The sequence below is a fragment of the Lentzea californiensis genome (assembly GCF_024648825.1).
Lineage (GTDB): Bacteria > Actinomycetota > Actinomycetes > Mycobacteriales > Pseudonocardiaceae > Lentzea > Lentzea californiensis.
In genome coordinates this window covers 1-57671 of record NZ_JANBBE010000022.1, presented here as the reverse complement: position 1 = coordinate 57671, position 57671 = coordinate 1, and the positions used below count along the sequence as shown (strand labels likewise).

Here is a 57671-nt window from a genome sequence, read left to right as displayed (position 1 = left end):
TCGCCGAACTGGACGAGGAGATCGAGGGGCTGGAGCGGTCGATCGCGGAGCTGGCGCCGGACGTCACCGAGTACGCGCGCACCCGCGACAGCGACTACCAGCAGCACCTCGGAGTCGTTTCGCTGGTGCGCAAGGACTTGGAGATGTTCGCGGCGATTCTCGCCTCCAGCACCGCCGGGCCCGAGCGGATCGTGCTCTACATCGACGACCTCGACCGGTGCCCTCCGCCCATCGTGATCAAGGTGCTGGAGGCGGTGCACCTGCTGCTCGCGCAGCCCGTGTTCGTGGTGGTGGTCGGTGTGGACGCGCGGTGGCTGCTCCGGGCCTTGAAACAGCACTACACCGAGATGCTGGACGATCCGGTCGACTACCTGGAGAAGATCTTCCAGGTGTCCTTCGCACTCCGGCCGATGGAGGACCTGGGATTCCGGCGGCTGGTGTCGGACCTGGCGGGGGAGGAGTTCGGCGAGGCGAGTTATCTCACGCCGCTCAACGACGACCCCCAGGACCTGCCGTGGGTGGCGAACCCGGAGCCCGTCGAGGAGCCGGGTGACTCGCCCGGCCAGGCGCCACGTGGCATGCGCATCACCGGGCCGGAACTGCTGTACCTGGAGAGCCTCGCGCCGCTGGTGCGCACACCGCGTGCCGCCAAGCGGTTGGTGAACCTGTATCGGCTGGTCAGGGCCCGCACGGCCGTGCTGGAGTCCGACGGGTTCCTGAGCACTGACTACCGGGTCGTGCTGGTGTTGCTGGCGGCGCTGGTCGGCAGGTCGGGGCAGTGCGACGCTCTGTTCGACGCCATTGAATCGGGCGTGGACTGGCGGCAGGAGATGGACCGGGTGGTCGGTGATCTCGCGGTGCCGGACGACCTTTCCGCCTATCGGAAGTGGCTTCCGCTGGTGCGGCGATTTTCGTTCACGACCGCCGCGTGTGCATGATTTGGGGCATGTCGATCGACCGGGGTGCCGAGTTCGCCGAGTTCTGGGCTGAACGGCACTTGTGCACGTTGTCCACCGTCCGTCCCGGCGGGACTCCGCACGTGGTGCCGGTCGGCGTCACGCTGGACGCCGAGACCGGCATCGCGCGGATCATCACGCACGGCGCGTCGTGGAAGGTCAAGCACGTGCGCGCCGCCGGGTATGCCGCCGTGTGCCAGGTGGACGGTCGGCGTTGGTCCACGTTGGAGGGACCGGCCGTCGTGCGCGACGACGTGGAATCCGTCGACGAGGCCGTGCGGCGGTATGCGTTGCGCTACAAGCAGCCGCGGGTCAACCCGGAGCGCGTCGTGATCGAGATTCAGGTGCAGCGTGTCACCGGCACCGTCTGACGTCGTGGTCGTCGGCATCGGGGCCGACGGGTGGGACGGGCTCTCTCCTGCTGCTCAGCAGGCGGTTTCCCGGTCGCGTGTGCTGATGGGCTCGCGCCGGCAGCTCGACCTGGTGCCGGGGGAGTTCGAACGGGTCGCGTGGCCGTCGCCGCTGGTGCCGGCGTTGCCCGCGCTGTTCGAGGAGTACCGCGACGTGTGCGTGCTGGCGTCCGGTGACCCCATGTTCCACGGCATCGGCACGACCCTGGTGCGGCTGCTGGGCGAGAGGGTGACGGTGATCCCGCACCCGTCCTCCGTGTCGCTCGCCTGCGCCCGGCTCGGCTGGGCGTTGAACGAGGTCGAGGTCGTGTCGCTGGTGGCCCGATCCGCCGACCTGCTACGCCCCGTGTTGACGCCGGGACAGCGCGTGCTCGTGCTCGGTGGGGACCCGGCAACCGTTGCGGCACTGGCCGGACACATCACTGTGCTCGAACAGCTAGGTGGTCCCGCCGAGCGGGTTTACCCTTGGTCCGGGCAGGACTCGGACCCGCTGTGCGTGATCGCGATCGAGTACCGCGGGAGCGCTCTCTCACGGGTCCCCGGACTGCCTGATGACGCTTATGAATCCGATGGCCAGCTGACGAAGCGAGAGGTGCGGGCTATTTCGCTGTCGAGATTGGCGCCGCTGCCCGGGCAGCTGCTGTGGGACGTCGGGGCGGGGTCGGGTTCGATCGCGATCGAGTGGGCGCGAACGCATCCGACGTGCCGGGCGATCGCCGTCGAGCAGTCGGTCGAACGCGCAGAGCGAATCGCCGGTAACGCTGCGTCTCTGGGCGTGCCCGGCGTGGAGGTCCACATCGGACGGGCGCCGGACGCGTTGGAGGGGCTGGAGAAGCCCGACGCGATCTTCATCGGCGGCGGCGTGACGGTGCCCGGCGTGCTGCAGGCCTGCTGGGACGCTTTGGCCGCAGGCGGTCGTTTGGTCGTCAACGCGGTGACGCTGGAGTCCGAGGCCGTGGTCGCGCAGTGGTACGCGCGGCTCGGCGGTGACCTGGTGCGGATCTCGGTGAACCGCGGCTCCGCGGTCGGCAAGTTCACCGGCTGGCGGCCGCACATGCCCGTGACGACGTGGAGCGTGACGAAGTGACCGTGCACTTCATCGGGGCCGGGCCCGGAGCGGCCGACCTGATCACGGTGCGGGGGCGGTCGCTGATCGAGTCGTCGCCGGTGTGCCTGTACGCGGGCGCGCTGGTGCCGGTCGAGCTGCTGGACTTCTGCCCCGCGGACGCGCGCAAGGTCGACACTGCGTCGCTGACGCTGGACGAGATCGTCGCCGAGCTGGTCGCCGCCTCGGAACAGGGACTGGACGTGGCGCGGCTGCACTCCGGAGACCCTTCGGTGTTCAGTGCGATGGCCGAGCAGATGCGCCGGTTGGACGCGCTGGAGATCGCCTACGACGTGACTCCCGGCGTGCCGGCCTTCGCGGCCGCCGCGGCGTCGCTGCAGCGCGAGCTGACCGTGCCGGGCGTCGGGCAGACGGTCATCCTGACGCGGACCTCGCAGCGCGCGACGCCGATGCCCGAGGGTGAGGACCTGGACACGCTGGGTCGCAGCCACGCGACCCTCGTGCTGCACCTCGCCGTGCAGCGGATCTCGGACGTGGTCGCGGAGCTGGTGCCGAACTACGGGCTGGACTGCCCGGTCGCGGTCGTCGCCTACGCCTCGCGCGAGGACGAGGTCGTGTTGCGGGGGACGCTGGACGACATCGCCGCGCAGGTCGAGGCCGCCGGGATCAAGCGGACCGCGGTGATCATCATCGGGCAGGTGCTCGGGGCCACGCAGTTCCCGGACAGCCACCTGTACTCGGCCACCCGGGTTCGATGATCCTGATCCTCGGCGGCACGGGGGAAGCGCGAGCGCTGGCCTCCCGCGTGCCCGCCGTGTCCTCACTCGCGGGCCGGGTGAGCAACCCCGCCCTTCCCGCCGGAGAGGTCCGGATCGGCGGCTTCGGCGGGGTCGACGGTCTCGCGCAGTGGTTGCGGGACAACGACGTCCACGCCGTGGTCGACGCGACCCACCCCTTCGCGCGGCAGATCACCTCGAACGCCTTCGAGGCCTGTTCACGGGTCGGCGTGCCGTTGCTGATCCTGCGACGGCCCGGGTTCACGCCGCAGCCCGGATGGCGGTGGGTGGACAGCGTCGCCGATGCCGCGCGCGACCTGCCGGGGGAGCGGGTCTTCCTCACGACCGGGCGGCAGGACCTCGCGGAGTTCGCCGAGTGCCCGCAGTGGTTCCTGGCGCGGATGGTCGAACCTCCGGAACCGCCGATGCCGCACCGCGTCGAGGTGCTGCTGTCGCGCGGTCCGTTCACTGTGGACGGTGAGCTGGAGCTGATGCGGTCACACGAGATCGACGTGCTCGTCACCAAGGACAGCGGCGGCTCGATGACGTCGGCCAAGCTCGAAGCCGCGCGTCAGCTCGGTGTGCCTGTCGTGATCGTGCGCCGGCCGCCGCTCCCGCCGGCGGAAACGGTGGCCGACGTCGATGCCGCCGTCAGCTGGTTGGATACCGCCGGGGCGTGAAGACGACGCCCTGGGGCGTCACGATCGTCTGCGACGAGCCGATGATCAGCAGGCAGCGCATGTCGATCGTCTCCGGGTCGAGGGCGCCGAGCGTGAGGACGCGGATCTCCTCCTCCGGACCGCCGACGTCGCGTCCCACGACGATCGGCGTGTCCTGGCCGCGGTGCTTCAGCAGCAGGTCGCGCATGTCCGCCACCTGGTGCGTGCGGGCCTTGGACGCCGGGTTGTAGATCGCGATGACCAGGTCCGCCTTGGCGGTGGCTTCGAGGCGTTCGGCGATGACGTCCCACGGCTTGAGCCTGTCGCTCAGGGAGATCACCGCGTAGTCGTGGCCGAGCGGCGCGCCCGCCTTGGCCGCCACGGCGTTCGCCGCCGTGACGCCGGGGATGACGCGGACCGGCACGTCCGGGGTCTCCGCGGCGACCTCCAGCACGGCGGTGGCCATCGCGAACACGCCCGGATCGCCCGACGACACGACGGCGACCCGCGCGCCCTTGCGAGCGAGGTCCAGGGCGAAGGCGGCACGTTCGGACTCGACCTGGTTGTGCGAGGAGTGCCGCTTCTGGCCAGGCCGTTCGGGCACCCGGTTGAGGTAGGTGCTGTAACCGACCAGCTCGTCGGCGGCCTCGAGCTCCTGACGGGCCTCCGGCGTCAGCCACGCGCGGTCCCCGGGACCGAGGCCGACGACGACGACCTCGCCCTTCGGCTTGGCGGGCCGGGACTGGCTGGGGAGCACGGCGATGGAGAAGTACGGGACGGTCGAGGGGTCGACGTCGGCCAGCGGCGACATCTTCTGCCGGCCGGTCGTGGCGCGCTCGACGTACCAGGCGCCGTCGAGCCGCCCGGCCGTCTTCAGCGCCTCGCGGACGTTGCCGAAAGTGCGGCCCAGCTTGAGGATCGCGGCGCAGTCGGTGTCGGCGAGGCGGGCCGCGAGCTCGGCGGGCGGCAGCGTGCCGGGCAGGATCGTGAGCACCTCGTCGCGTTCCACCAGCGGAGTGCCGAGGACGGCCGACGCGCCGCTCACCGACGTCACGCCTGGCACGACCTCCCACTCGTAGCGGTCGGCGAGACGTTTGTGCATGTGCATGTAGGAGCCGTAGAAGAACGGGTCTCCCGCCGCCAGCACGACGACGTCGCGTCCGGCGTCGAGGTGCGCGGCCAGCTTGCCGGCGGCCTCCTCGTAGAACGCGTCGATCTCGCCCTGGTAGTCGTCCGTGTCCTCGGTCGTGACCGGGTAGACGAGCTGTTCCATGATTTGACCGTCACGGAAGTACGGCGCCGCAATGGTTTTAGCGACCGACTTGCCGTGCCGGGCGCTGTGGAACGCCACCACGTCGGCTTCGCTGATGAGTCGTGCGGCCTTGACCGTCACGAGTTCCGGGTCGCCTGGACCCAGGCCGACGCCGTAGAGCTTGCCCGTCATTCTTCCTCGCTCGCGATCGCGTTGATGGCAGCCGCCGTCATGGCACTGCCGCCGCGCCGGCCGCGCACCACGAGGTGCTCCAGATCCGTTGCGGCCAAAGCTTCCTTGGACTCCGCCGCCCCGATGAACCCGACCGGGATGCCGAGAACGGCGGCGGGCCGCGGTGCTCCGGCGGCGATCAGGTCGAGGAGGTGGAACAACGCCGTGGGAGCGTTGCCGATCGCGATCACCGCACCGTCGAACCGGTCGGCGAGCAGTTCGAGCGCGGCGGCGCTGCGGGTGTTGCCGATCTCCTGCGCCCGCGTGGGTGTGCGCGGATCCTGGAGGTAGCAAAGGACTTCGTTGTCCTCCGGCAACCGGCGGCGGGTCACGCCGGACGCGACCATGTTGGCGTCGCACAGGATCGGTGCGCCCGCCCGCAACGCCGCGCGGGCGTCCCGCACGACGTTCGGCGAGAACGCGACGTCGTCCGGCAGGTCGGTCATGCCGCACGCGTGGATCATGCGGACGACGACTTTCGCGACGTCGCCGGGGAACCTGGTGAGGTCCGACTCCGCGCGGATGGTGGCGAAGGACTGGCGGTAGATCTCCGCCCCGTCCCGGATGTACTGCGTCAACGGATCTCCTCGTAGCCGTCGCCGGTCGCGACGAACTCGATCACATCGCCGGCGGGACGACCGCACCGGCGGGCACAGCCCGACCAGTGCACCGCGCCGGGCCTGTCGGACCTGCTCCCTAGAATTGAAATTGGGGGTACCCGGCCTGGCGCGTGTGTGTGGTGCGACGCATCGGCCTGTGCGGGCGCTTCGGTCCGCGCGGGTGCATCGGCCTGTGCGGGCGCATCGACCCGAGCGTGCCCATCGATCCAGGCGCGCACATCGGCCCGCACGTCGGAGAGCGACTTCGCGCAGCCGGGGCGGCCGGTGCAGGCGCTGACGCCGTGCCAGGGGGAGGCGGGGTCGGTGATCAGGCCGGTGACGTCGGTGCCGGCGGGCACGACCAGGCCGCGCCACGGGGTCAGGCGCAGCGCGACACCGGGGAGCTGCGAGGCGTCCAACCGGCCCAGCGGAACACCTGGCGTCAAAGGTGAAGGTGCGACAGGCGTCACAACCGGGGTGAACGTGGCACCGGACGAGACGCCGAAGTGCGCGGTGATCTTTCGCACACCGCCGTCCACTTCGGACAGGCGCCAGGCGGGTCCGCGCATCGACCCGAACAGGCGGGCGGCGGTCACCACGGCGTCGACCGGATCGGAGACGCGGACACCTGTATCGGTACCGGAGAGCAGGAGCACATCGCCGACGAGACCGAGGTCGCCGCCCAGCCCGCTCACCGAAGCGCCGACCGTGACCAGGAAACGCCCTGGTAGCGAGGCCAGCCCGGGGTCCGCGCACAGGGCCGCGTCCAGCGCGTCGACCAGGTCCTGGTTGTCGTCCAGGGGCGCCGCGACGATGTTGCGGATGCGCTCGTGCGACCAGGAGGGCAGCAGGCCCGCCGCACGCAACCGCTCACCCAGCTCCACGCCGTCCGCGAGCCCTCTGATCTGGAGGTTCGCGCGCGAGGTCATCTCGATCGAGCCGTTGCCCAGTTCGGCGGCGGCGAGCCGGACGACGTCCCACTGAGCAGCGGAAAGAGTGCCGCCGGGCACCCGGATGCGCGCCAGCCCGCCGTCGGCCGCGGCGTGCAGCTCGACGGCGCCGGGGCAGGCGTCCGGGTGACTACGCATAGGTCGGACTGTAACCCGCCGGTTAGGGTGAGCCCGAACGACGAAGCGCAGGAGGAAGCCGGTGCGAATCCGGCGCGGTCCCGCCACTGTGACCAGCGAACACCGCTGGGAGTCAGGAACTCCGCTTCGCCAGTCACCCGCACTTTGGGGCGAGGACCCCACGAGGGATGGAGCCTGCGTGATCCTGCTGCTGTCGACTTCCGACACCGACCTGCTGTCGGCGCGTGCGAGCGGTGCCGACTACCGGCTCGGCAACCCCGCCCGGCTCACCGTCGACGACCTGCCCGCGCTGGTGGACGGCGCCGACCTCGTCCTCGTGCGCATCCTCGGCGGCCGCCGGATGTGGGAGGAGGGCCTCGACTGGCTGCTGGCCGGCGGCCTGCCCGTGGTCGTGCTCGGTGGTGAACAGCAGCCCGACGCGGCGCTGATGGAGCTGTCCACGGTGCCCGGTGGTGTCTGCGCGGAGGCGCACCTCTACCTCGCGCACGGCGGCCCGGCGAACCTCACCGAGCTGCACAAGTTCCTGTCCGACACCGTGCTGCTGACCGGCCACGGCTTCGAGGCCCCCGCCGCCACCCCCTCGTGGGGTGTGCTGGAACGGGAGACCCGGCCGGAAGAGGGCCCGACGGTCGCGGTGCTCTACTACCGCGCGCACCACGTCGCCGGGAACACGGCCTTCGTGCACGCCCTGTGCGACGCGATCGAGGCCAAGGGCGGCAGGCCGCTGCCGGTCTACTGCTCCTCGCTGCGCACCGCCGAGCCCGAGCTGCTCGACACGCTGCGCGAGGCAGACGCCCTGGTCGTGACGGTGCTCGCGGCCGGTGGCACGAACCCCGCCAAGGCGTCCGCCGGTGGCGACGACGAAGCGTGGGACGTCGGTGCGCTGGCCGCTCTCGACGTGCCGATCCTGCAGGGTCTGTGCCTCACGTCGAGCCGCGAGTCGTGGGACTCCAACGACGACGGACTGTCTCCTTTGGACACCGCGACCCAGGTCGCGATCCCCGAGTTCGACGGCCGGATCATCACGGTTCCGTTCTCCTTCAAGGAGATCGACTCCGACGGCCTCACGGTCTACGTCGCCGACCCGGAACGGGCGCTGCGCGTCGCGGGCATCGCGGTCCGGCACGGCCGTCTGCGCCACATCCCGGTCGCGGACCGCAAGGTCGTCGTGATGCTGTCGGCGTACCCGACGAAGCACTCCCGCATCGGCAACGCGGTCGGGCTCGACACGCCCGCGTCGACCGTCCGGCTGCTGAAGGCCATGCAGGAGCACGGTTACGACATCGGCGACGAGCTGCCGGGTGTGCAGGAGCTCGACGGCGACAAGCTGATCCACGCGCTGATCGCCGCCGGTGGCCAGGACGCCGACTGGCTGACGCAGGAACAGTTCGAGAGCAACCCGATCCGCATCGCCGCGGCCGACTACCGCGAGTTCCACGAGACGCTGCCCGACGAGTTCCGCGAGTCGATGCGCGAGCACTGGGGCGAGGCGCCGGGCTCGTTGTTCGTCGACTTCTCGAAGTCGAAGGACGGCGAGATCGTGCTGGCTGCGCTGCGGTCCGGCAACGTCGCGGTGATCGTCCAGCCGCCGCGCGGGTTCGGCGAGAACCCGATCGCGATCTACCACGACCCCGACCTGCCGCCGTCGCACCACTACCTCGCGGCGTACCGGTGGATCGAGTCGAACTTCGGCGCGGACGCCGTGGTGCACGTCGGCAAGCACGGCAACCTGGAGTGGTTGCCGGGCAAGACGGTCGGCATGTCGGCGTCCTGCGGCACGGACGCGGCGCTCGGCGACCTGCCGCTGATCTACCCGTTCCTCGTCAACGACCCCGGCGAGGGCACGCAGGCCAAGCGGCGTGCGCACGCCACGCTGGTCGACCACCTCGTGCCGCCGATGGCCCGCGCCGACAGCTACGGCGACATCGCGCGCCTGGAGCAGTTGCTCGACGAGTACGGGAACATCTCCGCGATGGACCCGGCCAAGGTACCGGCGATCCGCGCGCAGATCTGGACGCTGATCAAGGCCGCGAAGCTCGACCACGACCTGGGGCTCGACGACCGGCCCCACGACGCGGAGTTCGACGAGTTCATCCTGCACGTCGACGGCTGGCTGTGCGAGGTCAAGGATGTCCAGATCCGCGACGGCCTGCACATCCTGGGTGAGGCTCCCACGGGCTCCGTCCGCGTCAACCTCGTGCTCGCGATGTTGCAGGCACGGCAGATGTGGGGCGGTCAGGTCGCCGCGCTGCCCGGCCTGCGCGAGGCCCTCGGGCTCACGACCACGGGCCGTGAAGACGTCGACGCCGTGGAGGAACAGGCTCGCGTGCTCGTCCAGGCGATGGAGGACGCGGGCTGGGACCGTTCCGCCGCGGCGGGTCTGCACGAGTCCGAGGACGTGCGGAAGATCCTGGAGTTCGCTGCGGACGAGGTCGTGCCCCGGCTCGCGCGCACCACGGACGAGATGACGAACGTCCTGCACGCGCTGGACGGCGGCTACATCCCGGCCGGCCCGTCCGGTTCTCCGTTGCGCGGCCTGGTGAACGTGCTGCCGACCGGCCGCAACTTCTACTCGGTCGACCCGAAGGCCATCCCGTCGCGCCTGGCGTGGGAGACCGGCCAGGCGATGGCCGACTCGCTGCTGGAGCGCTACCGCACCGAGAACGACGGTGAGTGGCCGCCGTCGGTGGGCCTGTCGGTCTGGGGCACGTCCGCGATGCGCACCGCCGGCGACGACATCGCCGAGGTGTTCTCGCTGCTCGGCGTCCGGCCGGTGTGGGACGACCAGTCGCGCCGCGTCACCGGTCTGGAGGTGATCCCGCTGCAGGAACTGGACCGGCCGCGCATCGACGTCACGGTCCGGATCTCCGGCTTCTTCCGCGACGCCTTCCCGCACGTCGTGTCCATGTTGGACGACGCCGTGCAGCTGGTGGCCGCGCTGGACGAGCCCGCGGAGCACAACTTCGTGCGGGCGCACATGCTCAAGGACCTGGAAGAGCACGGCGACCAGCGCCGGGCCACGTTGCGCGTCTTCGGTTCCAAGCCGGGCGCGTACGGCGCGGGCGTGCTGCCGTTGATCGACAGCCGCAACTGGCGCGACTCGTCCGACATCGCCGAGGTCTACGCGGTGTGGGGTGGCTACGCCTACGGCCGTGGTGTCGACGGTGTGGCGGCGCGCGCGGACATGGAGTCGGCGTACCGGCGGATCGCGGTGGCGGCCAAGAACATCGACACCCGTGAGCACGACATCGCCGACTCGGACGACTACTTCCAGTACCACGGCGGCATGGTCACGATGGTGAAGGCGTTGACGGGCAAGGCACCCGCCGCGTACGTCGGTGACAGCACGCGCCCCGAGGCCGTCCGCACGCGCACGCTGACCGAGGAGACCTCGCGGATCTTCCGGGCCCGCGTGGTGAACCCGCGCTGGATCGGCGCGATGCGCAACCACGGGTACAAGGGCGCGTTCGAGCTGCAGGCGACGGTCGAGTACCTGTTCGGCTACGACGCCACGACCGGCGTCGTCGCGGACTGGATGTACGAGAAGCTGACCGAGAGCTACGTGCTCGACCCGGAGACCCGGAAGTTCCTGCAGACGTCGAACCCGTGGGCGTTGCACGGCATCGCCGAGCGCCTGCTGGAGGCGGCCGAGCGCAAGATGTGGGAGCACCCGGAGGAGTCCACTTTGGACGCGCTGCGGGCGGCCTACCTGGAGACCGAGGGCGACCTGGAGGACGGCGTCTAACCGATCTTCACCCGCCCGGCCCAATCGTTTCAACACGCGGGGTCCCCGCGTGCGGGTTGACCGCACGCGGGGACCCCGCGTGCGGGCCGGGAACACGATCGAGGCGGACGCAGCAGTGGGATGGTGACGGAGCGAGACGGGGGGTGTGGGTTGTCGGGGCGATGCCGTCGAGCAGGCCGCTGACCAGGCACAGGTTCATCCCGCACACCAGCTGCGTGTGCCGGTGCGCCAGGCTGTGGAACGGGCAGTTGCCCAGCAGGATCGAGCCGCCGTCCTCCCGCGGTTCGAAACCGAAGTCCGCCAACGCTTCCGCCACGCCGCCCGATGCCTGCGCCGCGAGATCCGCGCCCCACTTGTAGGCGCGCCGGTGGAGGATCTCGCGTGCCGGTTCGCCCGTGCTCTCGGCTTCCACCAAGGCGTCCGTGAGCAGATGGCTCGCGGCCTCGTACCGCCGGTCGGGCAGCGACACCTCGATCTGCTCCTCCGATCGCCGGTAGAGCTTCGCCGGCCGACCGGCTCCAGGCCCGCTGCGCCCGGTCCGCCGCTGGTGCACCACTGTGAGAAGGCCCATCTCGACCAGCTTGTCGAGGTGGAACGCGGCCGTCGTGCGGGCCAGTTCGACGGCCTGTGCAGCCTCGTCCTTGCTGATAGGAGACGTCTGGCGCACCACGAAGTCGTAGAGCCTGCGGCGGGTCGGTTCGTCGAGGGCCGCTACGGCGGCGACGGGGTCGGCCATCTCTAAAACCTACTCTTGTTGACTAAATTCGGCCACCGGTCCTACCGTGACGGCATGGACGTCGAAGCGGCGCAGCAGGCGGTCACGGACCTGCTCAAGGCGCTGGGCAAGGACCCGTACTCGGTGCATCTCGCCGACACCCCGCGCCGCGTCGCCGAGGCGTACGCGGAGATGCTGACCCCGCGCGCCTTCACCATGACGACGTTCCCCAACGACGAGGGCTACGACGAGCTCGTGCTCGCGCGCAGCATTCCCGTGCAGTCGTTGTGCGAGCACCACATGCTGCCGTTCCACGGTGTCGCGCACGTCGGATACCTGCCGGGCGAACGGATCCTGGGCCTGTCGAAGCTCGCGCGCGTCGTGGAGATGTTCGCGCGCGACCTCCAGGTGCAGGAACGGCTCACCCAGCAGGTCGCCGACTGCTTGCAGGACCGGTTGCGCCCCTTGGGGGTCGGCGTCGTGATCGAGGCCGAGCACATGTGCATGGCGCACAGGGGCGTGCGGGTCAGCGGCTCCCGCGCCGTCACGTCGGCGTTGAAGGGCGTGCTGCGGACGAACCCCGCGTCACGTCAGGAGTTCTTCACCCTCGTTCACGCGGCCTGAACTGGCCCGAACACGTAGGAGCCGGCGGCGTCGGGGTTGTCGCCCGCCCAGAACTCGGCCCACAGCGTCGTGAACTCGTTGCGCGACAACCTGCCGTCGCCGTCGAGGTCCAGCCTGGCGAAGTCGGTCGCCTCCGCGTGGCCGAGCCAGGCCTCGATCATCATCCGGTACTCCGACTCGGAGACGTAGTCATCGCTGTCCGAGTCCACGGCGCCGAACATCGCGTCCGCCGTCCCGAGGACCGGCTCGATGTTGTCCGGCAGCACGTCGACGACGTTCAGCACGTCGTCCAGGGTCACCTGGTCAGCGCCTCCCGCAGCCGACTGGAGAGTGGTCCACCAGCCCAGCATCACCTGCGTCAGCAGTTTCTCGTCGCTGCCGCGCAACGCCGCCCAGCGCTGGGCGAGCAGCTCGAAGTCCTCCTTGTTCAGGCAGCCGTTGCCGTCGGAGTCCATCGCGTCGAAGACCAGATCCACCTTGCTGCGCTGAAAGTCGCTCGCCATGCGCAGGACGATAGGCCGAATGCCGCAACGCGGGCCATCGGCTGAACGGGTCCGAACTAGTCCACGAACAGAGCATCGGCCAGGTGCAAACGGCCGGACACCCCCAGCTTCCGGTAAATGCCGGACAGCACGCCTTCTACCGCCGTCGGGGCCATGAGCAGCGTCGATGCGATCTCGTCGTCCGAACGGCCGCGCGCCGCCAGTTCCGCCACCTGGTGCTCTGTCGGGGTGAGCGCGGTCGGCCCGGTCTGCCGCATCCGCCGAGGTCCGGCGCTCGTCGCCACCAGTTCGGAGTAGGCGCGGGCGGCCATCGCGGCCGATCCGCACTTCTGCGCCAGGTCGACGGCGTCACGCAGGCACGTCCGCGCGAACGCCGTGTCGCCCTGGCGCCGCGCCACGACGCCGAGGTCCACCAACGCGCGCGCCAGTTCCAGACGGGCGGGGGAGGCGCGCAGCACCCGTACGGCCTCTTCCAGCAACGTCCGCCCGGCTGTTCCCGCGGTCACCCTGCCCTCCGCGCGCAACGCCATGCCCAACGCCCTCGGCGCGCCCCAGACGCGGGCGAGCGCCACCTCCTCCTGGGCGAGGTCGCGCGCCCGTTCGCCGTCGCCCATCGCCGCGCAGGCCAGTGCCGCTCCGGAACGCCACGACAGCGCCGCCGGGTTGCGGTACGGCCAGGCGGCGCAGTGCCGTCCGGCGGCCAGGAACGCTTCCAGGGCGTCGTGGTCGTCGCCTCGCGCGGTCAGCACGCGGCCGCGCACGGTCAGCACACCGCCGAACGACCACGTGCGCCGCGCCTCGTCCGTCGAGGCCTTGGCGATCACTGCGGCGGCCTCGTCCAGACGGCCCTCCTCGAGCAGGATGTCGGCGAGCAGCGCGGCGTGCCAGGTGGAGACGGCGTGCCAGCGCCGGTCCTGCCGCAGGTGGCCGGCCGCCACCTCCAGGTCGGCGCGGGCGGAGGTGAGATCTCCCTTGCGACGCTGGACGTTCGCGCGCATCACGTTCGTCAGTGCGCGCAACGCCGGTGCCTGCGCCCGGTCGACCTCGTCCAGCACGGCCAGCGCCTCGTCCAGCGAGTCGGCCAGGTTCAGGGTCATCGCGGACGTCAGCGCGGCGAGAACGCCGTCGGGGGAGACGAGCCGGACCGCCTCGGTGGCGCTGATGTCCCCGACCATCACGTGGTGCAGCACCCCGGCGGGGGTGTCGAGCGTGACGACCGATGGCACGGCTTCCTGCCACACCAGCCCATGCACCGCCAGATGTGCTCGTGCGGAAGCGGGTCCACGAGACAGGACCGCCGGGATCTCGGCGGGACTGCCTTCGGCGTGCAGGGCGTAGGACAACGCGACTGCGGAGTCTGCGTCGTTCACATCGGACTGGAACGCCTCGCGCAACCGCGCCGTCGCGCCGGGCAGGTCGCCGACCAGCTCGGCGATTCCCAGCAGCCGCAACGCCCGGGACGGGTTCGCCACCGGTTCGCGCAACGCCCGCCACAGCAACCGCGCGGCACCGGCCGTGTCGCCGTGGTTGACCGCCTCCTGCGCGGCCCGGTCGAGCACCTCGCCCGCCCACGGTTCCAGGCCCGGCGAGGTCTCCAGCAGGTGGTCGGCCACCGCCCGGTCCGAGGCGCCGTGCGTCCGCAACGAGCGTGCGGCCCGCAGGTGCAGCTCGGCCCGTGCCGCAGCGGGCATGTCGCCGAGCACCGCGGGCCCGGCCACGCCGAGCAGTTCGACTGTGTGGACGGCCTCGGCGAGCTCCACCGGGCTCAGCCGCGTCAGCTCGGCCAGCACGCCGGGGTGCGGGGACGGCCCGAGCGCGGCCAGGCAGTGCGCCGCGGTCACGACGGAGGCGGAGCGGCGGCGCAGCCTGGCCGCCATGATCTCGCCGGACACCTCCGCGCCGTGCCGGGCCACCCGCCAGGCGGCCTCCGCGGTCGGCGGGACCTCGTCCTCCACCAGGGCCCTGACGAGCCGGGTCACCGCCAGCGGGTTGCCGCCGGTCGCGTCGAAGCAGGCGGCCGTGAACTCGGGCGCGGCCTCGCCCAGTGCCGCCGAGACGAGACGGTCCGTCTCGGCGGAGGTGAGGTTGTCCAGCGTCACCCGCTGGCACGAAGCCATGATCTCGTTGAACGAGGGGTCGTCACATCGCTCGCCCAGGCCCACGGCCAGCACCACGGCGATGCGCAGCCGCTGCACCCTCAACGCCAGGTAGGCGAGCCAGCGCAGGGACGCGGCATCGGCCCAGTGCGCGTCGTCCACGACGACGAGCAGATCGCCCCGTGCGGACAGCGCCGCGGCGAGCCGGTAAACGCCGTGCAGCACGGGGAAATCGGCCGTCATCGCGGTGAGCCGCAAAGCGCCCGCCGCCTCCGCGGGCACGAGATCGGAATCGACCAGATCGAACAGCTGGGCCACGATCCCGAACGGAAGATCGCTTTCCAATGCACTTCCGCGCGCTCGCACGACCTGCCTGCCGGACGTTTCCCAGCGCGCGGCCAGCTCGTCCAGGGCCGCCGTCTTCCCCGTGCCGGGTGCGCCTTCCACCACCGTGGTCGTGCCCGGCACCGCCTGATCACCGATTCCGGCGCACCACACTTTCAGCCGGTTTTCCAAGATCTCTCCACAATCCGCCGCTGAAAGCTCAGCGGAATTGATGCTATGAGAAAGCGCTCCACTTGCCCAGGTAAAGCTTCCTGAGCTGTGGCCGTCTCAACAGGATGAAGGCCCGTATGATCCCGCGGGCTACTACTCGAATGGGTAGCGTCAAGTCCGGCGACTGCGCTTCGGGGTCGTCCCAACGGCGTAGGGGGGCCGCTCGGGGCTGGTCGCGATGCTGGTCGTTGTGGTAATGCACCGCTTGTTCTCCGCCGCCGCGGAGCGAAAGGAAGAATGGGTGTCGGGGAATCGGGACGGGATGTTCCGCGGCCGTGAGGGAGAACGGGAGCTCCTGAACGGCGTGCTGGACACGGGCACCGGTGTGGTGCTGATCGATGGCGAAGCGGGCACCGGCAAGACGCGGTTGCTGGCCGAGATCGCCGCCGTCGCCGCCGGCCGCGGCTTCGAGGTCGCGACCGCGCAGGACGAGCTCGACCAGCCGTTCCTGTTGGCCCGCCTGGCAGAACGCCGGCCCGGCGGTCCCGCGCTCGTCGTGCTGGACGATCTCCACCTGGCCGAGCCTGGCACCCTGGCCGCGCTGCGCGCTCTGTTACCCGCCTCCACCCACGAGAAGGTGGTGTGGCTGCTCGCTCGCCGCCGCGGCGAGGGCACGGACCGCCTGTTCGGCGCCGCGGCCCAGCGCGGTGCCACCAGGATCGAGCTGCGGCCGCTGGCGGACGACGTGGTGGAGGACCTCGTCACCGACCTCGCGGACGGCGTTCCCGACCACGACCTGAAAGCGCTTGCTTCCACCGCCCAGGGCAATCCGGCCGCGTTGATCGCGCTCTTCCGGGCCCTGCACGAGGACGGCCTGGTGCTGGCCGGCGCCGGGCAGGCGTCGATCAGGGCCGACCGGCCACCGCACCGCACCGAGGCGTTGCTGCGCGAGGGCGTCGGCGCGTTGAGCGGCGGGGCGAGGCACCTGCTGCAGGTCGCCGCCGTGCTCGGCCCGCGCTTCGAACCCGGTGACGTCGCGGAGATGCTGGCGTCGAGCACCGCGATCCTGCTGCCCGCCCTGGACGAGGTCATCCGCGCGGGTGTCGTGACGACTCTGGAAGACAGGCTGGCGTTCCGGCACGAACTGCTCTGGCGCCTGGTCTCCGACTCCGTGCCCCCGCCCGTGCGGCGCGCGTTGCACCGCGAGGCCGGCGAGATGCTGCTGGGGCGCGGCGACTCCGCCGTCCTCGCCGCGAAGCACCTGCTGCACGGTGCCCAGCGCGGCGACGCCCGGTCGATCGACGGGCTGGTCGCGGCCGCGAAAGCCGTGCTGTGGAACGCTCCCGAGGCCGCCGCCGAACTCGCTGTGCGCGCGCTCGAACTGACCGACCAAGCGTCTGCTTCGCTGGTGCACCGCACGGTCATGGCGGTGCGAGCGCTCACCGCGGCAGGCCGGCTCACCGCCGCGCAGGCGCTGGCGCAGGAGGCCCTGTCCGGTCAGGTCGCCCCGGAGCCCGCGGCCAAACTCCGGCACTGCGTGGCCACGACGACGTTGCTGGGAGCCAGGTACGCGGAGTCGCTGGAGATCTCCGAGGCGTTGCTGCGCGAACCCGACTTGGCGCCGGAACTCGCGCCCTGGGTGGAGATCACCCGGCTGATGGCGTTGCTCGGCCACGACCGGCGCCGCGCGGAGGAGCTGGCCGAGGCCGTCGTGCGCACTCGCCAGAGCGCGCCGGACGACGTGCTGGCAACGGCTTTGGCCGTGCTGGCGGCGATCGCGCGCGACACCGGCCGGCCCGGCACCGCGCTGGAACTGGCCAGGGAGGCCGCGCGGTCGAGCACCTCGCACGACCTCGGCGCGTACCCGCAGCTGCTGCTCGCGACCCTGCTCGCGGGGCTGCGGGAGTTCGCCGACGCCGGCAACGTGGTGCGGCGGGTCCGCGGCGGCCCGTCCGCGGTGGTGACCAGGGGGGTCATGACCGCGGTCGTGCAGGCCCGGATCCTGTTGCAGGCGGGGCGGATCGAGGAGGCCGCGGCCGAGGCCCGCGCCGCGCTGGCCGTGGCGGAGGAGACCGGGCACGAGGCGGTGGTCGCGCCGGCGCTGGCGGTGCTGGCGATGGTCGCGATCCACACCGGCGACCTGCCCGCGGCGCTCGAGCACGTCGAGCGCTGTCGAGGCCGGGTCCCAGCCGACGGCGTCCTCTTCTCGCGCGCCTACTACCAGTGGACCGATGTGCTCGTCACCTACGTCGGTTCCGGGCTCGACCAGGCGCTGGCGCTGCTCGGCGCCGAGTACCTAGGCCTGGTGTCGTCGGGACTGTTCGCTGAGGAACCCCGCGCCGCCGGCTGGTTCCTGCGCCGTGCGCTGGAGGCGGGGGACGAGCGGCTGGCGAACGCCGTCGTGGACCACGCGGAAAGGCTGGCGCACGACCATCCGGGGTTCCCGGCGATCGGCGCGGCCGCGGTCCACGCGCGCGGCCTGCTCGACGGTGACGCGAAGTCGCTGGAACTGGCCGCGCGGGAACACCGGGACCTGTGGGCGCGCGCGAACGCGTCCGAGGACCTCGGTGTGCTGCTCACGGCCTCGCCGGACCGGTCGGAGTCGGTGAAGGCGCTGGAGGCCGCGCTCGGGCTCTACCGGGAGATCGGCGCGTCACGGGACAGCGCGCGCGTCCTCGGCCGGTTGCGCAAGCTCGGCCGGCGCCGCAGGACCGCTCCGGCGCGGCCCGAGTCCGGGTGGCCCAGCCTGGACGACACGGAACGGGCCATCGCCAACCTGGTGGCCAAGGGTCAGACGAACCGGCAGATCTCCACGCAGCTGTTCATGTCGCCGCACACGGTGAACTTCCACCTGCGCAAGATCTTCCGCAAGCTCGGGATCAGCTCTCGCGTCGAGCTGGTGCTGAGGTCGAGGGACGACCGGTGACCGGCACGGGCCGCTTGGCCTGACGCCGCAGCTGCAGGATCCGGGCGGCGCCGACGACGGCGACCAGCAGCGCGCCGCCGATCGCGCCGAACAGCAGCGCCACGCCCAGGGGCAGGCTGAACTGACCCCACAGGAAGTGGATCGTGGCGTTGCCGCCGTTCTGCAGGATGAAGACCAGCAGGAAGATCAGCACGACGATCGCCACGAGCACGGCGATCCAGGTGCCGCTGATCCGGGTGGGCCGCAGCTTCTTCGGTGCGGCCACCGGCGCGGGCGGTGCGGCGGTCGGCGGAGCGGCCGGGATGGGTTCGGTGACCGGTGTCTTCGGGGTCTCGTCGCTGAAGGTCGCCACAGTCAGAATTATCGGCGACCAGGGGTGATCCCGCGCGCTGGCGAACGGTTACAACTTGCGCAGCCCGGACAGCACGCGTTCGAGCAGCGCGACGTTCGGCTGGGCGCTCGGCTCGTGCACGGCGACCAGGTTCAGCGTGATCAGGTCGCTCAGCAGCACCCGCGTGACGCCGAGCGGGATCTTCATGAGCGCCGAGATCTCCGCGACCGACCGCGGCTGCAGGCACAGCCGCATCATCGCGGCCTGGTCGTTGGTCGCGCGGTGGAGCCGGTCCTCTTCGGTGGAGAGCAGCGTTTCCAGGCGCAGGTCGTGGCGGGCCGTGGTGCGGCCGCCGGTGCGGGCGTAGGGACGGATGAGCGAGCTGTCCCTGGCGGGGCTGTTGTTCTGATCTTCTTGCACAGGCCACTCCGGTGGCGGTTCCGGTGGGCGTTGGCGCAACGGTTGCTGACGAGGCAGTTGTTGCGTCTCCGAGCCGTTGAAGTCTTCACTTCCGTCGGTGCGCAGCCGTCTACGGGTCGCCGGAGACCCGAAACGCGCCCCCGTGTAACCGATTTCCGTCGCTTCCTCGTCGTGCACGTGCCCAAGCTATAACGAAGACGCCCAAATGTATGTGGATCACGTTGCCTTTTTGTCAGTCAGGTCGAATCTGACTTGGATTGCAGTGCCCGAGGACGTCGTTTGGGTGCGCACGAGGTCCGCCAAACGGTTGACGAGCAACAGACCGCGACCGCCCGGTTCGTTTGCGTGAACAGGGGTCCGGCCAGCCAGAACATCCGTGATGTGCCCGTTGTCGTTGACTTGGCAAACAATACTTTTGCTTTCCGACCACACGCGGACCGTGCTCTCGCCGCCGCCGTGCCGCACGCTGTTCGTCGCGAGCTCGGTCACGGCGAGCGTGAAGTCGTCGACTCGATCATGAGCCAGCCCCAGCTTGGCGGCCTGCTCACGGGCGAACGCCCGCACCGCCGCCATCGCGCCGGCACCGACGGAGGTGCTTGCCGCGTCGGACGGGATCGTCAACGGTAGTGAGTGGGCGGCCACGACGACCCGCGCGGGGTGGAAGTGGTCGCTGGGGCGGTGGCCGCTCGCGTCGATCACGACCGGGTGGGTCTTCTCGGCGTCGGCCAGGATGTCGTGGGTGAGGGCTGTGGTGCTGTAGGGGCACAGGATGCTCAGGTCACGTCCGCTGAACGCGTAGTTGACCAGCGCCTCGTGCAGCGTGCACGCCGGGTACTCGACGTCGGTGCGCAGGTCCCACACCGGCTCGCTGATGATGCGGACGGCCCCGCGGTGCCGGTCGGCGAACGCGCGGAGCTCCGGGATGATCCGGCCGGGGTTGCGGCCGGTGTCCGTCATGTCGAGGAACGTGACGAGGTGGGCGAAGCCGCTGAGCGCTTCCTCGAGGAGCTGGAGGTTCCTGCCCGGTACCGCCACGGCGACGGGTTCGGCGCTCGCGAGGCCCTCGACGACGAACGGGACGGTCCCGTCGATGTAGGACTCCTCGTCGGAGTAGAACAGCGCCGGATGTGCGAACGTCATGTGCCACCTCTCGTCAACGTCCCAGGGTGCGCACCCGGAGCGTTGTTCAAACCCATCATTTCTTGACCCTCACACCGTGTCAGCCCCTACACAGGAGCAGTCATGTTCACCATCGGAGACTTCGCCCATCTGGGGCGCGTGTCGGTGCGGATGCTGCGCCATTACGACGCGGTCGGCCTGCTCCCGCCGGCGCACGTCGACCCGTCCAGCGGCTACCGCTTCTACACCGCCGCCCAGCTGCAACGACTCAACCGCCTGGTCGCGTTGAAGGACCTCGGTCTGACGCTCGAGCAGGTGCGTGTGGTGCTCGACGAGAAGCTTTCCGTCGAACAGTTGCACGGCATGCTTTCGTTGCGGCGGGCCGAGCTGCGGCAGCAGATCCTCGCGGACGAGTCGCGGCTGCGCCGGGTCGAGGCACGTCTCCGCGCCATGGAAAGAGAAGGCGCCATGCCCACCGACGAGATCGTCGTGAAGCCCGTCCCCGCAGTCCGGGTCGCCCGCCTGACCGCGACCGCCGCGTCCTACGGACCCGAGGACATCGGCCCGGTCATCCAGCCGCTGTACCCGGAGCTCTTCGAACGCCTCGGCCGCGCCGGGGTCGCGCCGTGCGGCCACGGCATCGCGACCTACGAGTCCGCCGAGGGCGACCAGGTCGTCGTGCGGGCCGGAGTGACCGTGGCCGTCGAACCGTCCGCCGCCTACGACTTCGAGGTCGTCGACCTGCCCGCGCTGGCCGAGGCGGCGACCATCGTGCACCGCGGCGCGATGGACGACGTCGACACCTCCTACCAGGCCGTGGCGGCGTGGATCGAGGCGCACGGGTACCAGCAGAACGGGCTCGCCCGCGAGGTGTACCTGAACTACGGCGAGGGCGACCCGGCGGACTGGGTGACCGAGCTGCAACTGGAGATCACCAAGCCGTGATCGGGGGATGATCGCGGTCAGTCCTGGTGGATGCGCCGGTGGAGGGACTCCATGCGTTCGTCCAGCTGCGCCGCGATCATCGCCGTCGACATCAGCTCGCCCACGAAGTCCGCGGGCGGGCTGTCGTCGTACTTGTAGAACAGCTTGTGCTCCAGCGTGGCCCAGAAGTCCATGGCGATGGTCCGCAGCTGCACCTCGACCTTCACGTGCTCGACCCGGTCCGACAGGAACACCGGGATTCGCACGATCAGGTGGAGACTGCGGTAGCCGTTCGGCTTCGGCGCGGCGATGTAGTCCTTGGTGTGCAGGATCTCCACGTCGTGCTGGCGCGCGAGCATCGCCTTGACCCGGTAGACGTCCGAGACGAACGGGCAGATGACCCGCACGCCCGCTATGTCGTCGAGCCAGTCGCCGATCGAGTCGAGGTCGAGCGGAAAACCCTTGCGCTGCAGCTTCTCCAGGATGCCCTCGGGCTTTTTCACCCGATTGGTGATGTGCTCGATCGGGTCGTGCTGGTGGACCGAGTCGAACTCCTCGCTCAGGATGCGGAGCTTCGTCATGAGCTCCTCGATCGCGAACTTGTAGACGAGCAGCCGCCGTTCGAGGTCGCGGAGCAGGCCCAGGTCGTCGGCGAGGTCGGTCACCACACCAGAGTACTGATCACGCTCGTCAGAACTGCGCGACCGCCTCGGGGGCGTAACCGTAGAAGCCGGGAAGACCACCTGTGTGGAGGAACACGACCGGCACGTCGCTGCGCGGCGCGATCTCGCGGAACTTCACCGCCGCCTTGCCGGTGTAGACGGGGTCGAGGATCACGCCCTCGGTCTCGGCGAAGAGCTTCAGCACGTCCCACATCTCCGGCGTGGGCACGCCGTAGCCGGGTCCGATCGTGTCGTCGGTGACGGTGAGGTGGCCGAGTTCCGGGGCCGGCTCGCCGAGGAGGGCGGCGGCGTCCGTGGCGAGGGTGCGGAGTTCCTGCTCGGCGTCCGCGGCGGTGTGCGACACGCTCGCGGCGTGAACGGTGCCGCGCCAGCCCAGGAGTTCGGTGCCGAGCGCCACGCCGGCCGCCGTGGCGCCGCTGCCGTCCGGCACGACGATGGTGGCGTTGTCGATGCCGCGTTCGTCCAGCTGCCCGACGAGCTCGACGGCCGCCGCGACGTAACCGAGCGTTCCCAGCCCGTTCGAGCCGCCCACGGGCAGCGTGACGGCCTTGTCGTGGTTGACCTTCTCGTACGTCCGCACGGTCTCGTCGGCGTCCGCGCAGACGTGCACGTTCGCCCCGAACATGTGGTCCAGCACGACGTTGCCGGACCGCTCGTACGCGGCGCCCGTCATCGGCACCTTGGCCGTGAGCACCAGTTCACAGCGCAGCCCGAGCTTCGCGCAGGCCGCCGCGGTCTGGCGGCCGTGGTTGGTCTGCAGCGCGCCGAACGTGATGATCGTGTCCGCGCCCTGCTCGATCGCCTGGCCGAGCAGGAACTCGAGTTTGCGCAGCTTGTTGCCGCCGGCGCCGAGGCCGTTGACGTCGTCGCGCTTGATCAGGACCGGCGGGGCGCCGAGTGTCGCCGCGAGCCTGGGCGCCTCCTCCAACGGGGTCGGCCAGGTGCCCAGGGAGACTCGGGGGAACGCGCTCAGATCCATGGGGCGAGTTTAAGTGCCTCGTTCCCGGAGGGTTCTGCTCCGATGCCGTGCAGGACGTGGGCGAGGACCTCGATGCCGCGCACCACTCGTGGACCCGGCCGGTTGAAGTAGGCCGGGCCGTCCAGCACCCACGTCTCCGGCAGGTTCTGGGCGGGGAGCTCCCGGAGCGTCCGCTCGGGCGGGAAGCCGCACGGCATGAGCAGCACCACGTCCGGCGCCGCGTCGTGGACCGCCTGCCACGTGATCGGCCCGGTGTGCTCGCCCCTCCCGGCGAGCAGCGGGACGCCGCCGGCGGCCTCGACCTGCTCCGGCACCCAGTGCCCGGCGGGCCAGCACGGGTCGAGCCACTCGATCGCGGCCACGCGCGGGCGGACGAGCTCCCCGGTCTGCCGCTCGACGTCGGCGACCCGCCGCCGGAGTGCGGCGATCCTGTCCGCGCTGTCGACGCCGAGCACGTCGCCCACGGTCTTCAGGCAGCCGAGCACGTCGTCCAATGTGGAAGGTTCGAGGCTCAGCACGACCGGGCCGGCGTCCATCATCCGGACGGTGTCGGTGACCCTGCGGTAGGAGATCGCGCAGACGTCGCAGAGGTCCTGGGTGAGGATCACGTCCGGCTCGAGGTCGTGCAGCAGGTCCGCGTCCAGGCCGTAGAGCGACGACCCGTGGTGGACCGTCGAGTTGATCTCCCTGCTGCTCAGGGCGTCCTGGTCGATGCCGGTGCTCGTGACGACGGGAACGCCTGCCACCTCGGCGGGCCAGTCGCACTCGTGGGTGCGTCCCACAAGCTGCCCGGCGAGGCCCAGTTCGGCGACGATGTCGGTGGCCGCGGGCAGCAGCGAGACGATCCGCATCAGACCTCCCTGCCGAACTCCGCGTACCGCGTGGAACCGCTCTCAAGGGCCGCCAGGGCGAGCGTGAGGCGGCGGTGCAGTGACGGGTAGATGCGGGGCTTCGCCTCGTCCAGCGTCAGGTACAGCACGCCTTCCAGTTCGGGATCGCACGCCACGGCACCGTCCACGACACCACCGTCGAACACGAACTGGTGGCAATCGCGCCAGACCCCGTTGCGCGGCGTCCAGTCGACCACCAGCAGCGGCCCCAGAGCCACCGGGAGACCGAGCTCCTCCCGGATCTCCCGCAGCGCCGCGGCCTTCGGCGACTCGTCGTCCTCCGTCATGCCACCGGGGATGTCCAGCACCGCCTTGTACGTCGGCACGACGAACAGCACGCGTCCGGTGGAGTCGCGGATCAGCGCCCCGCCCGCGCAGGTCTTGGTGGGCCGCCGGGACGCCACTCCGGGCACGTGCTCCAGCTCGGCCGGACCCTCGTCCAGAACATCGGCGGCGAATGATGCGGGGTCTCCCGCGTGCAGTGCGGACACGAGCCGATGATCACACCACAGGGTGAATAGTGCACGCCCTGTACGCGGGGTTTCGCGCTGGTGAGCGGATGTGCGGAAGATGACGGCCTGCGACGAAACGTTCGGGGAGTACGCTTGGCCCTGTAACTCCGTGCGATCAATCGCCGATGTCCAGGCAACATCGGTGGAGGTGACGCCAATGGGGGCAACCGGTGCCGCCAAGCGCAGACATGACGGTGGATCGGCCCCGTGGTCGGTGGTCGGACTGACTGTCGTGTTCGTCGTGGTGGCCCAGGTCCAGTTCGCCATCGCGGTCGCGGAGTCGGTCTGGTGGCCGGCCGTGGTCGGGGTGTTGCTGCTGGCAGCGGCGGTCGCGTTCGTCAAGACGGCGCGCAGGCTGCGTTGGGAGGACAGCGACTCGTACGAGGCACCGCCCGAGGTGGCCATGCCGCTTCCGGCAGAGCACTACGAGAGCCACGTCGACGCCGACGGAAGCCTGGCACGCGCGGTCGGCGAAGTCGTCCACGCGTCACGGCGCTGGCGGGCCTGACAGCCTCACAACGCGGAGACCGGGCCACGGGGTGGTCCGGTCATGCCGCCCTGTCCAGGCGTCTCCCCCCACCCGCGGAATGGATCCATGCCGACGTCTGCCGAGTGGCTCGAAGTGCGCGCTCACCTGCTCGAACACCGTCACGCGCTGGCGCTCGAGGCCGTCGCCGAGTACCCGGACGTGCCCAGGGTCGCCGGTACGCCGCTGCTCACGTCGCCGGACTGGATGCCCGCCGGGCCGATCCCGCTGGCCGGCCTCTCGCTGGAGTTGACGGCCTCCGCCGCGTTGCCCGTGGTGGCCGCCTCGCAGCTGCCCGACGGGTTCGGCAGCTACTCGGAGGCGATGGCGGCGCTCGCGGCGCCGGCCGTGTTCCAGAACCGCGAGACCTACCGGCTGCTCGGCTTCACCGGGCGGCACCTGACGTTCGGGCTCGGCAGCTACTTCGACGGCATCGACGTGGGCGAGGCCTGCGCGCACGAGTACGCGGCGCGGGTCGCCGGGCTGCCGTTGCGCTCGGCGGTCGGTGATCCGTGCGATCCCCGGCGGCGGCCGGTCAACGTCGCCATCAGCACGCTCACCCTGCGGCACGACGAGGTCTCCGGCGAGGCGACGTTCTTCCTGCACTGGCGTGACCCGAAGCGCGTCGGGCACGCGGGCGGCATGTTCCAGGTGCTGCCGGTCGGGGTGTTCCAGGGTTCGTCCGAGGCCGATTTCTCGTTGTGGCACTGCATGATCCGCGAGTTCGCCGAGGAGATGCTCGGGGCGGAGGAGATCCACGACGCCGACTACGCGGCCTGGCCGTTCGCGCAGCGGCTCACGGAGGCGGCCCGCGTGTTCTACCTCGGCATGGGCGTGGATCCGCTGACGTTCGCCACCGACATGCTGACCGTGGCGGTGATCGGGGCTTCGCGGTTCGACGAGCTGTTCGGGGACCTGGTGTCGCACAACGACGAAGGCCAGGTGCTGCGCGGACTCCCGTTCACCGCTTCGAACGTCGAGCGGTTCGTGCACCAGGAACCGACGCAGGCCGCCGGTGCCGCGCTGCTGTCGCTGGCCTGGCAGCACCGCGCGGAGCTGCTCAGGGCCTGAACGGGTTCGGCAGGTAGGCCCACTTCGTCGTTTCCGGGTCCAGGCGCATCAACGTGAGTGGCTTGGCGGGCAAGGGATCGTGCAACAGCGCGTGCCGGTCCGGCGTGTCCGGGACGGTACGTGCCACCACGTCCCACAGGTCGGCGGCCGGGGCGTCGAGCGCGTCGACCAGCCCGGTCAGCGCGGTCGCGAAGAACGTCGCGAACGTCTTGGCGCGCAACGCCTCTGGGTTCGCGTGCAGGCGTTCGGGCAGACCGGCGCGCGGGCTGACGCGGATGTCGGCGAGGTCGCGGTAGATCACCCGGCTCGGCCTGCCGCCGACCAGGCCGACCAGCAGGTTCTGCTCGTGCGCCTCCAGGGCCACCCCGCGTGCGAGCAGCGTCATCAGCGGCGGCACGGTCAGCTCGGCGAACTCCGCGAGCCAGCCGATCGGGTCGGTGATCGGCGCGCCCCTCAGCGCGGCCAGGGGCAGCAGCGTCTCACCCTCGTGTGGCACGGGTCTGTCGCGCAGGATCACGCCGAGCCGCCGGTCGGGTTCGCCGTCGGTGAGCACGGCGGCCGATGCCCGGTTGTGCTGCAGTTCGATGCCCTCGACAGCCCCGTCCAGGAAGTCGGAGACCGTCGTCGCGGTGGCGATCGAGCCGCCGGAGATGTCCCGCACGGCCGAGGTGATCTGGGCGCTCAGCGTCGTTTTGACGTGCCAGGCGCCGGCCGAGAGCGTGCGCAGCGCCATCAGCGGGCTCGCGTCGAGGGTGCCGGCGGTGGTCACGCCCAGCCGGTCCGCCTGCCAGGGGTGCACCGGGAGCAGGATCCGCTCGCCGTCGCGCAGCTCGTCCGGCCAGTCGCCGAACACCACGTGCCGTGCCGCGGGGTGCAGCCGCAGCGGCACGACCGGGCGGTGCTCGGGGCCGTACGCGAGGTGGTCGGCGGCGGTGAACCCGGTGCGGTTGCGGCAGCACGGGTGCAGCGGATGGCCGTCGACCACGCTCTGTTCGTGCTCCTCCAGCGACCTCTGCGCGAACGGGGTCGTGAGCGGGCTCGCCGTGCGGGACAGGGCCAGTCCGGCCACGCTGCAGGCGACCTCCGTGATCAAGCTCTCCGACCGGGGCCAGCGCAGCGCGGTGAGGAGGTCGACCGGGTGGGAGTACCCGGCCGGATCAACGCTGACCTGCGGCAACGGCTCGATCGCGAACGCCCGGCGCAGGCGCGCGAGGATCGCCGCACGGGCTCCGGGTAGCGCCGCGATGAACCTTTCGGCGCGTGTTCCGTCCAGCGCGGCGGCGAACTCGGACTCGACCGGTGTTTGCGTCAGAATGATCTGATCCTGACACATCGCCGGAGGGAAGCGGACACCGGTGGAATCGAGCACTGACCCCGACGGCATCACGACGACGGCGCTGCTGAACTGCCTGCGCCGTGAGGTGGGGGAGTGGGCGGACGGCACGCTCCGGCTGCCCCGCACCGGCACGCTGCTGCGCGTGCGGGAGGGGCGCTGGCTGTCGGACCCCGAGGTGTTCACCGGTTCGTGGCAGCCGTTGTCGTGGCACGAACTCGCCGTGCTCGTCACGAAGGAGCTCGGCGACCCGCCGGTCGGCTTCCTGGACGAGATCGCGGGTTCGCGGTCGGCCATCGCCGCCGTGCTCGACGCCCGCACCGCTCCGCCCGCCGATCTCTACCGGCGCTCCGAGCAGGCGCTGGTCGCCGGCCACCGCTACCACCCCGCGCCGAAGGGCCGCGGCGGCCTTCCCGCGCAGGAGTGGCTGCCTTATTCGCCCGAGGTGCACGCGAGCTTCTCGTTGGCACAGCTGGAAGGCTCGTTCGTCGACGACGGCGAGGTGCCGCTGCCCGCCGGTGTTCTCCCCGCGCACCCGTGGCAGCTTTCGTTGCTGGGGCTCGAAAGTCCGGTGTCCGGGCCCGAGGTGTGGCCGACGTCCTCGGTGCGCACGGTGTACGACCCGGCGGCCGACCTGTTCTACAAGTTCAGCCTCGACGTGCGGATCACCAACGACGTGCGCCGGTTGTGGGCGCACGACCTGCGCTGGATCCCGCCGCTCGCGCGACTGCTGAGGCCGGTGTTCGCGGACATCGCCTCGGCGTTCCCCGGCGCGGCCTTCCTGATCGACCGCGGCTACCGGACGTCACCGGACTCCTTCGAAGGCCTGGCGGTCGTGGTGCGCGACGGCATCCGGCAGCACACGCTTCCCGGCGTGACACCGTTGCTGGCGGCGGGAATCAGTGAGGGCTTCGAGGGCAACCCGTTGGACGGCTTGGACTCCAATGGTGCGCTGCGCTGGTTCCGGCAGTACGTCTCGGTCGTCGTTCCTCCTGTGCTGCACGCGTTCTTCGCGCACGGCGTCGTGATGGAGTGCCACCTGCAGAACGTCGTGGTCGGCGTCGACGCCGAGGGCATGCCGGTCCAGGCGATCTACCGCGATCCCGAGGGCATGCGGCTGCTGCCTCGCCATGCCGAGCTGCTGTCCTCGATGGACGGCCAGGACGGTTCGCGGGGAGTGTCCGAGGCGAAGGGGTGGGAGCGACTGCAGTACTGCCTCGTCGTCAACCACCTGATCGAGATCGCGGGTGCGGTGCAGCAACGGCACCCCGGCCTGGACGTGTGGGCGGAGGCACGGTCCGTGTTCGTCGCGTACGCGAGAGATCACGGAAGTGACCAGGTCATGTCGTTGCTGGAGAGCAGGTTCGTGCCCGCGAAGGCGAACCTGCTGCTGCGCTGGACGCGTGCGGAGGGCGCGGCGAGCCGGTACGTCGACTGCCCGAACCCGTTGTACCGGAGCTAGCTGACCGGACGTACTCGCACCGGCACGGCAACCTGGACGCTCGCTGCCGCGTGAAGGTTCCGTGCTGTGTCTTCTGGGAGAAGTGAGTGCGGGAGCGGTGGACCTGGGCGCGCCCAGGCAGCGGTGCGTCCTCGCCGCGCTCGCGGTCGACGCCGGCAGGGTCGTGCCGGTCGACCGGCTGGTCGAACGCGTCTGGGGTGCCTCCGCGGCGCCGCGGGCGCGCACGACCTTGCACAGCTACGTGTCCCGGTTGCGCCGGGCGGTGGCCGCGATCGGGGGCCTGGCGATCGAGCACCGGCCGGGCGGGTACGTCCTGCTCGGCGACGAGATCGACCTGCTGAAGTTCCACGACCTGCGCGCACGTGCCCGAGCCGGGGACACGGCCGGGTTGCTGACCGAGGCGCTGGCGTTGTGGCGGGCGGAGGCGCTGACCGGCCTCGACGGCGAGTGGGCGCGCGAGGAACGCGACCGGCTGGAACAGGAACGGCTGGCGGCCTCGCACGAGCTGGTCGACGCGCGGCTGGCGGTCGGCGGGGGCGGGGAACTGGTGGCCGAGCTGGCCGCACGGGTCGCGTGCCACCCGTTGAACGAACGCGTGGCGCACCAGTACCTGCTGGCGTTGCACCGGGCCGGCCGCGGCACCGACGCGCTGGAGCACTACCGGCGCATCCGGGAGCGGCTGCGGGCGGAGCTGGGCGCCGAACCCTCGGTCGCGCTGCGCGAGCTGCACCAGCGGATCCTCGCCGCCGATCCCCGGCTCACCGCGGCACCGCCGCTCCCGGTGGTGCCGCGCCAGCTGCCTTCGGAGCCTGCCACGTTCGTCGGCCGCCACGAGGAACTGGACCGCCTCGACGCCGCCGTCACCGGCACCGTGCTCATCTCGGCGATCGCGGGCACCGGCGGGATCGGCAAGACCAGCCTCGCGTTGCGCTGGGCACACCGCAACGCCGGCCGGTTCACCGACGGCCAGCTGTTCATCGACCTGCGCGGCTTCTCCCCGGCGGAGGAGCCGATGGACGCCGGTGAGGCGCTGGGAGGCCTGCTGCACGCGCTCGCCGTCGAACCGGGCCGCATCCCCGCCGACGTCCAGTCCCGTTCGGCGTTGTTCCGCTCCCTGGTCGCGGGCAGGCGGATGGTGCTGGTGCTGGACAACGCGGCGAGCACCGACCAGGTCGTGCCGCTGCTGCCCGGCTCCGAGCGGTGCACCGTGCTCGTCACGAGCCGCAACCGGTTGCCCGGCCTGGTCACCCGGTACGCGGCCGAGCACCTGGTGCTGAGCGAGCTCGCCGACGCCGACGCCCGCGCACTGCTCGCCCGCCGGCTCGGCGCCGGTCGCCTGGAGGCCGAACCGGAGGCCGCCGGCCGGCTGGTCGCGCTGTGCGGCGGGTTCCCGCTGGCGCTGAGCATCGTCATCGCCCACGCCCAGATCCGCCGCGGCCTGCCGCTGGCGGTCCTCGCCGCCGAACTGCGCGACGCCGTCATCGACGTGCTCGACAACGAGGAGCCCTCCGCCAGCCTGCCCGCCGTGCTGTCGTGGTCGTTGCGCGCCCTGTGCCCGCGGCAGCGCGACGCGTTCGCCCTGCTGGGCACCGTTCCGGGCCCGGACATCGGCCTGGCCGCCGCGGCCTGCCTCCTCGACGTCACACGGACACGGGCCAGACAGGTGCTGAGCGCCCTGGAAGGGGCTTCCCTGCTGTGCCAGGACGTTCCAGGCCGATGGCGGATGCACGGCCTGGTCCGCGCCTACGCCGCCACGGTCGCCCAGGACCTGCCGGCCCTCGTGCGGGAGGAGGCAACGCGCCGGGTGCTCGGCCACTACCTCGAGGCCGCGCGGGCGGCGGACCGGACCATGGACCGGCTCCGCTTCCCGCCGCCGATCGACCACGTCGTCCCCGGCACGCACGTCGACCCGGTGCCGGACGACCAGGCGGCGCAGGCGTGGTTCGAGGCCGAGTTCGCGTGCCTGGTCGCCGCCCAGCAGTCCGCACTCGACCAGCGCAGCCACGCCGTCGCCTGGCTGCTGGCGTGGCACACGACCACGTTCATGGCGCGCCGAGGCCTCGTGCACGCCCGGCTCGCGATGTGGCGGGTCGCCGCCGAAGCGGCCGGGCACCTGCGGAACGCAGCCGTTCTCGCCAGCACCGAACACATGACCGGATCCGCCCACGTCGTCCTCGGGCACCACGAGACCGCCGTCGAACACCTCCACCGCGCACTGGCCTTGGCCGATCCCGTTCACCTGGCCGGAGTGCACTACTCGCTCGGCGTCGCCTGGGGGCCTAGGGACGCACGGCAGGCGTTCAAGCACGCCCGCCACGCGCTCGCCATCTACCGCGCGATGGGTGCGCGGGAGTGGGAAGCGCGCACGCTCGCCCAGATGAGCTGGCTCACGGCGTTCCTGGGAAGGCTCGACGCGGCCAGGAGTTTCAGCCGTGTCGCACTCGCCCTGCACCGCGAACAGGGGTATCGGACGGGGGAGGCGACCATGCTCGCGTGCCTCGGTTTCGTCGCGCACGAGAGCGGCTGCTACGAGGAATCCGTTGAGCACTATGAACAAGCCATCGCCGTGGTGCGGGAACTGGGGCACCTGCACGGCCTCGCGGACGGCCTCGAACGCATGGGCCACACCCTCGTGGCGCTGGGCCGGCACCCGCACGCCGAGGCCGCCTGGCGGGAGGCGCTCGGCATCTACCTCCAGCGCGGCATGGAGGCGGAAACCCAACGCGTACAACAACTTCTCGCCGGATGAGAAGAACTCAGGCTTTCGCCGATGCCCCGTGCGCCACGGCATCGTCGAAGACCAACGGCTGCCACGCACTGGCACCGCTGCGGCCGTGGCCCGGATCGACGCCGACGAACATCCGCCCGCCGACCCGCACTCGCACGTGCCGCGCCTGCCAGTCGACGGTGGCACGCTGCCGGATCCGCCCGTCACACGTCCACCTCCGGTCGCCGAAGTGGACGACCGTGGAGTGCCCCGCGGATCTGCCCGAACGGCAGATCCGCCGCCTCCGTGACGGTGGCCGGTTCGCCCAGACACCCTGCGGTGGCGAGGGATCGGGCCAGAAGGCCTCGGAGCCGGGCAGGTATTGGGCCTCGTGGTTGCCCACCAGCTGCACCCAGCCCGTGCCGAGCCGCTCGCGGACCGCGTGGAGCACGCCGAGGCTGTCCGGTCCGCGATCCACCAGGTCACCGACCTGGATCACGACCAGGCCGGCACCCAGTTCCCGGAGCGCTCGCCGCAACTGGTCCGCGTGCCCGCCCACAACACCGATGGCGGCATCCTGGCCATGTCCATCCCCTGCGATCCACGCTACCTTCGCGGTCGCTGGTCAGGTGGGGGACGACCGTGGCGCGCTTCTGGTTCCCCAGCGGTGGAATGCCTCAGTGGCAGGAAGCTTGGCAGGCAAGGCGTTTCGCGATCCCGTCCACCAGTCGGTGCGCTTCTCCGGCCGCTCAGAGGAGGCGCTTGATCTCTCCCCTCGCCCGGTAGAAGCCGCCGCTCGCCGAGGTGTGGATCTCGGTCACCAGGTAGCGCGCACCGGGCACCCGGATGTCCTTCGGGAACTGCACGGCGCGGGAGCGGTCGTAGCCGTCGGAGATCACGCGGACGCGCATGCGGCCGCCTTCCTGCACGCACTCCACCACCACGCCGCCGGACGGAACCGCGCTCGCCACCACGGTCTCCACCTCGGCCGTGGCCTCGACGCGCTGCCAGTGGTCTGCCTTGATGTCGTTGCGCTGCGGCACTTCGCCCTGCTCCGCCGCGTGGATCGCCGCGGGGCTTGCGTCGATGCACGCCAGCGAGCCGTCCGTCGTGACGATGTAGAGGCGCTCGTCGCGGTACTGCATGGAGAACGCGGAACCACAGCCCGTGCCGAGCTTCCACAGGCGCGTGCCGTCGGCCGCGAAGCAGTACACCGACGAGTGGTTGTCGCCGGCGAACACGTAGTCGCCGCCCGGCGAGGTGGCGCACGAGAAAACCGCCGCGTCGCAACGATAACGCGCGGTCTCTGCTCCGGTGGCGCGCGACAGCCGGTGCACCCACCCACGGCTCGTGCCCGCGAACACCTCCGTGGGCTCCTGCCAGCCGAACAGCACCGCACCCGTCGTTTCGGCGTGCCACACCGGATCGCCGGTGCGCGCCGCGTAGTGCGTGACGCCTCGGGAGTGCCCGTGGAAAGCGCCCTCCGGCGCACACCGCACCATCCACGCGCTGTCGCCCGCGCTGCGGCGCGACCACTGGAACTCGTCCTCGTGGTCGACGATCGTGATGCCGCCCTGCCGATCGGACACGCCGAGCACGCCGTCGTCGATGTCGAGCCAGTAGATGTCGACGTCCGTGGCGATCTCGTACGCGACGCGCGGAACCTTGCCGCCCAGGTCGTACACGCGCCCGTCGTCACAACCGGCGTAGATCCAGAAGTCGTCGGCGACGATGCACTTCACGCCGTCCGGTAAGCCGTAGCGCCCGGTGACCCGGCCGTCGTGCGCGAGCGTGAAGACGTCACCGCGCTCGTTGCCGACCCAGGCCTCGTCCTCGCCGATGAAGATGCCGAACGCGGGCGCACCGGAGTGGAACCGCCACAGCACAGGGGCTTGCCGTGCACTGGACTGCACGCTCGCGATCTCGCGCCGGGTGATCGCCCGCCGCTGCCGCCCGCCCTTGACCGCCGGCGCGTAGCCCTTGCGGACCTTCTCGCCGATCTTCTTCTCGGCGGCGCTCACGGCCTTGGCCTCGTCGGCGAACGTGGACTCGCGCGTCGAGCCCCGCTCACCGATGCGGCCGAAGGTGATGCTCACCCTCGTGCCGTCGACGACGACCTCGTAGAACTTGTGCGCGCTTCCGCTCGACTCGGACAGCTCCAGGTACGTGGTGGCAGCAGCCACGGTCCTCCCCCTCGCGTTGATCAGCTGAAACGACCGTAGCAAGGGGGTCTGACAATTCCGGTTCAGCCGTTCGCGAGCCCGGTGCGGAACCAGTCCGGCATCTGCTCGTCGGACCGCGGGAACCAGTCGTGCTCCGTCGCGAAGTCGTCCGCCGACGGCGCCTCGTCGAACTTCGGGTCCTCGTTGCGGTTGTAGGTGATGCTGTACCTGCCGGGCGGGTCGAGGACGTACTCGAACTGGATGAACGAGCCGAGCCCTTCGACGTACATGCCCTTGCGCAACTGCTGGAACTTCCGCCACGCGTCCGGCGGGAACGACCAGCCGCGCACGGTGCCGTCCGGCATCTTCACGCCCGTGTCGGCCTCGCTGTGCATGCCGATCATCTTGACGCGCACCACCAGGCGCACCCAGCCGTGCGGCAGGGTCGGCAGGATCTCCTGGGTGATCTCCGCGAGCTTCTCCTGCTGCTCGGTCGGGCTGAGCGCCGGCCAGTTCGCCATGGTTGTTCGCTTTCTCCTAGGTCGCGGTGGGGCACAGCCAGCCTACTGATCGGCCAGGCTCGCCTCGTGTGCGCGCTGCAGTTCGAGCCCGCGCTCGACGGTCTCGCGCAACCAGCCGCGCAGGTGCTCGTCCGCGCGCGGGAACGCCTCCAGGTCGCGCACGAACATCGCCGGGTGCAGCTCCGGCGACCACCGCGGGTCCTCGTCGTAGTTGAACGTCACCTCGGGCTCAGCCTCGCGGTGCAGCACGAACCGCGCCGACAGCCACGCGCCGCGGTCCTCCTCGTACATCTGCTCGCGGAGCTCCTGCAGCCGTTCGGTCATGTCCGCCAGCCGCACTTCGCCCGCGAACCCGCCCTCCGCCGTCTTGGCCGCCGCGGCGAGCTCGTACGCCAGCACGTTCGCCCAGACGTCCAGCGTGACGCGGCTCCACCCGGCCGGGGCACCTGCTTCCAGCAGCGTGCAGATCTCAGCGATTCGCGTATCGGTTCGTGGGTCCATAGTTCACCTCCGGACGGTTCGGGAAGACACGTTCCTTGGTCACCACGTTCTCCACGATCTTATTGCCGTCCTCGTCCAGCTTCGGCTTGCCGTTCGCGTCGACCTCGTACGTGACCTCCCGCCAGCGCATGGCCACCTCGCCCGGAACACCGTCGGCGTCGCGCGTGGCCCGCACCTCGTAGTTCTGGACGTCCTGGTGCTCCTTGGAGGCGAACTCGACGAGGTAGTTCTCCTTCTCGCGCCACGAAGCGGCGTGCACCCAGCCGTCGCGGATGTTGCCGGAGTTGGACGCGGCCATCTGCGGGTGCATGTTGATGTACTCGCCGAGGCCGCCGAGCTCGTTGGCCAGCAGGTGACCACCGGCCCACTTGATGCGCGAGTTCTCCAGCTCCTCCCGCGTGAGCGTGCGGTTCGGCGGGTCGTTCGGGTACGCGGCCTCGCCCTCCTGGTAGGCCCGCTGCTGCGCACCCTTGCCGGAGTCGTCGTCGCGGTACTTCGTGTTCTGCCCGCCCGCCTCGACCTCGCCGGTCATCGCGTCGGTCTGCCCGTGCTCGTTGGTGTGGAAGGAAAGCACCTTGTCGGGGTTGTGGGTGTTCGGCACCCGGTACTGGACGTCCGGCAGCAACGGGTGGCTGAGGTCGGGGTTGAACCCGGACCACTTGCCCTTGCCGTCGACCGCCATGTCCTGCCGGCCCGGCGTGGCCTCGACCCACTTGACGTTGCCGTCGCCGTCGGTGATGAACGTCGTGCGCGTGCCGTTCTGGTTGGTGACCGGGTACTCGGTCCACGGCTGCAACGGCTGGTGGTCCCGCAGCGGGACCGGCACCGTCTCGGGGGCCTCGATCGGCTGGAGCCGGTCGGGCTGGGTGTTGCCGTCCGGCACGGTCTCGCGGTCGCGGTGCGGCGCCTGGATCTCCTCGTGCCGGTTGAGCGGCTGCCGCGGGGCGTCCGGGTTGTCCGGGTCGACCGGTTGGTGCGTCGGCCGGTCGTAGTCGACGAACCGCTCGTTGTAGCTCGGGTCGTCCGGCCGGATGATCCGATCCTTCGGGATCGGCATGTGCTCGGGATCCGGTCGGCGCGGCGCGTCCTGGTTCTCCGGCGCGGTGCTGTTCTCCGGGCTGTCGGCGTCCCCGCGGTCCCTTGCGTCGGCGCCGTCGGTGTTCCGGTCGCTGCCGGGCGCGTAACCGTCCTCGCTGGCCCTGGTCCTGGACCCGTCCGGGTGGTGCGTCTCCCACTCGCCGTTCGGGGGGATCCGCGGCGAGCGCGTGCCGTCGGGCCCGATCTCCACGTCACTGGTGAAGACCCGCCCGTTGCTGTCCGTCCACGCGGGCCTGGTCGGCGCCACGACCGGCGCGTCGAGGTGCCGGGAGAGCTGCTGCGCGAAGTCGTTGCTGCCGGCGTCGCAGCCGATCAGCCGGACGGGCCTGCTGCCGTCGTAACCGCTGCGCCGCAACATGTCCGCGTACTCGGCGGGCGTGTAGTCGTGCCCGCCGACGCGAGCGCGGCCGTCCGGCGTGACGTGCACGTCGGCCGTGAAGAACCGCGGGTCCTCCGGCACCCGGTGGGGGAGGTCGCCCATGTCGCGGTCGCCGCCGTGGTGCGACACACCGGCAGGGGTCTGCTCGGCGTGCCGTTCGTGGGCCTGCTCCGGCGAGGGCCGCTCTTCCGCGTGCGACTGCGGCGCGTCGTTGTCGGGCCGGTTGTCGGCGTCGTTGTGGTGGCCGGGGCCGTCGGCGTCGCGGTGGGGGCTGTCGGGGCCCTGACCGGGGCCGTCCGGTCGCGCGGCGTCGGGACGGTTGGCGTCCGGTCGGTTGGCGTCGGGCCTGCTGCCGTCTGGACGGTTGCCGTCTGGACGGGTGCCGTCGGGCCGCGTGCCGTCCGGCCTGCTGCCGTCCGGTCGGGACGTGTCAGGTCGCGAGCCGTCGGGACGGTTGTGCGGCTGACCGGGCGCGTCGGGACGCTGACCGGGGTGCGTGACGGGGCCGTCGGCACCACGTGGGCGGGCGCCGTCGGGACGGTTGGCGTCGGGACGCTGGTGCGGCGCGGGGGAGTCCGGCCTGCTCGGGCCGCTGGGGTGGCCGCCGGGGCCGTGGCCGCCAGGCGTGTGCGGGCCGGGACCACCGGCGTGCGGCGTCCCCGGACCCGGCCCGAAGCCGGGCTGCTGCGCCGTGTGCGGGCTGGTGCCGGGGCCGCTCGGTCCGGCATGGGGAGCGTCCGCGTGAGTCGGCGAGGTGGTCGACTGCGGGCGCGTCGGCGCGTCCGTCCGTGCCGACGGCGACGTGGTCCCAGGACCACCGTGCGACCCGTCGGGCGAGTGCGGCGCGCCAGGGCCGCCGGGACCCGACGGAGTGTTGGGACTGTGTGGTGCTGGCGCACCGGGGCCGCCGTGAGGTGCCGATGGTGCATTGGGGCTGTGAGGCGCACTTGGGCCGTACGGCGAGTTCGGTCCCGATGGCGCGTTAGGACTGTGGGGTGCGCCGTGCGGAGCGTTCGGCGTGCCCGCATGCGGTGCGGAGGGAGAGTGCGGTGCGCTCGGGCCGTGCGGCGCGTTCGGGGAGCCGGACGGGCCGAAGTTCGGCTGCGAGGGGGCCGACGGCCTGGCCGACGACGGGGACATGTCCGGGGTGCGCTGCGAAGGCATTCCCGAGCCCAGGTCACCGCGTGCGCCCGGCGTGCCGGTCCAGCCTCCGCCGGAACCCGGACGTGCGCCGCCACCTGCGGGCGAACCACCCGCGGGGTTGCCGGCGGGACCTCCGGCGGGGCCGCCCATCGGGCCCTGCTGCGGAGTGGTCGCGGAGCTGGACGGCGGTCCGCCGTCGCGTGGCGCGGACGGGGCGTGCTGCGAGGGTGCTTCCGGTGCCGCTACGCCGGCCTGGGTGGTCTGGCCGGTGTTGCGCGGCGGGGCAGCCGGTGCGTCGGGAGACGCCGTCGGACCGTGCGTGCTCGGGCCCGACGGGCCACCTGACGGCCCACCGCTCGAAGGCGAACCCGGAGAACCCGGAGAAGGGGCGTTCGACGTGCTGGGGCCGTCCGGTCCCGGCGAGGACGAAGGCCCGTTCGGCGAGGACGAAGGCCCGTTCGGCGACGGCGAGTTCGGGGAGGACGGAGGTCCGCCCGGCGAAGGCGCGGAAGCCGACGGCGAACCAGGCGAAGGCGACGACGGACTCGGACCGTCCGGAGAGGACGGCGAAGAAGGCGAGGAAGGCGAAGACGGTGACGGAGACGGACCGGACGGGCCCGAAGGCGACGAAGTCGTTGGCGCGTCAGGGGAGGACGACGTGGGCGAGCCGCTGGTGTGCGTGCCGCCGGCGTTGGGGAGGTCCGGCGTGCTCGAGGTCTGGAAGAGACCGCCGGGCTTGATGGACTTCGTGGAGATCACGTCCAGGCCGGTGACCTTGCCGACGATCTTGCCGACGACCTTCATGATCTTCGTGAAGATCTCGACGATCTTGCCGAGCAGCGGCGAGACCTTCTTGATGGTCTTGATGAGCTTCTGGATGAGCTCACCGATGCGGGTGGCCCACTTGGAGATCGCGGTGACGGCCTGCGCGACGATCACCGGCGTGCCGAACCCGAGCGTGAACACGGCCTCGAGCACCCACGCGATCAGCTTCCCGACCAGGTCGGCGATCAGGTCGCGCACCATCTCGCGGACGAAGGCGACGACCATGCCCATGATGCCGACGACGGTGCCGACGGAACCGGCGGCGGACGCGGCACCGGTGATCGCGTCGCCCTGGGCGCCCGCGGCGGCCCGGTACGCGTCCGCGGCGGATCCCTGCCACTCGGCGGTGCCCTGCACGGCCTGCTGGTAGTCCTGCGCGACCTTGCCGAGCTCCTCGGCGACCTTGTTCCACGTGGCCGAGTACGACTCGATCACCGGCGGGTCGCCCGCCAGCCAGTCGAGCGCCTCCTTCAGCGGCTGCATGTGTTCCATCAGGAACGACGCCGCGGAGGACAGCAGGGTGCCGAACGGGTCGATCGCCATCGACGCGGCGTCCGCGACGAGGCCCACCATGCCCAGGCCGCCCTCGACCCAGTTGCCGTCCTTGATGCCGTTGAACGTGTCCATCGCGGACTCGGCGATGGGGATGCCCGTCGCCCAGCCGTTGTCGCCCGTCCCGGCGTTCATGAACCCCGACGGCTCGGCGTCTGGCTTGACCACCAGAGGATTCGACATCACGCGCCTCCGATGATCTTGGTGATGTCCTCCGGCACGTGCCGTCCTTCCCCCGAAACGCAGTCGTTCCCCAGGATGACGCAGCGCCGGACGCGCCGGTTCCACGAGGTTTCCGAATGCTCCGATCAGCGCAACGGCGTTGCTCCGGCGAGCCCGTCCCCGCCCCGCGAGCGCGGGACGGGGACGGGGAGGAAGCGACGCGTCAGGCCTTGGCGGTCGCGACCGCGGCCGGCTCCTGCGGCAGGCGCCCGAGCTCCGCCGTCGGACGCCGGAAGGTCTCGCGTCCCGTCGCGATCGCGGTGGCGCTGACCGCGCACACCACCGCCGTGAAGATCGCGACACCGATCCAGTCGTCACGGCCGGAGCCGATCGCCGCCACCACGCTGGGGGCGAACCCCGCGACGGCGAACCCGATCTGCGTGCCGATCGCCATGCCGGACAGCCTGACCTCGGTGCTGAACATCTCGCCGTACAGCGACGGCCAGATGCCGTTGATCGCCGAGTACGCCACACCGAACAGCAGGATGCCGAGCGCGAACACCAGTCCGTACGCGCCGACGGAGATCGACCACAGGTAGGGGAAGATCAGCAGGGCGCACGCGCCGCAGCCGGCGAGGAACACCGGTTTGCGGCCGACCCGGTCGGAAAGCCCTGCCAGCAACGGAATCGCGGCCAGGGCCACGACGTTGGCGAGGACGCCGACCCAGAGCATCGGTGTGCGCGCCAGGCCGATCGTGTTCACCGCGTAGCTCAGGGCGTAGACGGTGAAGATCGTGCTGACCGAGGCGATGGTGGCCGCGACGACGACGCGCAGGACGTCGGCCCAGTGCGTCCGGAACAGCGTCGCGACGGGCAGCTTGGCCGGCTTGGTGCGCTTGAACTCGGCGGTCTCGTCGAGCTTGCGGCGGATGACGAGGCCGACGACCACGACGACCGCGCTGCACCAGAACGGCACCCGCCAGCCCCAGGTCAGCAGGTCCTCCTGGGGGAGCGCGGCCACGGGCAGGAAGATCGCCGTGGCGAGGATCTGTCCAGCCTGCGTGCCGCTCAGGGTGAAGCTGGTGAAGTACCCGCGGCGGTGCTCCGGCGCGTGTTCCAGCGACATCGAGTTCGCGCCCGCCTGCTCGCCCGAAGCCGAGAGTCCCTGCAGCAGGCGGAGGAAGACGAGCAGGATCGGTGCGAGGACACCGGCGGTGTCGTAGGTGGGCAGGCAGCCGACGGCGAAGGTCGCCACGCCCATCAGCAGCAGCGTGAAGACGAGGACCTTCTTGCGGCCGAAGCGATCGCCGACGTGCCCGAGCACGAGCGCGCCGAGCGGCCGGGCGAGGTAGCCGACGCCGAACGTGCCCAGTGCGAGCAGGGTCCCCGTCGCCGGATCGGCGGCCGGGAAGAAGACTTTGTTGAACACCAGCGCGGCGGCGGTGCCGTAGATGAAGAAGTCGTAGTACTCGAGGGCGCTGCCGATCCAGGCTGCCAGCGCAGTCTTGCGGGCCATCGGTGTGGTCACGGCGTACTCCCATGTACGACCTAGTTAGTTAATACAAGGTCGGATACGCCACCCCTGCGTGTCAAGAGTCAGATTTCAGCTGGTCAGATAATCGATCAGCATGTCACCGAGCATGCGTCGGTGGTGGTCGCGGCGGCCGGGGTCGAGCATGTCCCGCCCGAAGATCGCGGCGAACGTGTGCCTGTTCGCGAGCCGGAACACGCAGAAGGAGCTGATCACCATGTGCACGTCGAGCGGGTCGGCGTCGGCGCGGAACCGGCCGGCGGCGCGGCCTCGTTCGAGGAGCTTCGTCAGGCCGTCGAGCGCCGGGTTCGCGAGGCCCGCCAGCACTTCGGAACGGGCGATGTGCTCGGCGCGGTGGATGTTCTCGATGCTGACGAGCCGGATGAAGTCGGGGTGCGCCTCGTGGTGGTCGAAGGTCAGCTCCGCGAGCCGGCGGATGCCCTCCTCCGGCTCGAGGTGCTCGACGTCGACCTCGGCCTCCAGCGCCCGGATCGCCAGGTAGGCCTGCTCCAGCACGGCGATGTAGAGCTGTTCCTTGCCGCCGAAGTAGTAGTAGATCATCCGCTTGGTCGTGCTGGTGCGCTCGGCGATCTCGTCGACCCGTGCCCCCGTGTAGCCCTTGTCCGCGAACTCCCGCGTGGCTACTTCCAGGATGTCTGCGCGCGTGCGGTCCTTGTCCCGCTGGCGCTCGGCATCGGATGACGGCGGTGCGGCCACCGAGCCCCCTTAGATCTGCGGATGACCAGCCAACTCTAGTCCAGCACTTCCTGACGGCGACTCGGTGCGCTAACGTGAACTCACTAGTTCGTACATTAATCCGGGAGGCCGGATGGCCAACTACCTGATCGGGCTCATCGGTTCCGGCATCGGCCCGTCCCTCAGCCCGGCCCTGCACGAGCGCGAGGCGGCCGAGCTCGGACTGGGCTACGCGTACCGGCTCCTCGACCTCGACGTCATCGGACTGCCGGTGGGCGACGTGCTGAACGCGGCCAGGTCCGAGGGGTTCGACGGGCTCAACATCACCCATCCGGCGAAGCAGGCGGTCCTGCCGCACCTCGACGAGGTCGTCCCGGAGGCGGCCGCGCTCGGCGCCGTCAACACCGTGGTCTTCGAGAACGGCAGGGCGATCGGCCACAACACGGACGCAACCGGTTTCGCCCGCAGCCTGCGCCGGGGCCTGCCGGACGCCGCGATGGCGAACGTCGTGCAGCTCGGAGCGGGCGGGGCCGGGGCCGCCGTCGCCCACGCGCTGTTGTCGCTCGGCACCGGCCACCTCGGCGTCCACGACGTCGACGAGAGCCGGAGCGCGCAACTGGTGGCAGCGCTGGAAAGCAGGTTCGGCGCCGGCCGGGCCGCCGTCTGCACACCCGAGGCGGTGCGCACCGCGGACGGCCTCGTCCACGCGACCCCCACCGGCATGGCGGCCCATCCCGGCCTGCCGATCGACGAGTCGTTGCTGCGCGGCGAACTCTGGGTCGCCGACATCGTCTACCGGCCGCTGGAGACCGCGCTCCTCGCCGCCGCGCGGGCACGCGGCTGCCGGGTGCTGCACGGCGGCGGCATGGTCGTGCTCCAGGCCGCGGAGTCGCTGCGGCTGTTCACCGGCGCCGAGCCGGACCCCGACCGGATGCTCGCGCACTTCGCGGAACTGGAAGGAGAACCCGCACATGCGTCCTGACGCGCGCACCGCCATCGCCACCGTGTGCCTGTCCGGCACGCTGGAGGACAAGCTGACCGCGGCCGCCGAGGCGGGCTTCGACGGCATCGAGATCTTCGAGAACGACCTGCTCGCGGACCGCCGCAGCCCCGCGGAGATCCGCAAGCGGTGCGCCGACCTCGGGCTGGGCATCGACCTGTACCAGCCCTTCCGCGACTTCGAGGCCGTGCCGCCGGACGTGCTCGCCGCCAACCTGCGCCGCGCGAGCCACAAGTTCGACGTCATGGCCGAATTGGGCGTGGACACCGTGCTGGTGTGCTCGTCGGTGTCGCCCGACGCCATCGACGACGACGATCTCGCGGCCGAGCAGCTGCACCTGCTCGCGACCCGTGCGGCCGAACGCGGTCTGCGCATCGCCTACGAGGCGCTCGCCTGGGGCCGGTACGTCAACGGCTACGAACACGCGTGGCGGATCGTGCGCCGCGCCGCCCACCCGTCGCTCGGCGTCTGCCTCGACAGCTTCCACATCCTGTCCAAAGGGGACGATCCCAGGGCGATCCGCGCGATCCCCGGCGAGAAGATCTTCTTCCTGCAGCTCGCCGACGCGCCGACGCTGCCGATGGACGTGCTCCAGTGGAGCCGCCACCACCGCCTCTTCCCGGGACAGGGCGACTTCGACCTGACGACGTTCACCCGCAACGTCCTCGACGCCGGGTACCGCGGCCCGCTCTCGCTCGAGGTGTTCAACGACGTCTTCCGCCAGTCCGACCCGCACCGCGCCGCGGTCGACGCCATGCGGTCGCTGCTCAGCCTCCAGGACTCCTTGCGGCAGCTGGACGTTCCCGCCGCGCCCGTCCCCGCCGGCTACGCCTTCGCCGAGGTCGTGGGGGAGTCGGGCCTCGCCCTGCTCGGCTTCACCCGCGAAGCCGTGCACCGCTCGAAGCCGGTGGAGCTGTGGACGCAGGGCGACGCACGCGTGCTCGTCAACGCCGAGGGCGAACCCGGCGCGATCGGCGCACTCGGTCTCTCCGTGCCGGATCCGGCCGCCGCGGCACGACGCGCGGAGGTCATGCTCGCGCCACCGTTGTCACGGGAGACCGGCCCCGGCGAGGCGCCGCTGACCGCGATCGCCGCACCCGACGGAACCCAGATCTTCCTGTGCGCCGACGACGACTGGCTCGGCGACTTCGTGCCGACCGGTGAGTCGGGCCCGCAGGCCGGCATCACCGGCATCGACCACGTCGCGCTGACCCAGCCCTTCGACAACTTCGACGAGGCGGGCCTGTTCTACCGTTCGGTGCTGGGCCTGCAACCGGGAGCGACGGCGGAGTTCGCGGCGCCGTTCGGCCTGGTGCGCGGCCGCGGTGTGAGCGGCGGGGGCGTCCGCCTCACCCTGGACGCCGCGCTGGTCCGGCGAGGTGGCTGGGCGCCCGCCGTCGAGGAACCCCAGCACATCGCCTTCACCTGCGCCGACGCGGTCGAGTGCGCCAAGGCCCTGAGGCAGCGGGGCGCACGGCTGCTGGACATCCCGGGCAACTACTACGACGACCTCCTGGCGCGCACCGGTCTGCCGGCCGGACGCGTCAGCGCGCTGCGCGAGCAGTCGGTGCTCTACGACCGCGACGAACGCGGTGAGTACCTGCACTTCTACACCGAACTGGCCGGGGCGAGGGTGTTCTTCGAGGTGGTCCAGCGGATCGGCGACTACCGCGGGTTCGGCGTCGTGAACGCGCCCGTCCGCATGGCCGCCCACCACGCCGTCCGGAACAGGCCAGGTCCTTCGCGACGAGGTTGAGAGCCACAGGCTGATGGTCTCAAGGGTCACACCGCGGAGCGTTCCGGGTGCTGCTGTGCCGTGTCGTTTGCACGGCGCAGCAACACCTTCGCCAGCACCACGGCCAGAACCGCGGCGAGACCGGCCATCCACCACAGCACGACGTGCAGGCCGCTGGTGTAACCGGGTTCGGCGAGCCTGCCGCCGGTCGACGTGGCCAGCACGGCGCCCACCACGGCGATGGCGACGGTCTCCAGCCCGAGGCGCACCGTGTTGAACATCCCGGCGCCGGTCCCGGCGCGACTGGGATCCACGCTGCCGACCGCGACCCCGTCGATCAACCCGATCGAGATGCCGAACCCGGCGCCGATGGTGAGCAGCGGTCCCGCGATCGACAGCACCGACGCCCCCGGCTCGATCACCGTCAGCCAGGCCGCGCCGATGCCGACCAGGGCGACCGCGAGCACCACGACTCCTTGCGGCGAAACGACTTTGGTGACCAGCGGCGCCAGCGGTGGCAGCAGCAGCGTCAACCCGGTCATCAGCACCAGCACGACCCCCGCCTCGCCGGTGGACATGCCCAGCACCTCGGTGAAGTAGGCGGGCAGGTACACGATCAGCGGCAACGGCACCGACACGATCATCGCGCCGGCCAGCGAGATCCCGATGAACTTCCCGTTGCGCAGCAAGGCGAGGTCGAACATCGGCTGGGCCTGGCGCCGTTCCACGACGACGAACGCCACCAGCAGCACGACCGAGCCGGCGAACGCGACGAGCACCGCGGGCGACGACCATCCCCAGGCCGGTCCCTGCACGAACCCGGCGATCAGCAACAGCAACGCGAGCGTGAAAGTCGCCGTGCCGGCCCAGTCGACCTTGCGGGAGCCCGGTTCCGCCGACTCCGGCAGCATCGGCACGAGGCAGAGCACGACGACGCACACGAGCGCGGGCCCGGCGAACACGGCCTGCCACCCGAAGCCGTCGACCAGCAGACCGGCGGCGGTCGGCCCGAACGCGAGGCCCACGCCCAGCGCCGTGCCGAAGTAGCTGAACGCCCGGATCCGCGCCCTGCCGGTGAAGGCGGACGCGAGGAGGGCGGCGGAACTGGCGGCCGCGGCGGCCGCACCGACGCCGGCGAGCGCGCGCAGGACGTCGAGCACGAGGACGTTCCACGACAACGCGCTGAGCACGCCACCGGCGGCGAAGACGGAGACACCGGTGGCGAACACACGCCGCCGGCCGACCATGTCGGCCATCGATCCGGCGGCCAGCATGAAGCTCGCGAAGCAGGCGATGTAGCCGTTCACCACCCACTGCACGGCGGGCAGGCCGGCGTCGAGGTCCGCGGCGATGCCGGGCAACGCCACCGACGCACCGGTCAGCGTGATCGGGAGCGAGAGGCTGGAGAGCAGGACGGCCACGAGGACGACTGCAGGGTTGTTTCGCACGCGTCCACGATGCAACCTCGACCTTCGTCCAGGTCAAGTCGCCGCCGTGCTCAGGTGTTGTACGCGCGTTTCTCGCGCTTGTCCCGAAGCGCACCTGCCCACCAGGTGAGCTGGTCGAGCAGCGATGTCGCGGCCAGGTCCGGGCCGTCCGGGTCGAGCAACCGGCCGTCCTCGCCGAACCGCGAGTGCGCCATGGCGAAGCAGACCGTTTCGCGGATGGTGGTGGCGTGCAGCTCGGCGAACACCTGGCGCAACTGTTCGACGGCCCGGGAGCCGCCGGCCAGTCCGCCGTAGGACACGAACGCGACGGGCTTGGCGTTCCACTCGACGTAGACCGAGTCGATCGCGAGCTTGAGCGAGGCCGGATAGCCGTGGTTGTACTCCGGGGTCACCACGACGAACCCGTCCGCCGCGCCGATCCGCCGGGCGAACGCCCGGACGTCCGGCGACGGGTACACCCCGGTCACCACGGGGACGGCCTGCTGCACGGTGGGCAACGGCACCTCGGCCAGGTCGATCACGTCGACTGTGACGTCCGCGCGTCGCCGGACGTGGCCGAGGACCCAGTCGGCCACGGTCGTGCCGAACCTGCCCTCCCTGGTGCTGCCGACGATCAAACCCAGGTGCAGTGGTGGTTCCGCGGTCACGGGTCTCCCCTTGGACGATCCTGCGGCAGCCGCTCGGCCACCTTCCGCGATCACGCTAGAACCTGAACATTGGTCGAGGTCAAGGCGTTCCGGGGGCGTCAGGTCGAGGACGCGCGGCGCCCGTCGATCACCTGCTGGGCGACGTCGGACAGCAGCTGGTTGGAGTTGCGGGCGTGCGTCCGCAGCAACGAGAGCGCGTCCGCGAGGTCGATCTGCAGGCGGACCGTCAGGATGCCTTTGGCCTGCTGGATCGTGACGCCGCTGTCGAGCGCGTTCTGCACCTGTTCGGCGATCATCTCGCTCTGCCACAGCGCGCGGACGTGCAGGATGCCGATCGCCGCGACGTTCGCGAACGACTGCGCCAGCAGGGTGACGTCCTCGGACGGCGGTCCCGGTGACGTCCGGAACAGGTTGAGCGCGCCGATCACCTGCTCACGCAGCCGCATCGGTACGGCGTCGACCGCGGCGAAGCCCTGCGCACGCGCCGCCATCGCGAACCGGGGCCAGCGTTGCGGCGCCGCGCCCAGGTCGTCGCACCCCACCGGTCTGCCGGTGTCGAAGCAGTCCAGGCACGGGCCTTCGTCCTCCTGCAGCTGGAACAGTTCCAGCAGCCGCGCCCTCTCGGTGGAGGCCGCCACCAGGTTCAGCACGCCCTGCTGATCGGCCAGCAGGATTCCGGCCGCGCCCACGTGCAGCAGCTCGACACACCGTTCGGTCAGGGTGTGCAGGAAGTCGATGGTGTCGAAACCGAGGACGAGCGTGTCCGCCAGCTCGACGAAGGTCTCAGCCACCCGGTGGTCCACGACACGCCCCGATTCTCAGGTTTCCGGCATCCGCGTCATCGCCGGGGACCGGGGCGAGAGCGCTCGCGGTCCATGCTTCCACGTCCCGCCCGAGCACGATTGGTCCATCCGAGTACTAGCCGCCACGCCGCGCCGCACACCTGAACCCGTTCGGAGCACGCACGCCCACCGGAGGTCGTCGCGCGTCAGCCGCGCGTGCCCGGATCGTCCAACGCCGTTACGTCGACCGTGCCGGCGATGACCGCCTCGGCGACGGTGCTGAGGTGCTGGTTGTGGCTGCGGGAGTGCCGCCGGAGCGCTTCGAACGCCGGGCCCATGCCGATCTGGAGGCGTTCGGAGAGCACACCTTTGGCCTGTTCGATGAGCACTCTGCTCTGCAACGCGCCCTGCAGCTGCTCGGCGAGCAGCTCCTGCTGGTTGAGCAGCTTCGCCTGCAGCAGACCGATCGTGGCCACGTCCGCCATCGCCTGCGCCACCCTGACGGTCGAACTGCTCAGCGCGCCCGGCGCGGCGGTGAACAGGTTCAGCGCGCCGATGGTCTGTTCCCGCAACCGCATCGGCAGGGCGTGCACCGCGCGGAACCCGGCCTTCACGGCGACCGCCGCGAACTCCGGCCAGCGCTGCGACGACTCGGTGAAGTCGGCCACGGTCACGGGCGCGCAGGTGAGGTAGCACTCCATGCACGGACCCTGACGGTGCTGGAGCTCGAACAGCTCCACCAGCATGGCGCGCTCACTGGAGGCGCCGACCACGTACAGCTCGCTGTGGTGGTCGGCGAGGAGGATGCCCGCCGCGTCGACGTCCAGGGTGTCGACGCAACGGTCCGCCAGGAGATGCATGAACTCGGCCGAGTCGAAGTCCGCGACCAGGGTGTCGGCAAGCTGCACGAACGTCTCGGCCATATTCTCCACTGACATCGGGCCACCTCTGTTGGTCGGTCGCCGGCGATCACGCGGGATCAGGCCGTGCTTCCGGGGTTAGTCTCAGACGCCGGGCCACCACGTCGCGGGCGACGTCGATCACCGGCCTTTCCTCAGCGAACGCGTGCGCTCTCAGCCGCACCAAGGCCTCCTCCACGCTGACGCCCAGCTGGACGGACAGCATTCCGGTGGCCTGGTGGACCTCGGCGCGGCGCAACGGCATGTCGGCCAGCAGCGTGTTGTTCTCGACCTGAACGCGCGTGAGCTCGTCCAGCAGCAACGACAGGATGACGTCGGCGAGGACCTGGGTGTCCGACATCTGCTCGTGGGTCATCGCACCGGGACGCGTGCGGTGCAGGACGAGAAGACCCATCCGGATGGCCCCGCTGCGCAGCGGGAACGCGAACACCGCCCGCGCGCCGATCTCGAGCGCCGCGGGCACGAACAGCGGCCACCGCCGGTGGTTGGGTCCGGTGTCGAGCTCTCCGGCCAGCACCGGCACGCCTGTGCGGAACGCGTCCGCGCAAGGCCCCTCACCCAGTGTGAACCGCAGCTCCTCGAGCCGGGCGCCCACCTCGTCCGTGGCGTACCGGGACTCCCCGCGATCAGGGCCGCTCATCAGCGTGAGCTGAACGCCGGTCACCCCGGCCAGGCGGACGCCGGCGTCGCAGGCCGACTCGCTGGACACCTCGGCGCCGTGGCTCGCCGCGTCGGCGGCGAGGTACCCCAGCACCTTGGCCAGCCGTTCACTGCTCACCGCTCAGCCTCCCGTGATCAGGAGCGTCCTCTGTCGTGACTTCCGAAGGAGAACTCACTCTAATCCCTCGGGACCGCGCCCTGAGGGGGGCCGCTTCGCGCGGCGAGTTCCTTGCGCAGCACTTCGAGGGCCTCGTGCTGGGTCAGGCGCACGACAGCGGGCGTGGAGCCCAGCACGGCCGCGGTCTGTTCGGCGGAGAGCCCGTACACCAGTCGCATCCTCAGCACCTCCTGCTGCGGGCCGGGCAGCAGCCCCAGCAACTGCGCGGCCTGCCTGCCGTTCACGGTCGCTCCCCGGCCGGTGGAGCGGGCATGGCGCTGACGCGCGCCGCCAACTCCCGCGCCCCACCGTGGGAGCCGTGCCGGCGGGCGTGCGCGGCGAGCGGGCGGATGCGGTCCCTCACGCGGGCCGAGCCCAGGGTGCCGGCGGACACCAGCGCCTGGAACCCGACGTCCACGCCCTGGTCGACGTCGCCCTCGACCAGGTGGCTGATGGACAGCAGGATGAGGCTGAACGCGCGGCTGCGGGCCATGTCGTCGCCGTAGCCGTCGATCGCCTCGACGAGCAGCGGGACGGCGGTCCGGGCGTGCTGCCGGTCCACGGTCTGGGCCAGGTCGGTGTGGACGGCACCGGTGAGCGCGGACAGGTCCGCCGCGGTGAAGAACCGCGCCCAGCCGGGCACCTTGCTGTGGTCGGCGGCGGCGAACTGGCCCCGGCCGCGGTCGAGCAGCGTCCGGGCGCCGTCCCGCGAGCCCTTCTTGGCGAAGGTCCACGCCGAGTTCATCGACAGGATGCTCCCGCCGATCTCGTCACCGGACCGCTTTGCCGCGAGCTGCCCGAGCTGGAAGTACGCCGACGCCTCGTCGAGGTCCTCCTGGTGCAGGCACACCCGGCCCAGCCGGTAGCACACGTTCGCGGTCAGCCCGGTGTGCCGGCCGAGTCCCGCCAGCACCAGGGCGTGGCAGAAACGCGTGCGGGCCTCGTCCGCGAACCCGGCGTCGAAGTACGCCCAGCCGGCGACGTTGTGCAGGTCGCCCAAAGCCACGTACAGCTGCTGCCGCACCTTCTCGGGCGCGGACGCGGTGAGCATCCGGTCGCCCTCGCGGAGCAGAGCGCCGACGGCGGTCAGACAGGACTCGCCGCCGTGCCGGTAGTCCGTGGCGCGCAACGCTTGTGTGTCTGCCTCCAGCCCTGTGACCTCGGAGGAACCGATCGATCGCGGGGCTGCTGATCGGCGGGAGGACGATCCGGCAGAGCCATGGCGGCACTCCTGACACCAGGACGGGAGAAGCAGGCGCCGCCGGGGTCCAGAGCGGTGGTCGAGGCACCCAGGCCCAGCCGGGTGCGCAGCCGATGATAGACCGCCATCAGGTAGCCGTGTGGGCACAGTTACCGCGCACGCATGCGCTGGGTGCCATGACTTCCCCTGTTCCAGGTCGGCGGGAAAAGCGGGGCGGGGCGGGACTGAACCGCTGACGCGCGGGTAGGTCCCTGTGGCGCGGGCGAGAGCGGACCCGCTGACGAGGGAGACCGTGTGAGCGAGTCGGAACTGCGGCGCACGGCCGCGGAGGCGTTCGGCTGGACCGAGCTGCGCGCCGAGCAGCTGGCCGGCATGCAGCACCTGCTGGAGGGACGGGACGTGGTGGTCGTCATGCCCACCGGCGCCGGGAAGTCCGCCGTCTACCAGGTCACCGCGATGCTGCTGGACGGACCGACGGTGGTGGTGTCGCCGTTGATCGCGCTGCAACGCGACCAGGTGGCCGGTCTGCGCGCCAACGACGCGCCCCCGGCCGCCGCGGTGAACTCGGCACAACCGGCGCGGGACAACGAGGCTTCGTGGCGGTCCATCACCGACGCGGACGCGGAGTACCTGTTCCTCTCTCCCGAACAGCTCGCCAAGGACGAGGCGCTCGAACGCCTGGAACGGGCCAAGCCCTCACTGTTCGTCGTGGACGAAGCTCATTGCGTGTCCGCGTGGGGCCACGACTTCAGGCCCGACTACCTGAGGCTGCGGCACGTGGTCGAACGGCTGGGCCACCCGCCGGTGCTGGCCCTCACCGCCACGGCGAGCGGGCCCGTCAGGGCCGACATCGCCGAGCACCTGGGCATGCGGGACCCGGCGGTGATCGTCGCCGGCTTCGACCGGCCGAACCTGCACCTGGCGGCGCGGTTCTGCGCCGACGAGGCCACGCGGACGGACGCGGTGATCGACTGGGTGGTGCAGCGCGAGGGTTCCGGCCTGGTGTACGTGCCCACGCGCAAGGACGCTGACCGGTATGCCGCCGATCTGGCCGGCCGGGGTGTGTCCGCGGCGGCCTTTCACGCCGGGATGAAGGCGGCCGACCGGCGCCGGGTGCAGGACGAGTTCATGTCCGGTGGAATCCGCGTCGTGGCCGCCACGTCGGCGTTCGGAATGGGCATCGACAAGCCGGACGTGCGGTTCGTGGCGCACGCCGCGATGCCGGGCTCGCTGGACGCCTACTACCAGGAGATCGGCCGCGCGGGCCGCGACGGCGCCCCGGCGGAGGTGATGTTGTTCCACCGGGCGGAAGACCGAGGCCTGCACCGGTTCCTCACCGGCGGCAGGCTCGACCGCGGTGGGGTGCGGCAGGTCGCCGCGGCCGTGCGCCGCAGCCGTTCGGGAGTCCGGATCGGTGAACTGGCCGAGAAGCTCGGGCTGTCCCGCCGCAAGGTCACGAACCTGGTGAACCTCCTGGAGGGCGCCGCGGTGGTGCGCACCACCGAGAACGGGATCCGGTACGTCCCGGACGCTCCCGCGCCCGCGCAGGCCGTCGCCGCGGTGGAGCAGGACGTCGAGCGGCGGCGGAGGCGGGACCGCTCCAGGATCGAGGTGGCACACGGTTACGCGGAGGCGCGCTCGTGCCGCAGGCGGTTCCTGCTCGGGTACTTCGGAGAACGGCTGGACGAGCCGTGCGGGAACTGCGACACCTGCGACGAGGGCCTGCCCGCCGAAGCCGGGGAACCCGCCGGGTACCCGGCGAACACCGTCGTGCGTCACGAGGAATGGGGCCGCGGCACGGTCCTGCACGCCGAACCGGACCGGCTCGTCGTGTTGTTCGACGACGTCGGCTACAAGACGCTGTCGATCGCCGCGGTCCGGGACAACGGCGCTCTCGTGCCGTTGTGACGATCGACCCGCACAAGCCGGGCGGCCGCGGGTTTGACGGCACCGGTGGTGGCAACACCTTCGCCATGTCGATCGCCGAGTCCTTCCACCGCGTCCAGGGCGCCTACGCCGAGGACGAACGCCGCCCGCTGTTCGGGTACCTGGCCTCGTTGTGCACGTTCGGCGCGCTGGCGGGCATCGCCACGGCCGTCGGCCGGCGCAGGGGAACACGGCTGCCCGAGCGGTTCACGGCAGGCGACACGGTGCTGCTGGCCGTGGCCACCCACAAGGCGAGCAGGCTGCTCACCAAGTCCTCGATCACCAGCGTGCTGCGGGCGCCGTTCACCCGCTACGAGCAGCCCGCCGGTGCCGCCGAGGTCAACGAGAGCGTGCGCGGTGACGGCGTGCGCCACGCCGCCGGTGAACTCATGACCTGTCCGTTCTGCTCGGGCGTGTGGGTGGCGAGCGCGCTCACCGCGGGCCTGGTGCTCGCGCCGAAGGCCACCCGGCTGGTCACGACCACCCTGTCGGCCGTTGCGGCGTCGGACTGGCTGCACCTCGCCTACGACGCCTCCAAGTAGCCGGCTATCCGCCTGTCCGCACAAGGGTCCGGACCCGCGCCGCTCCTGCTTCCGGCCACCGTGGATGGACCGGTCGGCGCCTCGTGGCGGGTGCCGCCTGCCCGCGGAGTTCGCGGAGGTCGCGAGGGGTTCGTATCCTGGTGCTTCACAACAGCACCGGTGCGAGGGGCCGAGCGTGGACGGGCAGCGTCGGGACCGGCTCGAGCGGATGATCGCGGACCGCACCGCGGGGTCCGAGTGGCCTCTGGCGCTGTGTGCGGTGTGCGTGCAGGTCCTGCCGGGAGTGGACGCCGCCGCGCTGGTGCTCCGCGGCGGCGCGCGGGCGCAGGAGATGGTCAGTGCCAGCGACGGCTGGGCGGCGTCGATCGAGGAACTCCAGTACACGCTGGGCGAGGGTCCCGCGGTGGAGGCCTGCAACGGCGGTGGCCCGGTGCTGGTCCGCGACGTCAGCGCAGAGCAGGGCAGGTGGCCCGGTTTCGCCGACGCGGCCGCGGAGCAGGGCCTCGCCGCGATGTTCGCGTTCCCCCTGCAGATCGGCGGCATCCGGCTCGGCACCCTGGACCTGTACCGGCGCCGTCCCGGCGGGCTGTCCGCGGAGGCGTTCGCGGACGCGGCCCTGCTGGCCGACGTGGCGACGCTCGCGTTGCTGGAGAACGAGCTCGCGGACGACGAGGACAAGCTCCGGATGGAAGTGTCCTATCAGGACGTGCACATGGCGACCGGTGTCCTGGCGGCGAAGCTGCGCATCAGCCTGGAGGACGCCTTCGCCAGGCTGCGGGCGCACGCGTTCGCCGAGCGGCGCTCGGTGCTGGAGGTCTCGCGGGACGTGCTCGAAAGGCGGATCTCCCTCGACCGGCTGGCGGACTGATCGGCGGCGTGCCCCGATCCTCGGCCGCGCCCTGGTCTAGTCGCAGAGGAGTTCGGCCCAGACGGTCTTGCCGACCGAGTGCGGCAGGACGCCCCACTGCTCGGCGATCTTGTTCACGATGATCAGGCCGCGTCCCCGTGTGTCGCTGAGCCTGGACCGGCCGAGGGTGGGCATGTCCGGTGAGGCGTCGTCCACCTCGATGCGCAGGCAACGGGAGGCCTCGATGCGCAGGAGGCGGAGCTGGCGGGGGTGCCGACCGTGGTCGTAGGCGTTGCTGACCAGCTCGGTCACGGTCAGCTGCGCGTCCTCGACCACGTCTTCGGACAGGTCGCCGAACGCGTCGGAGATCCAGCGGCGCATCGCGGACAGCGAGGGTGTGTGCTCGTGCAGCTCCAGGGAGAGGGGCGTCGGTGCGGAGGGAGGTTCATCGCTCGCGGCCATGCCGAACCGGTCCTCTTCTGTGAAGACGTTCGAAGTGCTCCGGTACCCGCTGGACGACCGTCGCAAACCGCGGAACCCGATCAGGGCACCGCTGAGCCGTCCGGTGCCCCGCCGCGTCCGGATTGGAAGGTTGCCCAGGGCGAACCACTGGCAGGATGGGTGCCGTGGACGTGACGACCAGGAACAACGTGACCGTGCTCGGTCGCGCCGACGGCCCGGCGGTGGTGCTCGCGCATGGTTTCGGGTGCGACCAGAACCTGTGGCGGCTGATCGTGCCGGCGCTGGCCGAGCGGTACCGTGTGGTCCTGTTCGACCACATCGGCTCGGGCAGGTCGGACGCGTCGGCGTGGTCGGCCGAGCGGTACTCGACGCTGGACGGTTACGCCGAGGACGTGCTGGAGATCTGCTCCGCGCTGGACCTGCGCGACGTCGTGCTGGTCGGGCACTCGGTGTCGGCGATGATCGCGGTGCTGGCGGCGAACAGCGAGCCGGACCGGTTCGCGAAGCTGGTGCTGCTGACGCCGTCGCCGTGCTACGTCGACGACGGGGACTACCGGGGCGGGTTCAGCCGGGACGACATCGACGAGCTGCTGGAGTCGCTCGACTCCAACTACCTCGGCTGGTCGGCGACGATGGCGCCGGTGATCATGGGCAACCCGGACCGTCCCGAGCTCGGCGGCGAGCTGACCGACAGCTTCTGCCGCACCGACCCGGTGATCGCCAGGGTGTTCGCCAGGGCGACGTTCCTCTCCGACAACCGCGCCGACCTGCCGAAGGTCGCGGTGCCGACGCTGGTGATCCAGACCGCACAGGACGCCATCGCGTCGCAGGAGGTCGGCCGGTTCGTCCACGAGCAGATCGCCGGCAGCGAGCTGGTGACTCTGGACGCGACCGGGCACTGCCCGCAGCTGAGCGCTCCCGAGGCCACCGCCGCGGCGATCCTCGAGTTCGTGGGTGCGCCGTGATGTGCGAGGCCGACGCCACCGGTGGTGGCGGAGGCGGCGACGAGGACGGTGTCGGCGCGCTGTTCTCCGCGCTGCTGGAGGACAGCGCCGAGGACCTGTACGAGAACGCTCCGTGCGGCTACCTGTCCACGCTGATGGACGGCACGATCGCCAAGGTCAACGGCACGCTGCTCGGCTGGCTGGGGGCCGGGCGGGACGAGCTGGTCGGCCGGCGGCGGTTCTCCGACCTGCTGACCGTGGGCGGCCGGATGTACTACGAGACCCACATCGGGCCGATGCTGACGATGCACGGCGAAGCCGGTGGCCTCGCGCTGGAGCTGAAGGCCGCGGACGGGTCGCGGCTGCCGGTGCTGGTGACGTCGAGGGTGAAGAAGGGCGAGGACGGCGCCGCGCAGCTGATCCGCATCACGATCTTCGACGCCCGCGACCGCCGCGCGTACGAACGCGAGCTGTTGCGGGCACGCCAGGTGTCCGAGGCCGAGCGCGACCGGGCGCGGGAGCTCGCCTCGACGCTGCAGCGGACCCTCCTGCCACCCTCGCTGATGCCGGTGCCGGGGATGGAGGTGGCCGCCTACTACCACCCGGCCTCGGTCGACGAGGTCGGCGGAGACTTCTACGACCTCTTCCCGCTCACCGGTGACAGCTGGGGGTTCTTCCTCGGTGACGTGTCCGGGAAAGGCGCCGAGGCGGCCGTGGTGACCTCGCTGGCCCGCTACACCCTGCGCTCCGCCGCGGTGTACAACCCCGAACCGGTCAAGGTCCTGGACAACCTGAACACCGTGCTGCACCAGCAGTACCGTGGCGGGGACACCCGGTTCTGCACGGTCGTCTACGGCTCTCTGGTCCCCGATGCCACGGGCTGCGCCATCACCCTGGTCAGCGGCGGGCACCCGCCGGCGGTCGTGGTGCGCGCCGGAGGCGTGACGGAGTTCCTGCACACTCCGGGCGGAATGCTCGTCGGGGCGATCCCCGACGCGAAGTTCACCGAGGTCACAGCACACCTCGGGCCAGGCGACACCCTGCTGCTCTACAGCGACGGCCTCACCGAAGCCCGCCCGGTCGGCGCCAGCAGGGAGCGCTACAGCGAAGAGGAACTGCTCGACTTCCTCGCGGCGTCGGCGGCGACCGGCGCGTCCGAGGTCATCACCGCGTTGACCGCGCTGCTCACCGGCTTCGGTGACGGCGTGGAGGACGACACGGCTCTGCTCGCCCTGAGCATCCCCCTACCAGGAAGCGGGGACTCGTGAGCACCAGGTTCAGCACCACGACCAAGGCCGTTCCGACCGGACTGGTCCTCACCCTCGCGGGCGAGCTCGACTCGGCCACCGCTCCCGCCGCGCACGAGGCCATCCAGCAGCTCGCGCTGCGCGACGGTGATCAGCTGGTCGTCGATCTGTCCGGTCTGACGTTCTGCGACTCCAGCGGAATCGCCGCGCTCATCGCGGCACGCTCACACGCCGGTAGGACCGGCTCGTCGATCGCGCTGGCGGCCGTGCCACGCCACCTGAGCAAGGTGTTCGGGCTGCTCGGCCTCACGGACCTGTTCGTCGTCCACCCGACCGCGGAGCTCGCCCAGCAGGCCCCGGCCGCCGAACACTGATCCCGGTCAGGGCGTCGCGGGGCAGGGCACGACGGCCCACACGCACTTGCCGATCGCCTGCCGGGCGACGCCCCACCGTTCGGACAGCTTGTCCACCATGATCAGACCGCGGCCTCGCACCGAACCGGGCGAGGAGGGCTGCATCTCGGGCAGCAACGGCGAAGCGTCCTCGGTGACGATGCTGACGGCACAGGGGTCGGCCGACTTGCGCAACTTGAGGCGCGCAGGGAAGCGGGCGTGGTCGTACACGTTGGACACCAGCTCCGTGATCACCAGCAGCACATCGAGAAGATCGTCCTCGTGCAGACCTGGGAGGACCGACTCGACCCATCGCCGGACCTTTCCGGTGTCGGGCGCGGTGTCGGCGAGTTCCAGCGTGAGCCACGCATCAGCAGGACCTCCGTTGGCCAAGACATGGCTCCGTTCTGCTGGCATCACCTGGACGGGGTACCTCGCCCGTAGCGATCAAAACTCGTTCGAGGCGACCCTGCGTCACAGTGCGGACGCTGCACGCGAGCCGGGCGGGTTCCGTGTCGCGACCTCGGCGATTCTCGCTGACCATGACTGGCAGGGACGGACGGAGGAGGGCTGCCAGGTGGAAAGCACGGCACCAGCGGGCCGGCCGCTCGACCTCGTCCGCCCCATGCTCGCCACCCCGGGCAGCGCGCCGCAGGACGACGGGTGGGCCGTCGAGTTCAAATGGGACGGCTACCGCGGCGTCGCGCACTGCCGGGGCCGCGACGTCCAGCTGATCAGCCGCAACGACCTCGACTTCATGCGGCGCTTCCCCGAGCTGAGCATCCTGCCCGACCTGCTGCACCACCGGACCGCCGTGCTCGACGGCGAGATCGTGGCGCTGGACCAGGAAGGACGGCCGGACTTCGGGCTGCTCCAGCAACGCGACAAGCTCGCCCCCGGCGTGCGCGAGCTGCGCCCGAGCCGGCCGCGCATCGCCTACTTCGTGTTCGACCTGCTGCACCTGGACGGGCGGTCGCTGTTGCCGGTGCCCTACGACGCGCGGCGGGCGATGCTCGCCGAGCTGGGCCTGCCCGGCGACCACGCGGTGCAGGTGCCACCGACGTTCCCGAACACCGATCCGGCGGACGTCCTGCACGTGGCGAGCCAGTACGGGTTCGAGGGGATCGTCTCGAAGCGCGTCAAGTCCCGGTACGAGTCCGGCCGCCGGTCACCTGCCTGGGTGAAAACGCCGTTCCGGTACACCCAGGAGGTCGTGATCGGCGGGTGGCGCGTGGGGCAGGGCAACCGCGCGGGCAGGCTCGGCTCGCTCCTCCTCGGCGCCCACGACGGCCAGGGCGGCCTGGTGTACGTCGGCCACGTCGGCACGGGCTTCAGCCGGACGGTGCTCGCCGACCTGCAGCGGGAGCTGGAGAGGCTGGAGCGGCCCACCAGCCCGTTCGCCGTCGAGGTGCCGCGCGAGCACGCCCGGAACGCCCGCTGGGTCGAGCCGGAACTGGTGGGCGAGGTCGAGTACCGGCAGTGGACGCCGGACGGCCGGTTGCGGCATCCGGCCTGGCGCGGCATGCGTCCCGACCGGGATCCGTCCAGTGTGGAACTTCCCCCGTCACGGTGAAGGTCGCGGAACCGCTGTCCGCGGCTCCGCGACCTCCACCGGCCGGCCGGGCGTCAGCGAGGAGGCGAGGGGGACGACGGTGCGGGAGCGGGAGACGACGGCACCGTGGCCTGCGGAGGGGCCGCCTCCGCCGGGGGCACCGTCGCAGGGGGCGCCGTCGCAGGGGGCACCCTCGCAGGGGGCACCGTCGCGGCAGGGGATCCGACGACGTCCGGGAACTTCTGGCCGTCACCGCGCAGGTAGCGCTCCTCGACCTGCGGCAGGGGTTTCTCCGGCAGGTCGGCGTGCACCTTCGTCATCGTGTCGAACCAGGTCGCGGCGGGCACGGTGCCGCCGTAGATGTTGCCCTCGGGGCACAGTCGCGGCGGTCCGCCGCCGATGCAGATGCCCTTGGGCGAGGTGCTGTCGTTGAACACCTGGACGGCGGCGGCGTAGTCGGGGGTGGCTCCCAGGTAGGCCGCGGACTTGTACTCCTCGGTCGTCCCGGTCTTGCCCATCATCGGGCGCTTCCAGCCCGCCT

Annotated in this window: 52 protein-coding genes, 1 pseudogene and 1 riboswitch (1 of these 54 running past the window's edge); of the genes and pseudogenes, 22 read left to right on the top strand and 31 right to left on the bottom strand. The window is 71.1% G+C overall.

The genetic code is table 11. The features are described from left to right. The 5 genes in view from LX88_RS42270 to LX88_RS42250 are tightly spaced (at most 8 nt apart) and all read left to right on the top strand, a layout consistent with a single transcriptional unit that may run on beyond the window. On the top strand, positions 1 to 938 hold the final stretch of the coding sequence (locus tag LX88_RS42270) for a P-loop NTPase fold protein (protein ID WP_258953372.1). It extends 1252 nt beyond the left edge of the window; 938 of the gene's 2190 nt are visible here — the last part of the coding sequence; its start codon lies beyond the left edge, outside the window; the stop codon is at positions 936 to 938. An 8-nt stretch (positions 939 to 946) separates the two neighbouring features. Beyond that, on the top strand, positions 947 to 1327 hold the full coding sequence (locus LX88_RS42265; protein ID WP_258953371.1) for a TIGR03618 family F420-dependent PPOX class oxidoreductase: 381 nt from the start codon (positions 947 to 949) through the stop codon (positions 1325 to 1327). Next, complete coding sequence (gene cbiE, locus LX88_RS42260) at positions 1308 to 2453, top strand: precorrin-6y C5,15-methyltransferase (decarboxylating) subunit CbiE (RefSeq protein WP_258953370.1); 1146 nt, start codon at positions 1308 to 1310, stop codon at positions 2451 to 2453. The genes LX88_RS42265 and cbiE overlap by 20 nt, the downstream gene beginning before the upstream one ends. Then, positions 2450 to 3190: a precorrin-4 C(11)-methyltransferase gene (gene cobM, locus LX88_RS42255; RefSeq protein WP_258953369.1), complete on the top strand. Its 741-nt coding sequence runs from the start codon at positions 2450 to 2452 to the stop codon at positions 3188 to 3190. Before cbiE ends, cobM begins: the two co-directional genes overlap by 4 nt. Next, positions 3187 to 3888: a cobalt-precorrin-6A reductase gene (locus LX88_RS42250; protein ID WP_258953368.1), complete on the top strand. Its 702-nt coding sequence runs from the start codon at positions 3187 to 3189 to the stop codon at positions 3886 to 3888. The genes cobM and LX88_RS42250 overlap by 4 nt, the downstream gene beginning before the upstream one ends. Here the strand turns inward: LX88_RS42250 and LX88_RS42245 are convergent. The 3 genes from LX88_RS42245 to LX88_RS42235 are packed head-to-tail and all read right to left on the bottom strand — an operon-like array spanning position 3860 to position 7037. Next, positions 3860 to 5311, bottom strand: coding sequence for a precorrin-2 C(20)-methyltransferase (locus LX88_RS42245; protein WP_258953367.1), 1452 nt, complete (start codon positions 5309 to 5311; stop codon positions 3860 to 3862). The two genes, LX88_RS42250 and LX88_RS42245, sit on opposite strands and share 29 nt — an antisense overlap. After that, positions 5308 to 5928 (bottom strand): precorrin-8X methylmutase, encoded by a 621-nt coding sequence (locus LX88_RS42240; protein ID WP_258953366.1) that lies wholly within the window; start codon positions 5926 to 5928, stop codon positions 5308 to 5310. The genes LX88_RS42245 and LX88_RS42240 overlap by 4 nt, the downstream gene beginning before the upstream one ends. Next, the gene (locus LX88_RS42235; protein ID WP_258953365.1) at positions 5925 to 7037 is read right to left on the bottom strand and encodes a ferredoxin-like domain-containing protein; all 1113 of its coding nucleotides are present in this window, start codon (positions 7035 to 7037) and stop codon (positions 5925 to 5927) included. The genes LX88_RS42240 and LX88_RS42235 overlap by 4 nt, the downstream gene beginning before the upstream one ends. 8 nt (positions 7038 to 7045) lie before the next feature. Then, a riboswitch (cobalamin riboswitch) is annotated at positions 7046 to 7180 on the top strand. A gap of 35 nt (positions 7181 to 7215) precedes the next feature. Between LX88_RS42235 and cobN the strand changes: the two genes are divergently transcribed. Next, a complete protein-coding gene (gene cobN, locus LX88_RS42230) occupies positions 7216 to 10782 on the top strand; it encodes a cobaltochelatase subunit CobN (RefSeq protein ID WP_258953364.1) in 3567 nt (1188 codons plus the stop codon). A 7-nt stretch (positions 10783 to 10789) separates the two neighbouring features. On the opposite strand, the gene LX88_RS42225 is transcribed toward cobN, so the two are convergent. Further along, on the bottom strand, positions 10790 to 11518 hold the full coding sequence (locus LX88_RS42225; RefSeq protein ID WP_258953363.1) for a helix-turn-helix transcriptional regulator: 729 nt from the start codon (positions 11516 to 11518) through the stop codon (positions 10790 to 10792). A gap of 54 nt (positions 11519 to 11572) precedes the next feature. On the opposite strand from LX88_RS42225, the gene folE reads away from it, so the two are divergent. Next, a complete protein-coding gene (gene folE, locus LX88_RS42220) occupies positions 11573 to 12121 on the top strand; it encodes a GTP cyclohydrolase I FolE (protein ID WP_258953362.1) in 549 nt (182 codons plus the stop codon). Here the strand turns inward: folE and LX88_RS42215 are convergent. Further along, positions 12109 to 12624: an EF-hand domain-containing protein gene (locus LX88_RS42215; RefSeq protein WP_258953361.1), complete on the bottom strand. Its 516-nt coding sequence runs from the start codon at positions 12622 to 12624 to the stop codon at positions 12109 to 12111. The genes folE and LX88_RS42215 overlap by 13 nt on opposite strands. Positions 12625 to 12680: 56 nt before the next feature. Then, complete coding sequence (locus LX88_RS42210; protein ID WP_258953360.1) at positions 12681 to 15236, bottom strand: ATP-binding protein; 2556 nt, start codon at positions 15234 to 15236, stop codon at positions 12681 to 12683. Positions 15237 to 15516: 280 nt separating this feature from the next. Between LX88_RS42210 and LX88_RS42205 the strand changes: the two genes are divergently transcribed. Then, a complete protein-coding gene (locus LX88_RS42205; RefSeq protein WP_258953359.1) occupies positions 15517 to 18141 on the top strand; it encodes a helix-turn-helix transcriptional regulator in 2625 nt (874 codons plus the stop codon). Here the strand turns inward: LX88_RS42205 and LX88_RS42200 are convergent. The 3 genes from LX88_RS42200 to LX88_RS42190 form a co-directional block, all read right to left on the bottom strand. After that, entirely contained in the window at positions 18095 to 18493 is a 399-nt protein-coding gene (locus LX88_RS42200; protein ID WP_372511535.1) for a LapA family protein, read from the bottom strand. The genes LX88_RS42205 and LX88_RS42200 overlap by 47 nt on opposite strands. Positions 18494 to 18541: 48 nt before the next feature. Further along, a complete protein-coding gene (locus LX88_RS42195; protein WP_170176632.1) occupies positions 18542 to 18892 on the bottom strand; it encodes a DUF742 domain-containing protein in 351 nt (116 codons plus the stop codon). A gap of 216 nt (positions 18893 to 19108) precedes the next feature. Then, positions 19109 to 20032, bottom strand: a complete 924-nt coding sequence (locus LX88_RS42190) for an anti-sigma factor RsbA family regulatory protein (protein ID WP_258953358.1) — start codon at positions 20030 to 20032, stop codon at positions 19109 to 19111. 102 nt (positions 20033 to 20134) lie between these two features. Here LX88_RS42190 and LX88_RS42185 point away from each other — a divergent pair, with 102 nt between their 5' ends. Further along, positions 20135 to 20956, top strand: coding sequence for a MerR family transcriptional regulator (locus LX88_RS42185; RefSeq protein ID WP_258953357.1), 822 nt, complete (start codon positions 20135 to 20137; stop codon positions 20954 to 20956). Positions 20957 to 20973: 17 nt separating this feature from the next. On the opposite strand, the gene LX88_RS42180 is transcribed toward LX88_RS42185, so the two are convergent. Genes LX88_RS42180 through LX88_RS42165 form a run of 4 tightly spaced genes read right to left on the bottom strand, consistent with a single transcriptional unit; the run spans position 20974 to position 23978 of the window. Next, positions 20974 to 21600: a GTP pyrophosphokinase gene (locus LX88_RS42180; RefSeq protein WP_245983875.1), complete on the bottom strand. Its 627-nt coding sequence runs from the start codon at positions 21598 to 21600 to the stop codon at positions 20974 to 20976. A 25-nt stretch (positions 21601 to 21625) separates the two neighbouring features. After that, positions 21626 to 22597 (bottom strand): D-cysteine desulfhydrase family protein, encoded by a 972-nt coding sequence (locus LX88_RS42175; protein WP_258953356.1) that lies wholly within the window; start codon positions 22595 to 22597, stop codon positions 21626 to 21628. Continuing rightward, positions 22588 to 23448: a TroA family protein gene (locus LX88_RS42170; RefSeq protein WP_258953355.1), complete on the bottom strand. Its 861-nt coding sequence runs from the start codon at positions 23446 to 23448 to the stop codon at positions 22588 to 22590. The genes LX88_RS42175 and LX88_RS42170 overlap by 10 nt, the downstream gene beginning before the upstream one ends. After that, the gene (locus LX88_RS42165; RefSeq protein ID WP_258953354.1) at positions 23448 to 23978 is read right to left on the bottom strand and encodes an NUDIX domain-containing protein; all 531 of its coding nucleotides are present in this window, start codon (positions 23976 to 23978) and stop codon (positions 23448 to 23450) included. The genes LX88_RS42170 and LX88_RS42165 overlap by 1 nt, the downstream gene beginning before the upstream one ends. A 178-nt stretch (positions 23979 to 24156) precedes the next feature. Here LX88_RS42165 and LX88_RS42160 point away from each other — a divergent pair, with 178 nt between their 5' ends. Both LX88_RS42160 and LX88_RS42155 read left to right on the top strand, forming a co-directional pair. Beyond that, entirely contained in the window at positions 24157 to 24507 is a 351-nt protein-coding gene (locus LX88_RS42160; protein ID WP_143086986.1) for a hypothetical protein, read from the top strand. An 87-nt stretch (positions 24508 to 24594) separates the two neighbouring features. Beyond that, the gene (locus LX88_RS42155; RefSeq protein WP_258953353.1) at positions 24595 to 25596 is read left to right on the top strand and encodes a hypothetical protein; all 1002 of its coding nucleotides are present in this window, start codon (positions 24595 to 24597) and stop codon (positions 25594 to 25596) included. On the opposite strand, the gene LX88_RS42150 is transcribed toward LX88_RS42155, so the two are convergent. Next, positions 25586 to 26929: an IucA/IucC family protein gene (locus tag LX88_RS42150; protein WP_258953352.1), complete on the bottom strand. Its 1344-nt coding sequence runs from the start codon at positions 26927 to 26929 to the stop codon at positions 25586 to 25588. The two genes, LX88_RS42155 and LX88_RS42150, sit on opposite strands and share 11 nt — an antisense overlap. A gap of 22 nt (positions 26930 to 26951) precedes the next feature. On the opposite strand from LX88_RS42150, the gene LX88_RS42145 reads away from it, so the two are divergent. Further along, the gene (locus LX88_RS42145) at positions 26952 to 28391 is read left to right on the top strand and encodes an IucA/IucC family protein (RefSeq protein ID WP_258953351.1); all 1440 of its coding nucleotides are present in this window, start codon (positions 26952 to 26954) and stop codon (positions 28389 to 28391) included. 82 nt (positions 28392 to 28473) lie between these two features. Beyond that, the gene (locus LX88_RS44115) at positions 28474 to 31140 is read left to right on the top strand and encodes an AfsR/SARP family transcriptional regulator (RefSeq protein ID WP_308203494.1); all 2667 of its coding nucleotides are present in this window, start codon (positions 28474 to 28476) and stop codon (positions 31138 to 31140) included. A gap of 7 nt (positions 31141 to 31147) precedes the next feature. On the opposite strand, the gene LX88_RS42130 is transcribed toward LX88_RS44115, so the two are convergent. The 7 genes from LX88_RS42130 to LX88_RS42100 all read right to left on the bottom strand — a co-directional run bounded on the left by LX88_RS42130 (position 31148) and on the right by LX88_RS42100 (position 40689). Next, a complete protein-coding gene (locus LX88_RS42130) occupies positions 31148 to 31699 on the bottom strand; it encodes a metallophosphoesterase (RefSeq protein WP_258953386.1) in 552 nt (183 codons plus the stop codon). Between the two features lie 148 nt (positions 31700 to 31847). Next, positions 31848 to 33281, bottom strand: a complete 1434-nt coding sequence (locus LX88_RS42125) for a WGR domain-containing protein (RefSeq protein ID WP_258953350.1) — start codon at positions 33279 to 33281, stop codon at positions 31848 to 31850. A 62-nt stretch (positions 33282 to 33343) separates the two neighbouring features. Further along, the gene (locus LX88_RS42120; protein WP_258953349.1) at positions 33344 to 33781 is read right to left on the bottom strand and encodes a hypothetical protein; all 438 of its coding nucleotides are present in this window, start codon (positions 33779 to 33781) and stop codon (positions 33344 to 33346) included. Positions 33782 to 33823: 42 nt separating this feature from the next. Beyond that, positions 33824 to 34282 carry an antitoxin YezG family protein gene (locus LX88_RS42115; protein ID WP_258953348.1) on the bottom strand — a complete coding sequence of 153 codons (459 nt, stop codon included), beginning with the start codon at positions 34280 to 34282 and terminating at the stop codon, positions 33824 to 33826. Further along, positions 34251 to 38462: a DUF8616 domain-containing protein gene (locus LX88_RS42110; protein ID WP_258953347.1), complete on the bottom strand. Its 4212-nt coding sequence runs from the start codon at positions 38460 to 38462 to the stop codon at positions 34251 to 34253. The genes LX88_RS42115 and LX88_RS42110 overlap by 32 nt, the downstream gene beginning before the upstream one ends. A 202-nt stretch (positions 38463 to 38664) precedes the next feature. Next, entirely contained in the window at positions 38665 to 39969 is a 1305-nt protein-coding gene (locus tag LX88_RS42105; RefSeq protein WP_258953346.1) for an MFS transporter, read from the bottom strand. 75 nt (positions 39970 to 40044) lie between these two features. After that, a complete protein-coding gene (locus tag LX88_RS42100; protein WP_090072656.1) occupies positions 40045 to 40689 on the bottom strand; it encodes a TetR/AcrR family transcriptional regulator in 645 nt (214 codons plus the stop codon). 112 nt (positions 40690 to 40801) lie between these two features. Between LX88_RS42100 and LX88_RS42095 the strand changes: the two genes are divergently transcribed. Both LX88_RS42095 and LX88_RS42090 read left to right on the top strand, forming a co-directional pair. Further along, positions 40802 to 41650 carry a shikimate dehydrogenase gene (locus LX88_RS42095; protein WP_258953345.1) on the top strand — a complete coding sequence of 283 codons (849 nt, stop codon included), beginning with the start codon at positions 40802 to 40804 and terminating at the stop codon, positions 41648 to 41650. Then, on the top strand, positions 41640 to 43424 hold the full coding sequence (locus LX88_RS42090) for a sugar phosphate isomerase/epimerase and 4-hydroxyphenylpyruvate domain-containing protein (protein ID WP_258953344.1): 1785 nt from the start codon (positions 41640 to 41642) through the stop codon (positions 43422 to 43424). Before LX88_RS42095 ends, LX88_RS42090 begins: the two co-directional genes overlap by 11 nt. Before the next feature lie 26 nt (positions 43425 to 43450). On the opposite strand, the gene LX88_RS42085 is transcribed toward LX88_RS42090, so the two are convergent. From LX88_RS42085 to LX88_RS42055, 7 genes are all read right to left on the bottom strand, one after another. Beyond that, positions 43451 to 44851 (bottom strand): MFS transporter, encoded by a 1401-nt coding sequence (locus LX88_RS42085; RefSeq protein ID WP_258953343.1) that lies wholly within the window; start codon positions 44849 to 44851, stop codon positions 43451 to 43453. 50 nt (positions 44852 to 44901) lie between these two features. Further along, the gene (locus LX88_RS42080; protein ID WP_258953342.1) at positions 44902 to 45498 is read right to left on the bottom strand and encodes an NADPH-dependent FMN reductase; all 597 of its coding nucleotides are present in this window, start codon (positions 45496 to 45498) and stop codon (positions 44902 to 44904) included. Between the two features lie 98 nt (positions 45499 to 45596). Beyond that, positions 45597 to 46289 carry a GAF and ANTAR domain-containing protein gene (locus tag LX88_RS42075; RefSeq protein ID WP_258953341.1) on the bottom strand — a complete coding sequence of 231 codons (693 nt, stop codon included), beginning with the start codon at positions 46287 to 46289 and terminating at the stop codon, positions 45597 to 45599. A 197-nt stretch (positions 46290 to 46486) separates the two neighbouring features. Further along, a complete protein-coding gene (locus tag LX88_RS42070) occupies positions 46487 to 47218 on the bottom strand; it encodes a GAF and ANTAR domain-containing protein (protein WP_258953340.1) in 732 nt (243 codons plus the stop codon). Positions 47219 to 47249: 31 nt separating this feature from the next. Continuing rightward, positions 47250 to 47978 carry a GAF and ANTAR domain-containing protein gene (locus LX88_RS42065; protein WP_258953339.1) on the bottom strand — a complete coding sequence of 243 codons (729 nt, stop codon included), beginning with the start codon at positions 47976 to 47978 and terminating at the stop codon, positions 47250 to 47252. Between the two features lie 59 nt (positions 47979 to 48037). Next, on the bottom strand, positions 48038 to 48262 hold the full coding sequence (locus tag LX88_RS42060; protein ID WP_258953338.1) for a sigma factor-like helix-turn-helix DNA-binding protein: 225 nt from the start codon (positions 48260 to 48262) through the stop codon (positions 48038 to 48040). Next, complete coding sequence (locus LX88_RS42055; RefSeq protein ID WP_504928596.1) at positions 48259 to 49365, bottom strand: tetratricopeptide repeat protein; 1107 nt, start codon at positions 49363 to 49365, stop codon at positions 48259 to 48261. The genes LX88_RS42060 and LX88_RS42055 overlap by 4 nt, the downstream gene beginning before the upstream one ends. 147 nt (positions 49366 to 49512) lie before the next feature. Here LX88_RS42055 and LX88_RS42050 point away from each other — a divergent pair, with 147 nt between their 5' ends. From LX88_RS42050 to LX88_RS42040, 3 genes are all read left to right on the top strand, one after another. Then, entirely contained in the window at positions 49513 to 51126 is a 1614-nt protein-coding gene (locus LX88_RS42050) for a RecQ family ATP-dependent DNA helicase (RefSeq protein WP_258953336.1), read from the top strand. Next, positions 51123 to 51686 carry a DUF1360 domain-containing protein gene (locus LX88_RS42045; RefSeq protein ID WP_308203493.1) on the top strand — a complete coding sequence of 188 codons (564 nt, stop codon included), beginning with the start codon at positions 51123 to 51125 and terminating at the stop codon, positions 51684 to 51686. The genes LX88_RS42050 and LX88_RS42045 overlap by 4 nt, the downstream gene beginning before the upstream one ends. Positions 51687 to 51861: 175 nt before the next feature. Then, the gene (locus LX88_RS42040; protein WP_258953335.1) at positions 51862 to 52554 is read left to right on the top strand and encodes a GAF and ANTAR domain-containing protein; all 693 of its coding nucleotides are present in this window, start codon (positions 51862 to 51864) and stop codon (positions 52552 to 52554) included. 36 nt (positions 52555 to 52590) lie between these two features. Here the strand turns inward: LX88_RS42040 and LX88_RS42035 are convergent, their stop codons facing one another. After that, positions 52591 to 52995, bottom strand: a complete 405-nt coding sequence (locus LX88_RS42035; protein WP_258953334.1) for an ATP-binding protein — start codon at positions 52993 to 52995, stop codon at positions 52591 to 52593. Positions 52996 to 53159: 164 nt separating this feature from the next. Between LX88_RS42035 and LX88_RS42030 the strand changes: the two genes are divergently transcribed. Genes LX88_RS42030 through LX88_RS42020 form a run of 3 tightly spaced genes read left to right on the top strand, consistent with a single transcriptional unit; the run spans position 53160 to position 55560 of the window. Continuing rightward, entirely contained in the window at positions 53160 to 53960 is an 801-nt protein-coding gene (locus tag LX88_RS42030) for an alpha/beta fold hydrolase (protein WP_258953333.1), read from the top strand. Continuing rightward, positions 53960 to 55207, top strand: a complete 1248-nt coding sequence (locus LX88_RS42025) for a PP2C family protein-serine/threonine phosphatase (RefSeq protein WP_258953332.1) — start codon at positions 53960 to 53962, stop codon at positions 55205 to 55207. Before LX88_RS42030 ends, LX88_RS42025 begins: the two co-directional genes overlap by 1 nt. Beyond that, positions 55204 to 55560, top strand: coding sequence for an STAS domain-containing protein (locus LX88_RS42020; RefSeq protein ID WP_258953331.1), 357 nt, complete (start codon positions 55204 to 55206; stop codon positions 55558 to 55560). Before LX88_RS42025 ends, LX88_RS42020 begins: the two co-directional genes overlap by 4 nt. A gap of 6 nt (positions 55561 to 55566) precedes the next feature. Here LX88_RS42020 and LX88_RS42015 read toward each other — a convergent pair whose 3' ends face one another. Continuing rightward, a complete protein-coding gene (locus LX88_RS42015; protein ID WP_258953330.1) occupies positions 55567 to 55971 on the bottom strand; it encodes an ATP-binding protein in 405 nt (134 codons plus the stop codon). A gap of 184 nt (positions 55972 to 56155) precedes the next feature. Between LX88_RS42015 and ligD the strand changes: the two genes are divergently transcribed. After that, on the top strand, positions 56156 to 57151 hold the full coding sequence (ligD, locus tag LX88_RS42010) for a non-homologous end-joining DNA ligase (RefSeq protein WP_258953329.1): 996 nt from the start codon (positions 56156 to 56158) through the stop codon (positions 57149 to 57151). 53 nt (positions 57152 to 57204) lie between these two features. Here ligD and LX88_RS42005 read toward each other — a convergent pair. Continuing rightward, positions 57205 to 57671, bottom strand: a pseudogene (locus tag LX88_RS42005) (penicillin-binding protein); the annotation flags it as partial.

Coding starts and splice junctions, on each gene's coding strand:
- LX88_RS42265 (WP_258953371.1), top strand. CDS start 947: ATGTCGATCGACCGGGGTGCCGAGTTCGCCGAGTTCTGGGCTGAACGG.
- LX88_RS42250 (WP_258953368.1), top strand. CDS start 3,187: ATGATCCTGATCCTCGGCGGCACGGGGGAAGCGCGAGCGCTGGCCTCC.
- LX88_RS42245 (WP_258953367.1), bottom strand. CDS start 5,311: ATGACGGGCAAGCTCTACGGCGTCGGCCTGGGTCCAGGCGACCCGGAA.
- LX88_RS42235 (WP_258953365.1), bottom strand. CDS start 7,037: ATGCGTAGTCACCCGGACGCCTGCCCCGGCGCCGTCGAGCTGCACGCC.
- LX88_RS42225 (WP_258953363.1), bottom strand. CDS start 11,518: ATGGCCGACCCCGTCGCCGCCGTAGCGGCCCTCGACGAACCGACCCGC.
- folE (WP_258953362.1), top strand. CDS start 11,573: ATGGACGTCGAAGCGGCGCAGCAGGCGGTCACGGACCTGCTCAAGGCG.
- LX88_RS42215 (WP_258953361.1), bottom strand. CDS start 12,624: ATGGCGAGCGACTTTCAGCGCAGCAAGGTGGATCTGGTCTTCGACGCG.
- LX88_RS42190 (WP_258953358.1), bottom strand. CDS start 20,032: ATGACGTTCGCACATCCGGCGCTGTTCTACTCCGACGAGGAGTCCTAC.
- LX88_RS42185 (WP_258953357.1), top strand. CDS start 20,135: ATGTTCACCATCGGAGACTTCGCCCATCTGGGGCGCGTGTCGGTGCGG.
- LX88_RS42175 (WP_258953356.1), bottom strand. CDS start 22,597: ATGGATCTGAGCGCGTTCCCCCGAGTCTCCCTGGGCACCTGGCCGACC.
- LX88_RS42170 (WP_258953355.1), bottom strand. CDS start 23,448: ATGCGGATCGTCTCGCTGCTGCCCGCGGCCACCGACATCGTCGCCGAA.
- LX88_RS42160 (WP_143086986.1), top strand. CDS start 24,157: ATGGGGGCAACCGGTGCCGCCAAGCGCAGACATGACGGTGGATCGGCC.
- LX88_RS42155 (WP_258953353.1), top strand. CDS start 24,595: ATGCCGACGTCTGCCGAGTGGCTCGAAGTGCGCGCTCACCTGCTCGAA.
- LX88_RS42150 (WP_258953352.1), bottom strand. CDS start 26,929: ATGTGTCAGGATCAGATCATTCTGACGCAAACACCGGTCGAGTCCGAG.
- LX88_RS42120 (WP_258953349.1), bottom strand. CDS start 33,781: ATGGCGAACTGGCCGGCGCTCAGCCCGACCGAGCAGCAGGAGAAGCTC.
- LX88_RS42115 (WP_258953348.1), bottom strand. CDS start 34,282: ATGGACCCACGAACCGATACGCGAATCGCTGAGATCTGCACGCTGCTG.
- LX88_RS42110 (WP_258953347.1), bottom strand. CDS start 38,462: ATGTCGAATCCTCTGGTGGTCAAGCCAGACGCCGAGCCGTCGGGGTTC.
- LX88_RS42095 (WP_258953345.1), top strand. CDS start 40,802: ATGGCCAACTACCTGATCGGGCTCATCGGTTCCGGCATCGGCCCGTCC.
- LX88_RS42090 (WP_258953344.1), top strand. CDS start 41,640: ATGCGTCCTGACGCGCGCACCGCCATCGCCACCGTGTGCCTGTCCGGC.
- LX88_RS42070 (WP_258953340.1), bottom strand. CDS start 47,218: ATGTCAGTGGAGAATATGGCCGAGACGTTCGTGCAGCTTGCCGACACC.
- LX88_RS42035 (WP_258953334.1), bottom strand. CDS start 52,995: ATGGCCGCGAGCGATGAACCTCCCTCCGCACCGACGCCCCTCTCCCTG.
- LX88_RS42025 (WP_258953332.1), top strand. CDS start 53,960: ATGTGCGAGGCCGACGCCACCGGTGGTGGCGGAGGCGGCGACGAGGAC.